Below are 57,671 nucleotides of genomic sequence, written 5' to 3'. Positions count from 1 at the left end.
CCCAGTGCTCACCCAGGCCCAATGCCAGCAATAGCGTTTGCACGCGATCACTCCACATACTCAGGACACCTCTACCCGACTGAGCTTTTTGGCCAGTTGTTTTAAATCCTGCATCGACAACGCCAATGGTTTGCCGGCAAAAAAAGCCTGCTGCACCTCTTGGTAAAACTGCTGCAATGCGATGCGATAAGGATCCAGCACCTGATGTGTAGTCAGCACCCGTGCCAGGTTTTCAGCGGTGACAGCATGTCCGGCAAATTGATCCATGGCACGGCTCATTAAACGCATGGCCTGTAAACGCTCAGCCTGGCCGTGCACATCGAGGGTGCGTATTGCCCGCCAGGCTTGCCGGAATGGCATGCGTTTCTCTTGCGGCAGCTGTATCCAGCCGGCATACCACAACAGGTAAATCACACCCAGACTCAACAAAGATAACCAGCCAGCCAGTGTCCATAACTGACCCGCCAGTGACCACTCAGGCAGCGGTGCATCGGGATACAACTGGACATGCTCGGCATCAATACGCGCAGGCAGCAGGCTGGACACAATCACCTTATCGGCGGGCACATCTACAGTGAGCCGTTGCTGTTCATGTTTGAACTCACGGTTAAATTCTAGATGCAGCTTTTTCAACGGCATGGTTTTGACGGTATCGCCCGCCACAAAAATCTGCCAGTCTATCTCCAGCTGGATCACGCGCTCAGTGTCTGTGTCACTGCTGGTCCAGTGCACATCCCTTAATTCAATCGCTTCATTTTGTGCAGGAGGAGGCAAGCTGGCAGGATCCAACTCAAAGCCAGGCGGCACATGCAAGGTGATATGTTGTCTGGCAATACTGCCCAGGGTGTAATCTGTTTCACGCGTATGGCTCTCGACACGCGGCTGAAACTGGCTACTTGCTGCAGCGCAGGCGATCACAGGCAATAAGTGCATCGCCAACAGCAGCATGCTTTGTTTACGTTTAACCCTCATCCATGCGGCACTCATGCCATCGTCTCCATCAAATGTCGGCTGACGTCTTCAGCCCGCCAGTCTGGCCCTAACCATAAAGGCGGACGTGTGCCTGCGTTTAAAAAGCGGGTATTCAATGTATCCGCCTGCTGCTGGGCATGCTCCGCAATTTGCTGATGCAAACGGCGCCTGAGCATCCAACTGCGCTCTTCTCCCGTTTCCATATCACGCAAACGTGCCCAGCCAAAAGCGGGCAAATCTACAGTCGCCGCGCGATCACGCAAAATGACCGGAATCACATCGTGCGGCAACCCGGCTTTCAGTACACGCTGCATCAACGCTTCCGGCCAGTAAAAATCCGATAGCAGGAATACCAGTGCCCGCTGCTGGCCTATAGACTCAATAGCAGCATGCATGGCGGATGCACCCTGTCCCGATGCGCCGCTGTGCACATCAGTACCCTGCCAATAACGGGTGATATTCTGTGCAACCAGGTGTGCGGTACCGGGCTGGAATGTCGGCATGACATGCCAGCCCGCTTGCTGGGTATCATTGGCCGCGCGCATGCCGAAAGCATCACCTTGCCGTGTGACAGACCAGGCCAATGCAGACACGAACTCCGTCACTTGCTGGCGCAAATTGGCCTGGCCCTGAAAAAACATGGAGCTGGAGACATCGACAATGGCATACACATGGATCGCGGCCCGTTCAAGATAGGTCCTGACCAGCCATTGCCTGGGTACGGTGCGCACGCTGGCACGAATATCAATACGCTTAGGGTCAGGACAGGCCAGCAATGAAGCAAATCCGGCAAAATCGCTGCCATTGCCATGATGTGCGGTCAATGTCGCACCAGCATGATAGGTTTTCGAGCGCCAATTGATATTGTAAAAAAACTGGCGTGGCTCAAACGCGGCATGTACCTGAACAGGCTGGCTAGTCACTGGATGGGCCAATAAAGTCATACTATCTATCCGCAACAATACCCGTTCAAGGCGCAGACACTTGATCCAGCACTGCCTGCAACAGCAACGGTGCCAGGCGCTCATGCTGCAAAGCATAGGCACCACTCAGGAACACCCGATGCGTCACCACAAATGGCCATACGGCACGGATATCATCCGGCGTTAAATAATCGCGTCCTTCCAGCCAGGCGCGTGTACGCGCACTACGCATCAACATGGCCATGCCGCGCGGGCTAGCGCCACCGGCCAACAAGCGTGACATATCGACATCCGGCAGTTGAATACCTGCAGCCAGCGGATCTTTGAGGCAGCGCCACAGGGCAACGGCATATTCCTGCAAGGCCAACTCCGCGCGCACGCCATCTTGCACGGCGGCGGCCAGGGCGTTCAACTGGTCATACGGCGTCAGGCCCGCTGGCAAACCGCCTACCAGCGCATCCACATCATAAAAACGGGTATCAAACATCAGCGCGCGTTGCAGGTCTCGGTCGTCAGGTGCCTGGATTGAAATTTCCATCAGGAAACGATCACGCGCCGCAGCTGGGATTTCAAATGTCTCTTCACGCTCCAGACGGTTGCGGTCTGCAAACACGGTTAAATGCGGGAAATGGTATTCACGGTTAAAGGCGTTGACCGAGCGCTCGGCCATCAGCCGCAAAAATAGCGCATGTGCCTGCGGCCGGGCGCGGTTGATTTCATTAAAGAAAAATACCGACAATGCTTCATCATGCTGCAACAGCGGGCCCGGTTTGACCGCCGCCTGGCCTTGCTCATTGATATAAGCGTGATAAAGAAAATCGCTCGGCATGAGGTCAATCGCCCCTTCAATGCGTTGGTAACCACCACCAAGTAACTGGGCAGCCGCACGCAACAGCGTGGTTTTACCGACACCAACATCGCCTTCCAGCAACACGTGCCCACGTGAGAAGATCGCAATCGTTAACGCACGTGTTTGCTCTGGCATACCCACCACGACAGTATTCAGCGCTTGTTCAAAGGCCAATGCACGCTCACGCCATGCTGGTAGTTCAATTTTATTTTCCATAACACCATATCCATGATTCAGGATGAAACAGGCCACTGTCGACTGCACGCAATCAACACTGGTATGTCACATACAAGAGAGTGTGAAAACTGACACCGGAAACGATGTCAGTTTCCTAGGGGGGGAATTTAAGATTACTTCACGTCAAACACGAAATTGCCGCTGGACTTGGCGTTCGCAATACGTTTTGCATTGCGCTCGTCCATGGCTTTGATGGATTGCTCTTGTTTGTTGAGCTCAACCGGATCATGTTTTGGGTCATATTTGGAACCCGCAATTTTTTCCGGATAGCCGGGTTTGGCTTCCCAGCAGTTACCTGGTTCTTTACAACTTTGACCGTCGTAAGCCAGAGCCTGATTTGACACAGCGAACACACCGGCCACTGCCAGTAATGTTAATACGTGTTTCATCACTTTCTCCTTCATCACAAATTAGCTGGTGTATTGTTTTCAATTAACGGATTGCCCACCAGCCTAACAATCCGATAATAGGATTAACCGTGTGGCGCAGCGCCACCGTTTTTAAGGTTTTCTTCTGCCTGATGACGGATCCAGGCAATCACATGAATGATTTCATCGACTGTCATACGGCCCTGTTGCGGCCCCATCATGCCGGCAGCACCGCCATAAATAGTTTCAAAAATACCTTTGTCAGTTTCATTCTTAGGGTATGTCCAGTAATCATCCGCCAACGCCGGGCCTAACTTACCTTCAGCCAAATGGCCATGGCAGCCAGAACAGGCAGTTGAGAAAATGGTGTAGCCTTTTTTAATGGCTTCCTCATCATTTCGGTATGGGTTCTCACCGGTGGCCATAAAATGCTTGGCTTCCGGCGTAAAGGTTTCATCTTCCATAGGCGCCAACTCAAGGAGGTCACCAGACAACGTGCCGCGGAACTCGAGTGGCGGGCCATCTTTCAGCGCTACTTTGGCAGGAGCAGCTTTCGCTTCACTGGCTTGTGTCGCTGCGTCATCTTTGGCACAGGCAACCGTCAGGAATGCAGCCATGACCAGTCCAGAAACACCAATTGCCATGGCAAGTTGTTGTTTCATACGGCGGGGTTGTTGAGATTCGTTCACTTCATACTCCAAAAACTTAATTAATAAATGTTGCGCTTGACTACTGATTCAGCAAAGGCACACCTTCATCCTTGAGGATGGCGGTGATTTCAGCGCCGTGCGCATCGATGACACCATTCAAGGCCTCTACTAACTCAGGATGTTGCTTGCTGACGCCCATCACCACGTTGTAATGCATGGGAATTTTTTCGCCATTGGTTTTCTTGGCAGTGTCGTCCACCAGCACCATGTTCAACGGCACGTCTGAGGCACGGACATAGCGCGCGGCTTCCGGTGCCCACAACATCGCCATATGCAAATGCATATTGGCAACGTCATTGACCAGGCGCGATGGCTCTACATGAATGTAGCGATTACGTGTCGACTGGAAATTCTGGATTTCGGTAAAGTAATCAAACATGTCGTCAAAACGATTAATTTGCAGCAGCATGTTTTTGCCTGGACTATCCGGCATCACGCCTATGCGGAAATTCTTTTCCTTAAGATAAGGATGATCCCAGGAAGTCACGTCGATCTCGCGGTCTTTGCGAGTCACGAACACATAGCCAGAACGGTAATAAGGTTTGGTGACCAGCACGCGGGGATCATTGGGGTCTGTGCCGATCAGCACATCACATTTTCCTTCTTCCATGTCCTTTTGCAGCGTTAACGGGTTAGTCCACCAGAAATAATTGATAGGCACATTTAATGTTTTACCAATGACAGCAGCAATCTTGTTTTCAAAGCCTTGTTTCTGGTCATTGGAAAAAGGTAATTCGGATTTACCGGCACAGATATTCAGTACATCGGCAGCGAGTGTCGGCAATGCAAACACACTCAATGTCAGGGACAAGCAAACGCTCAACCAGGTACGACTATTTTTTTTAACTTCAGCAAACATTTGTTCTCTTCTCCATTAGAGAGAACAGGATGACCGGCCATCCTTGCGTCTGACGGCCATCCTGCACACTACATCAACAGGTTTACTGTATCGATTACAGGCTAAACACCATCAGGCCACCACCCATTTGTGTGTGGTTTTGCAGTTCTTTGAACGCACCAACCGCACCCAAACCAGCACTTGGGTCTGTCAGGTCAAACACCAGACCAACACCTGGCCAGCCACCAACACCGTACATGCTGCCGACGTATTGTTTGCCTTTGAAGGAATAAGTCATAGGAGATCCGATACCACCGGATGGCATCTTGAAGTTCCACAACTCTTTACCGTCTTTGTTATCCAAAGCCTTCAGGTAACCATCCAGTGTTGCGTACCAAACCAGACCGCCTTTGGTGTACAAAGTACCGCCCCAAGCTGCGAATTTCTCCCACTTGGTCCATTTGGCTTTACCAGTAGTCAGGTCAAATGCACGGATCTGACCCATTTCTTTCTTGGTTGGGCCGTTAGGACCAGGGTACATCGCCAGTGTGGCACCGACGAAGAACTGACCTGCACGGTATGGCAGCATGAACGGCTCCCAATCCATACAAATGTGGTTCAGGCCAGCGTACAGCGTACGGCTTTCCGGATCGTAGGAGTCAACACCCTGATTGTGGAAACCCATCGCTGATGGACAAATGTTGGTCCCTTTGTGGTCCATACGGGTTGCGAACTCAGGATCACGTACTGGTGTCCCTGTTTTCAGATCAACCTTTTTGAACACGTTGACAGCTGGATCCACTTTTTCAGCAACGATCAGGTTGCCGTTTTCGCGGTTCAGTGTGTACAAGATACCGTTACGGTCGATATGGCTCAGCAGCGGCGTCATTTTGCCGTTCACCGGCTGATCGGTCAGCACCATCTGGTTCACACCAGCGAAGTCCCACTCATCGTGAGGCGTCTTTTGGTAACCCCATCTAGCCATACCGGTGTCCAGGTCACGACCCCAAATAGTCATAGTCCACTTGTTGTCGCCAGGACGCATGGTTTCGTTCCATGGTGCCGGGTTGCCTGAGCCGTAGTAGAACAGGTTCAATTTAGGATCGTAGGCATACCAACCCCAGTTGGTACCGCCACCAATTTTCCAGGCATCGCCTTCCCAGGTTTTCGTACCCAGACCGAATTGACCGTAATGTGGATTGTCTTTGTTGAAGTCTTTGCCCAGACGAACTGACTCATCAGAACCTGTCGCGAATGCACGCCATTTCAACTCACCGGTTTTCAGGTCGAAGGCATTGACCGCACCACGTACACCCAGCTCGGCACCTGAACAACCCATCAATACCGTGTCTTTAGCCACGAAAGGCGCTTGTGTCAGTGTTGAGCCCACTTTAGGATCACAGACTTCCACTTCCCAGTTGATTTTGCCGGTTTTGGCATCCAATGCCAGCAAATGACCATTGGCTTGTTTTTTCACGATTTGGCCAGCACCATAAGCCAGACCACGGTCAACCACGTCACAGCACATCACTGCTTTGGTTGAAGCGTCTTGCTTAGGCTTGTGTTGCCAAACAATTTTGCCTGGATCGTTCAGATTCAAAGCGTAAGTGTTGTTTGGGAACGCAGAGTGGATGTACATCATGTCACCAATGACCAATGGCGCACCTTCGTGACCATTCAATACACCAGTAGAAAATGACCACGCTGCTTTGACATTTTTAACGTTGGACTTGTTGATTTGCGCCAACGGGCTGTTGTGCTGACTGTAGTAGCCGCCCGTTGCAATTGGCCAGGCACCAGCAGTATTCACCGCCTTGTCCAAGTCTGCATCTGCCAGGGCCAAGCCGGACACGCTTGCAAACAAGCCTCCGACTAACGCGCCCAGAATGGCACGAGATGTTGTTACTTTCATAGGATCTCCTAATCTTTTGAGAATGCGTTTTACGTGGTGTCGTAGGCATCCCCCCGAATGCCTCAGTGCACGACCGAAATTGTTAATAATTTGTAACATTGGCAATAGATGAAAGATTCCCTTTGATGGATTCAAGAATTCATCCTCTTAAACCAGCCAACAACGGGAATCTTTCACGGGGTACTGGCGCATGATGTGGTCTATAGTGGCGCAGGTTCACACTAGGCGGGAGCAAGTTGGCTGTCGCGATGTAGCTTCACAGCGTTTGGTCACTCAGTCATGCATTCTTATCAACGATCTATGCCAGTTATTACTGCTCTACATAAACTCGGCAAACTCAGCCGGGCCAGTCAGGACACGCTCATTGTGATGACGGGCGTGGTGCTGACGTTTGTCTGTTCATCAGAGTTTGACCTGGCCGAGCACGTCAACGCCTGGTTACTGACCTATGAATATGCGCAGCTGGATGAGGTCCCGCTCACCTTGTTTGTATTTGTGTTATTGAGCGTCTGGTTTAGCCAGCGCCGCATGCGGGAAATTCATGCCGAAATCCAGCACAGAAAACGCACAGAAGCCCAATTAAGCAGCAGCCAGCAACTGTATAAAACCTTGTTCGATGGCGACCTGACCGGCAATGTGGTGCTGGATATTGACGGTAATATTGGCATGCACAATCGCGCCTTTGACCGCATCTGCCGCCCACTAGATGATGATAAAAGTGCCTGCGCCCTGTTTTCATTTGATTGGCCAACCTTTGTCTCGCAACTGCAATATCACCAGGAACTCAATTTCAACAAGCTGCAAATCCGGCGGCCAGATAGCCTGCCCTGCTATGTGGGTGCGCGCTTTGTGTATGTGCCGTCAGCGGAACGCAAGCCGGCACAAATCCACGGCTACCTGGTCGACATGACCGAGCAATGCCTGGTGGAGCTCGACTTGGAACGTACCTTGAAAGAGAATCGTGTGCTGGCACGCCACGCCATGCAGATGCAAGAGCAAGAACGCAAATATATTGCCAGCGAGATTCATGATGAAACCGGCCAATATTTGACGGCCATCCGCATGGATGCGCTGACCCTGCAAAAAAGCGACCCCGATCAGGCACATGTGATTGCGGTCAGAATCGCCTCCAACACCCAGCATGTGCAGCAATCCATACGTGCGTTGATTAAGCACTTGCGGCCACCAGCGCTGGACTCACTTGGCCTGATTGGCGCGGTGGAGCGCCTGGTGAATGACTGGAAAAAACTCAATCCGGCTGTCGATTGCCATCTCGCGCTGGACACCAGCGAACAGACATTAAACGAAGACACCAATATCGTCGCCTTCAGGGTGGTGCAAGAGGCACTCACCAACATTGCCCGCCACGCCCAGGCCAGTGAAGTATGGATAGATATCCATATCATCAAGCGCCAGGACAAAGCCATGCTGCAAATTGAAATCCGTGATAACGGCAAAGGCATGGACACCACACAAGCAACTGAAGGCGTCGGCCTGGTCGGTATGCGCGAGCGTATCGAGTCACTGCAAGGCAGTTTCAAACTCATGAGCGGCTTGCAGGCAGGCACCCTGATTACCGGCCTGCTGCCACTTAACACCAGCAAGCAGACACCCTCTGCTGCATCCCTTATCGTCTAACCCGGGAGTAAACAACGATGCAACCCTTTAAATTACTCAGCCTGATGGCACTGATGATGCCTCTAACTTTGTCTGCAAAAGACCTGCTCACGGAAGAACAACCTTTTTTGCAGGCCTATAGTGGCCAGTCGCGCCAGTTTGTAGAGGAACAACTGGGCAAACCGGTTAAAAAAGAAATGGCAGTGAAACCACATAATGCAGACCAGATTTTGCAGCAACAGCAGCAGGCGGCTCCTGGCGCTGGCGAGCAGATCGAAATGTGGTATTACCGTGGCAAGATTCAATATGCGCCAACCAAGTTTTTTAATACCGCTGAGCTCACCTTTGCCAACGACAAATGCGTGAACATCACCTTTGCCAATAAAAAATAAGGCGCACGTAGACCCATGGCAAAAGTAATGATCGCAGACGACCATGCCATGCTCAGGCAAGGCTTGCGCACCATGCTGGAACAAGCCAACCATCAAGTCTCGGCAGATGCGTTGAGTGGTGAAGAGGCCTGCCTGCTGGTAGAAAAGAATCACCCTGACCTGCTGATTCTGGACCTGGATATGCCGGGCATCGGTGGCCTGGAAACCCTGAAGCGCATTTTGCATCGCAAACCGCAGATGCGCGTGCTCATATTCAGCATGCACGATGACTGTATTTACGCCACGCGCGCCATCCAGGCGGGTGCGCGCGGCTATGTGACCAAAACAGAGCCGCCAGAAGTGGTGCTGGAAGCCGTGCAGAAAATCCTCAAAGGCGGACGCTACATTAACAACGAGTTGGCGCAAAGCTTATCCATGTACCATCTGGAGAGCCAGGAAAACCCGATCCAGAAACTGTCGCCACGCGAATTTGAAGTCTTTCGCCGCATTGCCCAGGGAGAGGCGCTGGCTGCCATCGCCAAAGGCATGCATATCGGCTATAAAACGGTGGCCAACATCCAGACCAGCGTACGGCAAAAACTGGGGGTGGAAACCACCGGCCAGGTGGTCCACATCGCGGTACGCTTCGGCATCATCAAAGGCCTGTAACGGCGAAGTTTATTATGATTGCCATCATTGCCCGCAAAGAACTGCGCAGCCTGTTTGCCACCCCCATGGGCTGGCTGATCCTGGCGATTGTCCAGGCCATTGTCGGCACTTATTACAGCCTGAGTTTTAATCAATACTTCGAAATCATGCACAGTGCGCAATGGCAGGTGCAACGCATAGGCATTACCCAGTTTATGGCAGAAGGCGTGTTTGGCGTCGCCGCAGTGTTGATGCTGTTTGTCGTGCCCCTGGTCACCATGAAGCTGATCAGTGAAGAGCGCAAAAACCAGACCATGGCTTTGCTGATGAGCGCTCCGTTAAGCATGAGCGAGCTCATTTTAGGCAAGCTGCTGGGCATTGTCATTTACCTGAGCCTGCTGATTTTAAGCATGCTGCTCATGATCGCCATGCTGTTGCCCTGGGCCGAAATCGACCTGCCTTACCTGCTGACGCATGCCTTGGGGCTATGGTTGCTAGTGGTGGCCAGCAGCGCACTGGGACTCTATGTGTCCTGCCTGACAGCACAGCCGATACTGGCGGCTTTTTGTAGTCTGACAGCGCTAAGCATCTGCCTGCTGCTGGACAAGTTTTTTAGTGACGACCGCCAGGCGCTGTTTCATGACCTGTCACTGATGCAGCATTACCGCCAATTTGCCCTGGGCATGCTCAATAGTTACGACGTGCTGTTTTTTGTGCTGTTTGCCGTGTTTTTCATCCTGCTTTCTATTCGTCGCTTAGATGCTGACCGACTCTATGGCTAAATCCAACGCGGCATCACGCCTCTCTTTCGCCTTAACGGCTCACTGGTGGCAACACCGCCTGGTGGTGCCTGCCTTACTACTGCTCACGCTGTCACTAGGCGCGCTTGCCTGGCAATGCCATATCATGGTCGATACCACGCACAATCACCGCAATACCTTGTCTGCGGCCAGCATCCAGGTGTTGCAACACTTACCAGGCACCATTGAAATCACCGCGTTTTGCAGCAATAGCCCTTACAAAGGACGTTACTTCAGAAAGTCCATCACTTCGTTGCTACAGCGTTATCAATACCTGCATGCAGACTTACGTGTGCAATTTATTGACCCAGCCACGGCACCGACCCTGGCACGCGAGCAGCAGATCAAAAAAGAAGGCGAAATGATCATCCGCTATCGCGGCCAGGAAAAGCGCATGTATTTGCCATACACCGAAGAAGCGTTTACCAATGTATTGCTACAATTACAGCATGGTGAACGCGCGCCCCTATTATTTGCCGGCGGACAGGGTGAAACCGCACTGGACAATACCTCTGTCAGTGGCGGCAGCCAATTGGCCCAGGCCATGCAAGCGGCCGGGTTACAGGTATTGGCAAACACCGCGCTAACCACGGTAGTAGCGAGCAAGGACAAACCATTGCCGACCCTGGTCCTGGCCGGGGCTACCCGTGCTTACACACCAGCCCAGGCAGCCACCATCCAGGCGCACCTTGCTCAGGGCGGCAACCTAGTTTGGCTGGTGGACTCGGCACAAACACAAGGCCTGCAAGCGCTAGCTGAAGGGTTAGGCCTCAATATCAGCCCAGGCATAGTCATAGATCCAGCCAATCGCCAGTTTGATATTCCGCTGCATGCCTTAAGTACACAGCACTATGCCGCACAAGGCCCCACGCAAGACTTTGCCCTACGCACCTTTTTTGATGAAGCGCATGCCATCCAGCGCCTGCGACAACCGAATGACACATGGCGTACGCTGCCGCTGGTGGCCGCGGCAGAACATGGCTGGGCCAGCACACGTTACCGCCCTGGGCAGTCGACAACACCACCGGTGTTTCATCCTGAGACGGATATCCAAGGCCCAGCCACCGTCATGCTGGCCCTGGAAAAAAACTTGGCGACTGGTGAGCGGCAACGCATTCTGATCATTGGCAGTCGCCAGTTCTTTACCAATAGCCAGTTAGAGCGCGGCGGCAATCTGGCACTGAGTATGCAAAGCCTGCAATGGGTGGTCAATAACCAGCCCAGCGTGAGTTTAGCTGTCACGCCATTGCGAGACAGCGTGATTGCGCTGCCTGCCAAACAGACCTGGCTAATCTTATTATTTAATGGCTTTCAATTTGGCCTGCCAGCCTTATTGTTATGGGCAGGCTGGCTTAGCTGGCGCAGAAAGCAACGTGTTTAAATGAATAGCGTTGTTCAATAAAAAACCCCGGCATTACCGGGGTTTTTAACGAGGTCAGCGGCTGATTACAAGCCTGACAGGCCTTTTTCAATCGCTTGATTATGATGCGCTGGCTGCTCTGTGGTTTCAGACACAGGGGCAGCCACCGCTGACTCTGGCTTAGCCTCAGCAGGTGCGGCTGGCACTGTCGGTGCAGTTGTCGCGCTACTATCCAGGGTCAGTTTGGAAAAGTCGCCATAAAACTCTACTTTGGCATCTTTACGCAAGGCAGACACTTCGTTTTTAATCACCGTTTGTTGATTAGAATTTACCAGAAACTGCTGAATCACCGGCTTGGCTTTTTCCAGGTCCACTGGCTGACGATCCACCTTGGCCAGGAACAACAAGACCAACGCTTGTGGGCTTTTCACTACCAGCGTATCGCCCGCTTTCAGGCTGTTTAACTTTTTCAACAACTCCAGCGGTAATTGCTCAGCGGCCTTACGGCTGGCATTGGCACTGAAAATGTAGTTATTGTCTTTTAACCACTTGGCCAGATCATCTGCTGTTTTGGCAGCACCAATACCAGCTTCAATCTCGCTGGCATGCTCCGTACCGTCTTTCACGGCAAATTCCTGGATCACATAGACGTTACGCTCACTGAACAATTCAGGATGCGTATCGTAAAACTTCTTGATGTCATCAGCGGAAGGCGTCGCTTGTTTGGCCGCCAGCTTTTGCATATAGGCTTGTGCCAATACCTGCTGCTTGGTCGCTTCCAATACTTGCAATACATTTGGATCACGGTCCAGCTTTTCATCCACAGACTTCTGCTTGAGCAACTCCAGGTCAACCATTTGTTGCAATACTTTTTCAGACGCAGCCTTGACTTGTGACTGATCCAGCTTACCCAGTTTGGACAAGGCAAAATTCAATTGATGCACGGTAATTTCACTACCGTTCACTTTGGCCACAACTTGTGACCCAGCTTTGGCAGCGTCATCATGTTTACTGCAGCCGGCCATCACCAGCATCAGTGCTGGCACAATTAATGCGATTTTTTTCATCATCACCCTTTAATATTTTGGTATTTTTTTGTGTTTGATTGCGACAGGTCGCCAAACTAATTACGGCCTCCCTCAGGCCTGTCTTTAGCAGTCATTGTCAAAATTCTCAAAACACATGCTAACACACTCTTGTTACCAATATTGCCAGTGACCAGTGTACATCACCCAGAGTCCGAGTACAGCATTGGTGGTCACGTGGGCAAGGATTGATACCCAGAGCACCTGGAAATGACGGTATAACCAGGCATATACCAGTCCTGCCAACAGCCCGGCAAGCCAGAGCTGATGTTCCACTGCAAATAATACGCTACTTACTGCAATTGCATAAGCCGTCACAGTAGCAGGCGCAACCGCCATAAAGTCAGCACTATCCAGCCGTCGCATGACATAAGACCGCCAAAACAGCTCTTCGATCACGGGCACCACCAGCGCCGAGCCACTCCAGCGACAAATTAACCAGAATATATCTGCATGAGTTTGCGTGGGCATCGCCACGACTGGGCTGGCACCATGCCCGCCTAGCCAGACTGGATAAGGCGCAATCCACAGCAGGAAGACCAGCCAACCAGCCAACAGTGCGGCTAGAGCCTGGTTAAAGGTAGGCGTGACGCGCAGCTCGAGATAGTCACGGCGGAAATACAATAATAGCCACAAGGCACATACACTGCGCAGCAGATAGGTTGGTTCGGCGCCTAGACCCAGCCAGGTCAAGGCCGCGGCCAGCCACGGTTCTGCCGCCAACAGCAGGATGAATCCGGCAAACGGGTAAATGCGGGCACATTCATGCCGGGTAAACCAGGAGCTTAATAACGCAGTCATGATGCCAGCCGATCCTCAAAAGCCTGCCACAGGCGAAAATGCTCAGGGCGCTGCTATTGTATCAACTTTATTTTCCAGTAGCTGCGTCTGCTTGCCCTGTAAAATATTTTCCAGCTCTACGCGTTTGAGCTGGAAAAAAGGCTCTGCCCGCAAAAATCGCTGATACGCCCCCGCATCCGCGTACAAATTCACCAGGTCGTGGCCATAACTATACAAGCGGCTGTTTTTCTCTTCACAGGCCACCAGTTGCTGGTGAGTGTTACTCACTTTGGTCACCAGGCCCTTACGCTGGCCATCATTGGTCGCCAAGTCGGCCTTAGCCACCTTGAGCTGTTGCTCGGTGGTTTCCAGGCGTTGCGCCTGCTCGGCCAGTTGCGCCTGCAATTGCTGCACCTGCGCCGACAATGCGTCCTTTTCCTGGCTTAACTTCTGCTTATCGGACTCCAGTTGCTGATTACGCCTGACTTGGCCCTGCAGTTTGGCTGAATGCGCTTTTTGCGAACTCTGCGCCTCGCCCAGGGCTTGTGACAAGCCTTGTTTCTCCTGCTCAAACTGGGCCTGCATGGCCGATTTCTCGGTCTCCAGGTCCTGCTTCATTTTCTGCATCAAGATGGCCGCACGCTTGGCGGCTTTATCCTGCTTTTCGGCAGCTAGACTGTGGGTGGCGTAGCCTACCATCAAACAAGCACCTACCAAGAGAGACAAAATGGTTTTCATGCTATTCCTTTAGAACCTGCCATTAAAGTCGACAAAGAACGTATCGACAGAGAATGGCAAACCAGAAATTTCGTCTGCACTGACATATCTTGAAGACAGCCAGGCATTTTTGCCTACCCCGTATTGCGCCCCGACATAAAAGCCTTTGGCATCGGTGCCACCAAGACGGAAGTTTGAATCAGTGAAACCATCCAGCATGGCATCCGCTTCCAGGCGACGGTAGCCACCAAACACTTGCCAGTCATGCAGTTTCTTGATCATGGGGTGACCGACCATCAGGGAGAGCTCATAGCCCTCATTTTCTTTTCTGTATGTGTTGCCAGTACGACGCTGAATTTCTTTCTCGTCAAAGCCGATGTTTTGCACATAAGCACCATGCAAGATCACATGCACAGGATCAAATACCGCCAGATCAACTTCACCAGTGAAGTTAATCAACTGGAACTGGGAAGCCAATCCGCATAGACCGTTCGTAGAACCACATAAAGCACCATTGGTCGTGCCATCATTAAGACTGAATGTGTGGTTGCCTTTTTGGCGCCACAATGGCACGGTACCTGCATACTTAAGGCTATCATTGACCGGATTGCGCTGACCTTCTACATTTTTAAAGTCGTAGTAAGCGACGCCCAATTTTACTTTGCTATCGTTGCTGGCCGTCCACTCAATACCGCCCTGCGCTGCATATAACCATTTGTCACCGGCCTTATTGGTATTAGAGCTTTCCACCTCTTCAATCGGGAATGCACCCACTGAGGAGAACAGTTTCCAATGTCTGTTAATAGCCGGGTTCGCCCGTGCCACAAATCCATCAAATGCCAGGTCAGGATCCCAGAGCAAATCAGTGCCAAACACCTGATTGCCGGTAAAAAACGGGTTAGCAAATCGCCCGCCAGTCAAAGTCAGCCAGTCATACGGCTTAGCCTCAAGAAAAGCGCGGTCCAGCCCGAACACAAATTTTCCTTGGGAAAAACCCTCAGTCTGGTTAGGCGTCACTGGCGTTTGCAACATGCCTGTGGTGAAACGGATACCGCCGTCCAGCCAGTCGTTAATATGGATATTCGCGCCAAAGAATGCACGTACACGCTGACGCTCACGGTCTTCGGTTGAGTTATTGACAACCATATTCTGTACTTCGTTATTCAGGCTGCCTGGAATGGCATTGCTATCGCCAAACATATCTTGCTGGTAGCGTAAACGCAGTGCACCAGTCCACTCGATGCGGTCTATCCACTCTGGAATGCCTAATCGTTCACCCGCTTTGTAATTGAGCTTTTTCATCACATCCTGCTCAATTTCAGCACGCATTTCATTTTTAACGTGTTCAGGGACATATTGCACACGAATAGCCTTGGACTGACCAGCTACCGCCTGCTCCACTGGCTGTGGGCTCTGGGCAGCTAAAGCCTCAGCCTCTTCTTTGGCTTTCTGTCTGGCCTGTTGAGCCTGCTGCAATAAGGTATCCGCCTTTTCCTTGGACAACACCCCCTCTTGCACCAGCAACTCAATCAAACTCATGGTGGTTGCCCGCACTTCCTCCAGTGACTCGCGTTCACCCGCACTTATACTTGCTGATTGTGTACCAAACAGACTGGCCACCACCAAAGGAATCATCCAGTTTTTTGCTTTAATATTCATTCTCTTTCCCTAATTACTAAGCGCGTTTACCGCGTTGCCTGTCGCATTTTTAAGACATATTTTTTGAAGCCATGCGTACGACGACTTTTCTTGGCATATCCTCAGGCGCAGACTCCTTCAATGGAGGAATCCTGCTCAACACCTTGCGAATCAAGGCATCCACTTCCGCATCGCCGCTGGTATCAATCAGTTCGGCATGATCAATATCTCCCTGCGCATTTAAGAACACCCTGACATCGACCTGATACTTGACCTTGTTCAGTCCACTTTCAGCGTCAAGCGCCTTTTTAATCTGCGCATCGACCTTGTTGGTGAACCAGGCGAATGCCGCCATATTTTTCTTGCCACCAATTTTTGGGCCAGTGGTGACATCGCCACCTTTGTACTCGTTGTTCACCGCACCAGCTCCAAAAGGGCTTGGTCCATCTCCAGCAGCACCTTCCATCTTCAGGTTCTCTGCAGGTGGAGCTTCAACCGGTTTAGGCTCTGGCTCTTTTGGGGCTTCCTTAGGCTGTTCTTTCGGCGTTTCCTTAGGCGGCTCTTTTGGCGGCGGGGGTGGTGGAGGCGGCGGGGTATCCGGCAACAACTTCACCGTGGTGATTTGCTTTTTATGCGCTGGGCCACCTGACAATAACTTTTTAATGCCATAGCCTATGCCTGCCAGCACAACCAACACCAGCAATGCAATCACAATGCGTGTCGTCCATAAGCGCGTGGCAGAGACAGGGGTTTCTTCTGCCACGGCATCCATTTCATGCAATGCCATGCTTATGTCCCGATCTTGCCGGTCACCAGGCCGACATTTTCAATTTGCAGGCGATTGACCAGGTCAATCACGCCGATGACCCCGGCATAAGGCGCTTGCGCCTGACCTTTGATCATGACGTTGAATTTCGGGTCCATGGCCTTGGCCTGGTTAAGCTGGGTTTCCAGCTCGGCCATGCTCACACCAACACCATTAATGGTCAGCGTGCCGCCCTGTTGCACCTGCACGATCTTGATATCGTGTTTTTCGGTACTCGGTTTGTTAGATGGCTTGGGCAGATTCATGGTCAGACCCTGCACGCCAGCGGTAGTCATCAGGATAAAAATCACCAGTAACACATAAGCTAAATCCAGCATCGGCGTGATATTGATGGTGTCGTAAGGTTGAGCGTCGTTTTGTACCTGCATGGTTTACTCCACCACTTTCTTGGTCACCAGGCCAACTTCGGTAATGTCCAGCCGCTTACAGATTTCCAGCACTTCAGACACCTTTTCATAATGTGCCGCGGCATCGCCTTTAAGCACCACCGGCAACTCAGGGTTGCTGCTTTTATATTCAGCCAGACGTTGCTCCAGTTGCGCCATATCCACCGGAAAAGCATCCAGGTAAACACTGCCGTCACTGGTCACGGTGATCGCGCGCATTTGCGGTTTGGCCAGCGCGGCGGAGTTCACGGTATGCGGCATATCGACTTTAACGCCTTGCACAGAGGCCGTGGTCATGATGATAAAAATCACCAGCAATACGTACGCCAGGTCCAGCATGGGCGTAATATTGATTTCATCGTAGAGCTGGTTCTCTTCCTTGACGCCTTCTGACATCTCGCTGCCTTATTCCTTACCGTACAGTTCAGCGGTACGGGTAATGAATTCATCGACAAAAATCTGCATGGCGATGGTGATATTCTTGACGCGGCTAGCCAGGTAGTTGTAACCAAACAGGGCCGGAATCGCCACGCCCAAGCCTGCCACGGTCGCTAGCAGAGCTGCCGCAATACCCGGCGCAATCGCGTTGACGTTAACGTCACCCGCCGCCGCAATCGCAGCAAAGGTGATCATCACACCGACTACGGTACCCAGCAGGCCGAGGAAAGGCCCCCCGGAAATTGCGATGGTGAGTAATACCATCATGCTGTTCAGGCGTTGGGTTTCACGTACCTGGTCGGCATCGACGGCTGCCTTAATGGCATCAATCGACGCGCCGCTCAATTCAACTTTGCCTTCATGTTCACGTTTTTTAATCTCACGCAAACCGGCTTTATACAAACCGAACAGGTTGGAGTTGGCATAGGTGCCGGTTTTATCCAGGTCCAGCAAATCCTTGGCAGAAGCCTGCTGGAAGCGCTTGAGGAACAAGGCGTTATCTTTATCCGTACGGACCACCAAACGGGCTTTGCTCACCATGACCCAGACACTGATGGCGAACATCACCGCCAGGATCGCGATCACCACTTTGGCATCCACGGTCAGGCTGTCGATCAGGATGCCCATGTAGTTGGCTTCGCCACCCTCGCCCTCTTCTTCAGCGTCGGCTGCCGTCACTTTGACGATACTGGCATCTGCTCCTTGTGATTGCGCCACCAGTGCCAACCAGGCCGCGCTACGGGCAGTGGCTGCCAGTTGTAACTCGTCCACCTCTGCGTTCAGATTTTGACCCAGCGTGAAGCCAGCTGCGGCCTGCGCATCGCTGGCAGCAACCTGGCCTGCAACTTGGCCATTGACATAAACCATGGCCTGGCCGCCCTGGAACACCAGCGCAATGTGTTGCCATTGACCCGCTTTTAACTCGCCGCCTGATGTGCTGGCAGCACCTGCTTGCAATGCCAAAGCACTGCCGTCGAGTTTCAATGTGACGTTACCGCTTTTAAAAATCTCGGCGGTTTGCGGCAAACTGGCCGGTTTTAACCACACCGACCAGGTGCTGCCATTGGCCAGCGCAGGGGCTGCTGGCAAGGTAATGGTCAGAGGGCTATTGTTGAGTGTGGCGCTTTCGGCAATCAGACCGGCCTTTTGCACCGTTGCATTACCACTCGCAGTCAGCTGGCTAGGGCCACTATCTTTAAGCAAAGCATTGTCTGAAAACGCAAACCGCGCCAGCAGGGCCGGGTCGTTCAAAGCTTGTGCATCGCTGGCGGCCTTGGCACTTTCGTTACCGGTATATAAGCTGATCGCCAGTTCTTTATTAGCGGCAGACACTTGCGGCAATACCACCCAGGCCACAGCCAGCTCATTCACCGCATCGTATTTTTCAAGTGAGAATTTGAGTTCCGTTTTATCATCTGCGGCGATAAAACGCAGGTCTGCGCCATCTACATTGGCACCGGTGAAATCAAAGTTGCCAGAATGCAGGCGTACCAGTACCGGTGCCTGATTCACAGCCTCTTTAATATTGGCGGTTTCTATCGTAATTTTTTGTTGTGTCGCCCAATCTGCATTCCATGCTGCCATGACTGTCGTAGACAGGCTGAGCCCTAATAATCCAAGCAATAAACCAAGTGTTTTCTTCATAGCTTCGCTGACGAGTTAATTCGAGCAGCAAGTCTATAGAGCGAATGTTGCAGACAAATTAAGATCGGACTAGTCGGACTATTTATTTCTGACACACACTTTTTGGGCAGGATGACAGGCAACAAAAAAGCCCGGCGAACCGGGCTTTGTCGTGCATTGTACACGTGGATAGTCTTAAGATTGGCGGCGGGCAGCGATCAAGCCAATCAGGCCCAAACCAGCCAGGATCAGGCCGGATTGTGTCGGCTCTGGCACTGCTGCAGCATAGGCCAGACTACCGGTGCCAGACAGGCCCAGCGCCGTGTCATAAGCAAAGAAAGCATCTGAAGTATCGGCATAACCGGCAATCAGGCTAAAACCAATGGCTGGGCTGTTTGAGTCCACAGACCACTCCAGACCTGTAAACACGCCGTCCTGAAACACAGCCGTGGCATCGGCCAAGGCTGGTGTACCCAGGTTAAACAGGCTGCCACCAAAGTTGAAATTCAAAGTACTCAGATTGATCAGCTCAGTGCCTGATGCCAGCAAACCAGCATCGTCAAAGCTGAACTGGCCCTGGTAGCTGGTGCCGTTGTAATAACCTGACTCGACCTGGCCTGCAAACTGCAGGGATTGAATGGCCGCCTGGGCGGGCATCACCACAGCCAACAAGGCCACTAGCGTGATTTTTTTCATGAATGTGTTCATTGCAAAATTCCTTTAGTAAACATTAAAGTATGAAATCTCTGGCTGGCGACACTTGTTTCGCGGTCAAGCCTTTGAGAGTCACTAATGATTTGGCGGCTGCCGGGCCTGCGGCACCGTCAGTATCGACCATCACCTGTACGCCACCCGTTACATCAACTAAGCTCAGGTAACCGCCAGTGAGTGCTGTATTGGCAGAGATCCCCAGTGAAGACAGCAAGACCGTCAGCTGTAACTTGTCGGCATAAGGCGTGAAGTCAGTGATGGTGTCACCAGCGTCGCGCATGCTGCTATACACAAACACATCGTTGCCAGCACCACCGGTCAGCGTATCCACACCCAGACCACCGTTGATAATGTCATCACCGGCCGTGCCCACCAGCACATCGCGGCTGGCTGTACCAGTGCGCGTCACGCCAGGCGTGGTCGTTGCAATGGCCAGGTCAATCAGGCGGCCGCCTTTGTCATACTGATTTTCCAGGCCGTACATATTGCTGGTGATTTCATCACCATCTGCATTGCTCAAGCGACCCAGGCCACCTTCAGCTTTAGGCGATTGAATATAATTCGCCAGTGCCTCCTGATAGGTGATGGTGAACGGACTATCTTCAAACACCACGGCATTGGCGGCGAACGGGAAACCATCACCACCAGCGGCAGTAAAGTCTATCGTGGTGAACGAGAAGGTACGGCTATTGTTCACAACGACACCGTTATCAATCAGCACCGTGCCATCATCCAGCACCACGCGTTGAATACGGTTGCCCGTGCCCTGCGTGGTTCTGGCGGTGTTACGGCTGTCATACACCACTTGCATGCCCGAGATTTGCGGATAACGGCCATTGGCACGACCGGTCGGGCTGGTATCGCCATAACCGTGTTCCAGCAGGTCTTTCAGCTGCGTGGCATTGACTTCTGGTGCGCGTTTGACCAGGTTGGTAAATGGCAGCACATTAAAGGTATCGCCGATAGACACATTACCCACTGTCGCGATATTGGTACGAATACCGCCACCATTCTGGATCGCTACCTCGGTTTTGCCAGCAAAGCGCATTGCATCAGCCACCAGGTTGCCCAGGCCAGTTTCCGCGTTACGTACGCCTGCCACAAACGTACAAGGCAGCGCGGCACACGTGGTGTGGGTCGGGCCATTCAATTTCACGGCCGTGGTGCCGATGATTTGTGCGTTCAAGGCAGAAATGTAGTTAAGCACTGGCGTGATCACTTGCGTTTGAATCGTCGCATCGCCATTCACGCGGTCTGCATCGGCAGTCGCACCGCTGACACGCATCATTTTGCTGGATTCGATCGCAACAAAAGTACCGTTGGCATCATCAATCGTGAAGTTCACCTGGCCGACATAACGGTTACCAAAATGGCTGGTGAGTACCGGCACGGTACGGCCATGCGCATCCGTGGCATTCACCGGGTGAGAGGTGTAAGTCGCGGCGACACCACCATTGATCAGGGCATCATCAGGGTCCACCATTAACTCATGGCCACCACCGGACAACACCAGGTCCACGCCTGTCAACGCCGGCACCACGACACTGATTTCATTGGCCGCATTTTGCAAATGGCTCATCAGGATAACGGTCGTCACGCCTTGCTCACTACGCAGGCGGTTCACTTCTGCCTGAATCAGCGGGATCAGGGCTTGCAGGTTTTGTGCTTCGGTATTGCTAGCCTCGTAACCAATCACATTCACCGCACCAGGGGAGGAGATATTCGGCAACAATGGTGTTGTTGCACCCACCAGGCCGATTTTATGACCTGCAGTGGTGGTGATGACTTTGGAAGGCGCCGCTTTACCGCTGGCTTTCAGTGCGCTGAATTCAGCCGTAGCATTGAAATTCAGGTTGCTGGAAAGATAGGTGCTGCCAGAGACTTTGGCAAAACGCGCAGCCACTTGCGGGCCCAGGTCAAACTCGTGGTTACCAAACACCATGGCGTCAAAACCGATTTGGCGCAAGGCAATCGCATCGTAAAAATCCTGGCCGCCATCGGTGTAGCTATTGGCCAAATTGTTCAGGCTGGCGGTAAAACGCGGGCCAGGCAAGAATGCATCACCAGCATTCAACTTCAGTACAGTGCGGCCTTGGCTGGTCGCTGCGGTTTCTGCATTTTTAATCACAGACGCTAGGCGGTCGATGCCACCATAAAAAGAAATGGCCTGACCAGCGTTATCGCGCAGGTTACCTTGTGCAGACAGCAACCAGCTTTCCTGGTCGCCCACGTGTAACACCGTCACACCCTCAGCCCAGGCAGCACCGGCAGTCAATGCCAGTGCCACGCAAGCGGTTAATTGTTTCAGTTTAAACATTACATTCTCCATGTCGTGCCGTGACACATCACGGCACGCATTCATTCAAGTATTAACGTGCTTGGCGACGACGTACCAAGGCCAATACGCCCAAGCCAGCCAGCAACATGCCTACGCTGTCAGCTTCTGGCACTGGCGTCACCGCAGCGACAGTAAAGGCAGTGGTGTTAGGCACCAATGCGGCAGAGGCACTGTTATTCACGGTGTCTACGTTCCAGTTATTCACGTTTGCCACTTGCGCTTTGTAATCAGCAAAGTTATTCAGGCCGTCACGCACACCGTTGTACTCGGCGTAGTCTGGCTCGCTGGAAGCACCTGCTTTAGCAGTCAGCTCAATGGCATTCACACCTGCAGTCAGACCTGTGTTGGTCAAAGAGCCATCTGTTGTAAATTTGCCGTTGGTAATCGCGCTCAGGAAAGTCGTTGGCGTGGTGGCGCCAGTGCCCAGGTAGGCATAAACGGTTTCGCCAGAATTGGAAATCCCCCAGTTGCTGCTGCCACCTACGCTGACGCGGGACAACACACCGGTAGAAGCTGACAGCGTGGTTTTGTCATAAGCGGAGAAACGCACCACAGTACCAGCAGCAACCACATCGCCGGAAACCCACTGGTTGTAGCTTTCGCCAGTATTGAATGCACTGCCAGTCCACTCGTTATCGCTGAAGTAGATGGTGGTGTTAGCGGCAATGTCGACAAACGTCACAAAAGACAAACCATCTTCGTCGGCGTTAAAGGCAGTGAACATAATGTCACCGGCATTCAGGGCCGCGTTGGCCTGGCTGGACAACAACAAAGCGGCGATTAAACTGATCTTTTTCATAAAACTATCCTCTCACTAGATATTTGAAACATTGATTGATGATTGATACTGAATTACCAGCGCACATCTCTGTGGGCGTCCAGTTGATTCATGGCTAATCCTTTTAAGGTCACCAGCGGTTTGGCAGTCGCCGCCCCTGCAGTGCCGTCGGTGTCGATCTGCAATTGCACACCGCCTGTAACACTTACCCAGCGTGCAACACCGTCTGCAAACGGCTGGCTACCGGTGTAACCTACGCTTTGCAGCAGTTCAACGATGTCCAGTTGATCTTCGCCTGGCGTAAAGTCAGTGATGGTGTCAGTCGCATCACGCATGCCTTGGTAGACAAAGGTGTCACGCCCAGCCAGCCCGGTGATAGTGTCTGCACCCACTCCACCGGTGATGACATCGTCACCCACGGTGCCTACCAGCGTGTCGCGCTGGCTGCTGCCGCTGATGGTTTTCACCAGTTGCACGCCGACGATCACCGGGTCATGGTCTGAAGAACGGTAAGGGCTATCGCTATAGAGGTCTTGCGGTTTGAACTCGGTGTTGTAATCAATCACAAACGGCTCATCCGCATTGATATGCCAGTGCGAGGTGCCTGTCACTTGTGCGGCCATACTGCTGCTCGCCAGGGCATGGTCCAGGTAACCGGCTTCGCCATCAAACACGTAGGAGTAATCCGTGTCACCGTTAAAACGGGCGATCTGGTCTTGCAAACCACCCGCCGCCAGCGTCAGGATAGGGTCTTCTTTACCATACGCATTGAGGTCGCCAATCACCACCACATCGCTATCGCCAGACTGCGTTTGCACCGTATTGATGAACTGCAACAAACGGTTGGCCTGGGCCAGGCGTTGCGGGTTGTAGCACCCTTGGCCATCGCCCTGATCCTGGTTACCGCCTGCAGCATCCGAGCAGCTCTTGGATTTAAAGTGGTTAACCAGGACTGAGAACTTCTCACCATTGGCGGCCTTAAAGGTCTGCGCCAGGGTTGGACGGTTGTTGATACTGTCGTTATCAGACAGTGCCGCAGCAGTCGGTGTCAGTTTGGACGGTTTGTAGATCATGGCCACCTTGATCGCATCGGTGCCTGTACCTGTCGCCGGGTCAGCAATTACTGCATAGGTATTGGCACCTAAGACGCCATTCAAGCCATCGACCAGATTTTGCGCGGCGGTGATGCCGTTGTTCTGGATCTCCATCAAACCCACTACGTCGGCATTCATCGCCGTCAAGGCACGGATGATTTTGTTACGCTGGCGGTTGAACTCGACCAGGTTATTGGCACCGCGGCAGTTAGACGCAGACACGCTGCCACCCAAGCTGCAACCTTGCCCACTCTGGCCACTGGCAGTAGCGCCGTTAGTGAAGGTGGTGAAATAGTTGAGTACATTAAAGCTGGCAACTTTGAGGTTGCCCTGCACGCTGGCAGGTGCGGCAGTACGGTGGTTTTCACGCGTAAATTGCACAGCCTCCGTGGGGTGCAGTTTGTAATCACGCGGGCCTGGGTTAGACGCCGTGATCAGGCCATGGTCTATCACCCCGGTCAGGTTTTCCACGACGTCACCCGCACGCAAGGTATTGTCTTCGCCGATAAATGGAATCGGGTTGGGGTTTTGCACACTGCTGCCGTCATCCAGCACCAGGCGGCGGCGCGCATTGTCATCCGCCAGTTGTGCCGCCGCCGCAGACGTCGCCGGGAACACATTGCTAGGCTTGATCATGCGGCCTTCGGCAGATAAGGTCACCTGGCCATAACGGCCTTGAAAGTAATTCTGTGAAGCGGTCATTGGCGTGGTGATGCGCACCAGCATACCTTCATACGCTTCGAGATCGCCTTCCGTCACTTCTGGCAATGTGATGTCTGTTGGCAGAATCACATTGTTGCTGCTCAACACTTGCAAGCCGCTGATATTGATCAGCTCGGTGATAGTATTGAATTCCGTTACGCTGGCAGTCATGCGGACTTTCTGGCCTTTGCTCACAGTCGGTGTCACGCCCGAACCCAGGTAGACAAAAATACCGTCAGAAGTCTGTGGATTGCCATCGCCGCTAGCATCTTGTATGTAAAAACCATTCAAACCTGGGAACACAGCTGTCACGACACCTTCAGTGGTCACGGTCTGCCCATTGAGCGGACTCACTGAGCCCACGCCCAAGGCGCTGCCCTGAATCTGGAAAATACGGGTAATGCTGCTGCTTTGTACATTGATGCTCACGCTGCACGTGGCCGTTTGGGCTTCGTTGTTGGCAAACTGCACGTCAACAGCATAGTTACCTGCTGGCAAGCTGCCATCCAGTTGCAAGCTCGCACTGGCAGACTGACCATCACTGCCCGCGGCGACAAAGTTGCTCAATGTAATACCGGCTGGCGCAGAGGCTGACAAGGTTGCCGCATTCACGATGCTGTCAGCATCAGACGCTTGCAGCAATACCGAGCCAGCTTCGCCCACTTGCAAAGTCACCGTTGGGCAGGAAGTCACAATCGGCTGATTAGTGCCGCTACCGCCGCCACACACATTGACTGCACTGCTGCTATTACGTGGCGCGGGTGCACCTGTCACAAAATCGCTGCCGTTCTGGTTAGTATCCTGGCAGCCATTGTTTTTACGTAACAAAGCTGTGCTGCTGTTGATGGCCGAAGCCACTGCTCCTTCAAAGAAGTTAGCCGTACCATAGCCGACCAAGTCCACAATCTGTGCTAACTGGGCCGGGCTACACACCACTGAACCACCGTTACAGGCCAGGCCAGTGCTGTTATTCACCAGCACCACCTTGCCATTGGTGCCGCTCATATCGGTAGCGTTATTGCCCACATCAGGCGTAGGTAATGCCAGGCCATTGGCGGCACTGCGCAAGCCCACCAGGTAATATTGACCAGGCTGTAACACGCCAGACAGTGTGGTCACGCCATTGGCAGCGAAGTTGCCGGTACCGGTCGCACTACCATATTGCACAGACCAGCCATTGATATTCACCGCGGCAGAACCAGCATTGAATAACTCAACAAAGTCCTGGTTATACACACTGCCCTGGCCGCCATAAATCTGGCTAATCACCACCTCAGCATAGACAGGAAGACTTAGGGAGGACAGGCCTAACCAGGCCAGCGCCCAATGCATTTTTTTCAATTTCATTCAGGACTCCGAAGTTTTTATGACTCGATAAAAGCCTGAACACTTTAGCAATTTAGATTGCCGTCAATATTAAGTTTCACTCCAGCGTGCTAGGCAGGTCGGACTAGAAAACCAGCTGCAATTCGTACAGTTTTTGGTCAATACCCAGACCATTGCACTAGTCACATGCACCAACATTGTGCCGGATGGCTTGTCCTACATTAGATTGCTCCCACACCGGACAGCCATGTCCCGCAAGCTGGCCTACAGTTTGATTTTGATCAGTTTGAACTCAAGAAAGGACGCAGAATGGCAAGCACACATGAATCGTTACTCGACAAAGTCGCAGCCCTAGTACCCAGTATTGATACAGTGCCTGGCATTGAAGGCGGTGCCCCATTGGCCGAAATGATGCCTGCGCTACCTGAGCCACCAAAGGCAGACCCGGACATGCAATTAGTGCTGGATGCATTGACAGCACTGGGTGGCAAGCCGATTGAAACTTTGACACCAACGGAAGCGCGCTTGCAACCGACACCCGCAGATGCGGTCAAGCGCTTGTTGCAGGAAAAAGGCCAGTTCCCCGCCACTGCCCAGGTTTTCAGCCAGGAAATCAGCATCCCCGGCGGGCCGTTAGAGAGTATTCCTGCACACGTCTACACACCTATCGGCGAAGGGCCTTTTCCGGTCATCCTCTACTTTCATGGCGGTGGCTTTGTGCTAGCCGACAGTAAAACCTATGAAGCGTCGATTCTGGCACTCTCACAAGGTGTACAGGCCATCGTGGTCGCGGTCGATTATCACCTGGCGCCTGAACACCCATTCCCGACTCAGCCGAATGAAGCGTTTGCAGCCTACCAATGGTTGCGTCAACATGCTGGAGAGCTAAATGGTGACCGCCAGCGCATTGCCGTGGCCGGTGAAAGCGCAGGGGGCAATCTTGCCGTGGTGACCTCACTCATGGCGCGAGACAAGGATGTACCTCTGCCGCTACATCAATTGCTAATTTATCCACTGGTCAATAATGACACGCAGAATGCATCCTATGAAGACAATGCCCATGCCAAACCATTGAATGCCGCCATGATGCACTGGTTTTTCGGGCACTATAGCCAGCCTCTGGAGGCCAATAGTGCTTATGCCTTGCCGGATAAGGCACGATCGCTGAAACAACTCCCTCCTGCCACCATCATCACGGCAGAAATAGACCCGTTATATGAAGAAGGCAGAGCTTTTGCCGAACGCCTGAAGCATGATGGCGTATCTGTTTCATATCGCCATTACACAGGCGTCACCCATGAGTTTTTTGGCATGGCCGACGTCGTTTCCAAAGCCCGGGAAGCACAGGTGTTCGCGATTGGCGAGTTGCGCAAGGCCTTTGCTGGCAACGGGGAAATACATTAATGGCAGAGAAATAAAAACGCCCACCTGTCGGTGGGCGTTTTTACGGTCAAGCGTTTAATCCTCCAAACGAATCGTTTTTACCGTCACGATAGGCGGCATCTCTTTAGGTGTAACATTTTGATTATTCATCTGGTTACCCAGATTTTCAGTCATGGTATTGGCGGCCCCAGCAGAAGTACTGGCCGAACTCAGTGCCGCGCCTGCCAGACTACCTGTATCGGCCACCGGCACCCCGGAAGACGTACCTGAGACGGTAATGTTGGAGCTGTTCAACACCTGGGTTGCACCAACCAACAAGTTACCCGCAGCGACGCCTGCTTCACCCGCATCCAATACACCACGCGGCGCGAATAACGCAACTGTGGCATCTTCGAGTTTAGGTCCTTGCAGCGGGCCATTAGGACCATCGGGGTCATAAGTCTGTGCACGAATGCCTGAACCAGCAGCCACCCCTTTTACCTCCACGGTGACATCACCGTTGGCATTCACGCCGACTTCACGCTCGGGGACTGAAATTGCTGCTTTGGAGCCCCTACCGGCATCAATATCTCCATGATTAGACCAGATAAGAATGTCACTACCATACTGCGTAATCACTTTTGACTGATTGACCATGAAATTACCATCAGCATAGGCACCGATATTGCCTCCTTTTTCCGTCACAATACCAATATCACGCTTAATTCTAGGAATCACTTTAGATCCATTGTCTTCGGAAGGTTCAGAGTTAACAACCGGCACACCCACATTGATTAAACCGCCTGGTGCAAACAAACTAATATTGCCATTGCGGGAAGTGCGCATCTGACTTTGATACATCAGAATATCCCCCTTATAGTCCTTAGCAGGGAATAATGTAGCAATTGCATTATCTGCCCTGACTGTACTGGCGGTATCAATATACTCTTTACCGGCGTCCAGTAATTCTGCTTGAAATTGTCGTTGAGCGAACAATTCCTGATGCGGTTTATCAAGTGCCATGAATAGGCTAAAGGCACTCTGCACATCTTCAGAGTCATCCCCGGAAAGTGCTAACCCTTTCAGCTCATTCATATACGAAACTATTCTATTCGCAGTGTTTTTACGATACTTTGCCAACTCAGTTTGGTCGTTACGTAAAGTTGCTGGGCCCGCACCAGCAGGATCAATGTAAGTTGCAATAAATTGATCAACATTAGCCCCAGTTTCTCCAAGTCCAGCCATCATCGTGATATTGGCAGACTTGCTAGACAGATTGGGATTTTGGGTATTCGCAAGAGATAGGATACCAAAAGACTCCCCTAGATTGATATTCCGGCCAGCTTTAATTACTACATCCCCACCACCGTTGACTTCCAGACTGGAGTATTTGACGCTTGGCAACGCAAAGTCAATACCCGCAATGACTTGTGAGATATCGTCAGCACGATTGTGTTGGACAGATGCATGCAAACTCACATTCTTACCCGCATTGATATACACTGGCTTTGAGGACTTAATACCAAAAACGTTGGTACTCTCAATGACTCCAGGCTTTCCAGTCAATATAATATCTCCATTCTTGGCCACGATTGTTGCCGGAACTGAGTCATTTACATGTACAGGCACTGCAGAAACTCCGGTTTTTAAGCTACCCAGAATTTTGGTTATATTACTATCGTTTGTGCCGCCGATTGTTGGATTAAACACATTTAGAACAAAATTCAAGTCTGCATCTGAAAGCAAAATATCTGCTGTAGGATTAGCGCTGCCACCGGTGGTACTTCCACCTACAATACTCCCAGCAGCCAATAAATTCAAATTACCGTTCTTAGCAGGTGCCAAAATCATTTTGTAAGTCGTAATATCTCCGGCAAACGCAGTGGCATTGACTGTCCCTGGATGTATAGCAGACATATCATAATTGATTAAAGTGTTGTAAATCTGTGAGTTTAGCCCTGTGACCGCAATCGCTTTATTGCTACTCAAACCAACTTCAACATTCCCCGATAGCGAAGTGACGTTTAACGCAGAGTCTTCAGCGTAGGTATTGAAATAAGTACCATCCGTGAGTTTCGTTAGTGTGCTGCCTTGCACCCAAAGGGTAGGATTAAACGCCGTTTCAATTTTCACGTTGTTCTTTGCACGCACGTCTGCACTAGCATCCTGCAAGGCAATCACCGTACCAGTAGTTCCCGATTTAAGTACACTATCACCGGCCTCTAACTCTAATTTTCCACGACCAACGTAGTACACCCCATTCGTCAAGTTACCGCCTGCGGAAACAGACACATCGCCGCCGCCATTGACCAGGCTCTTACGTACCTCATTACCTTTAGCATCCAGCGTTTTGACAAACTGTGCGTTCGTTGCAGAAGAAGCTGACACGTTAGTGATGTTTCCACCCGCCTGGATATTAACGTTACCACCACCTAACGCGGCAACGCCTTGCTGGAACAGGTCCGGGCGTACCCACCAGCTGGTATCCGCGCCGTTACCGCCTTGGCGTAACAACCATTGGTTGACACTTTGCGTCGTGGCCGCACCAGTGATATTACCAGCGACATCAATGGCAATATCTCCACCATTATTCACATAGCTGGCGGCAGTCGGTACGTTAGTACCTACTGATGCTGGGGTAAATCCGCTCAGAGCTGCCTCCTCTTTACCCACCGTATAAATGACGGAGCTAACATTACCCAAGGTCATATTCCCCCCCACAGCAATGCTGATATCACCTGTACCAGTGCGGATTATTTTGTTATTTTCCAGCTTAAAGTCACCCGTACCAGCTTTGGTCTCAGTGATATTCGCAGCACTATAGTCAGCCCCAGCGATCAAATTAAAGTTAAACGTATTCGCATTCGGCTGCAACACGCCTGTCGTGTTCGCTGTACTAAAACCATCACTTAAAGAACCACTAAAAGTCAAATTACCATTTGAACGCAAAGTCAGGGAGCCACCACGCCCCGCCAATAGCGCACCAAATGAGCGCAAGTTCACGTCGGCCGTACCAACCGTCATCGCGGTTGCTGCGTTGCCAGTGGTGCTCCGCACTTCAATATGAGGCAACACCTTTACACTACTGCCATCCTGTGTCAGTGCGTAATTTCCTGTGCCGGTATTCGCATTATAGAAACTGTTGGTATCACTGATCATGCCTGCCATATTGGCAGCAGTAAATGCCGTGGTGGTATAAGTACGGCTGCCTTCAACCGTCACTTCGCTCGCGCCTTTGATTGCAGCCGTTGTGTTAAATGCCACATTCACGGTATTGGCGGTTCCTGTAGTCCCACGTGCACCTCTTAATGTCACCGAGCCATCATAGCCATCGACGCCCACTTTGCCATTAGCCGCGGCATCATATCCGCTAGTGTCGATCAGGGCGCCCGTATCTGCAGATACCGCATTCACAGTAGACAGACTGTTAGAGGATAACAGCACAGAACCGCCAGACCCTGTTTGCCGGTCGCCGCTAGATTGGTTTGCCGCTTGGCCACGTGCGGTGATTTGCGCAGTATTCGCCAATGTCACCAAACCCTTGGCATAAATGGCTACATCCCCCCCCTTGTCGCCATCGGCATTAATATGCCCGGCAACCGTCGCATTGCCGCCATCAACCCCCAGGGTAAAGGCATGCGCGGTGACGGTATCCCCGGCGGCAATGGTGACATCACCGCTACGTACACGGATGTCGCGGCTTTCATTAAAGCGGCCACTTTCCAGCGCCTTATTCACATCACTGAAATTATCTAAACTGGCCACATCAAGCTTGAGTGAAGCAGTTTTTTCACCCTTGGCAGCCTGCCCCAGCAGAGTGCCATCAGCGACTACAAAGCGACCATTTTTCGCCTCTACTTGCAAGGTACCTGCATCTCCTGCAGTGGCTCCTCCCTTGAGGTTCAACAACGCGTTGTTTTCGATCTGGACATTGCCCTGCGCTGAGGTCAGGTGCACATTGCCTGCATCCGTCGTGGCGGAATGCGTACTATCAAAAGCAACCGTCGCCGCAGAGACGTCAATCGCTCCTCCTGAGGTCACTGTCAAATTGCCGCTACGGGCTACTGCATTCACAGCACCAGCATTCAACACTAGCTTGCCACCCAATTGCATATCGGTTGCAGACAGGTTAAGCGTTGCGCCCAAGCCTGAGGTATTTACTGACTGCTGACCATTGCTCACTGTCTGCAGGCTACCAGTACTAGCGAGGGAATAGTTGGCCCCGGAGTCTGCCGTCATGACAGCACTGCTCATGGTTGTCTGGTCAGCGTTGATATTGACCGTCCCTGTGCCTGCAAAGCGGATATCTTTATTGGCATTCAGGCTGACGTGATTAAATCCATCAATATTGCTGGACACACTGCCCGTGTCGCCAAACGTAATCTGGTTGGCATTGATGGCCAGCTGTCCATTCAGCGCTGCAGGTGCGGTAAATAAAGCGTTATTTGTGTTTTTAAGGACAAAATTATTAGCATTGATATTCACATTACCGGCGTCATGATGCGCAATCCCTGCCGTATTAAACGTGATATTCAGGTTGTTATTGCCAAAATTAACCGCACCCAGGATATCGATATTTTTATAACTATTAAACGTGATCGCAGATAAGCGGCCAAAATCACCCAAGGTATCTGAGTTAATATGCGTTGCCCCGTTTACGGGCTGGTCACCAATGGCGTACTGATTGGCGCCCAATGTCACGGTTCCGCCATCAGCAACCTGAATAGCGCCCGATTGATCAAAAGCATTAGTCGCATCTAGCACCATAGACCTTGCTGCAGTGACAGTTGCGCCATCTTCAATGATTAACCTGCCAGTCGTCGGCGTAGCTGTCACATCCGTTCTGGAGAAATCGAAGTCGTTTTTGGCCGATACTGCCAACAGTGCACCATCACCACTGGTGACAAGGGTTGTAGTCCCTGTTTTGTCTTGCTTGGCGCCGGTCTTCACCACCGCACCTTGATTCACAGTGATCGTATCTTTGGAGGCAACAATCAACTCCCCGGATTGCACTGCATGATCAGAGTCGTTACTGAAAGTCACATTAGAAGCGGTGGTCGTGATAGTCTGCGTCTTGCCACTGACAGTACGGCTGCCGCCCAACAGAATAGAGTCCGCATTGATTTTACTGAGTTGATCTGCTGATATCTGCAACACCCCCGCTTGCAGCGGATCAACCGTTGAAACCACACGAATATCGTTAGAAGAAATATCCACCAACGCCCCTTTGGCGCCGGCCACATTGCTGGTATTAATACTCCCTTCCAGGTTAAGGCTATTCCCTGCAGCTAATACTAATTGGCCAGCATCGTTTGTCAGCCTTGGGGTTTCCTTGCCATCCCTGATGGCATTCTTGGTTAACAAGGCATTGCCAGAACTCACCAGATACTCAGCCAGGCCTTTATAGTTTTTGGTACCGTAGTCTTTGTAAAAGCTATTGCCGTTGACGATATTAAAACTCGTATATTGACCGCGGCTGGTGCCATCAATCTTGGTTAAATAGCCTGAAGACAAACCGGTCCCGTCAGCCTGTGTTAACTGTGTATTGAGCTGGATATTGGCGCCGTTAGCGCTGACCAGGAAAGCACCTGGCAACAGCGCGTAGTGCGCAGGCAAGAGGGTATATTTACCTGCTGCCAGGCCATTGCCACCAGACAAGTAAACGGCCTGACCGATACCTACATCGGAGCCTGCGCTCATTAGGTAATCATAAGGTGCGTACTGATTGCCCAGCGATGGCAAGACGGCGTAATAGCCAGTTTGCGACAATACGTCGACAGAGCCGCCTATGCCTGGGATCCACTCATAAGCCATGGTATCGCCGTTGCCAGAAATATCTACGCGTGAACCTGCCTGCAAATTCATATTATTGGCGTTCAACGTGACTTTTTTCTTGTCGATAGCCGTCATGAAGTTGTTAATGGCGCCCTCGGTATCAGCAAGATCAGTGCCACCCAGTACAGTTACGGCATATGGAATCAAGCTGCCTTCCGCGGACACTGAAGTCAGGCTACCTGGTGCCAGTGTTAAATCATGGCTAGCATTCAGGGTAATTTGCCCCAACGGCGCACGTAACACACCTGCCTGCAGAATAGAATCCGCATTTAAGGTCAAACTACCCACCGCAGATAAAGGCACCGTGCTTGCCGTTTTAGACTGGTTGCTCACTTCAATCCTGCTGCCAGCCCCGGTGGCTGTCACAGTGAAATTAACCGCAGTCGCTGGGTAAATTTGCGCAGCATCCAGCTGAATCAGGCCAGGTGATGATAGCGATGCGGTACCCTGCAAGGAAGTAATCAGTCCTCGCGCCCGAATATCAGATTGACTGTATAAACTCGTTTGGCCAACCTGATTGATGGCGACCGGCCCTTGTATCTCAATAAAATTTGCCCGGGCCTTGAATATATCTGTGCCAGCAGTCAGTTGACTACTATCCATATCAACGGTGCTCTTGTTCGCCAGCACTAATGTAGAGGCGTTGAGATTTGCCGAACCAGAGAATGTCGTGGCATTCAGCATCAGCAGCGATGGCACACTCATCGTGGTATTGGCAAAATGTATCGCATCGCCAGTCGTAGTGCTGACGTTCTCCACAGTCAAGGCGATATTATCAAATCCGCCTTGGCGAATTTGCTCGGCTGAAATTTGGCCTACACCTTGCGCGGTGGTCAAAGGCCTTGTAGATGAGTTAGAAGTGTTAATGAGATTGGCATTATTACTGCCCGCAGTATTATTCGCAGCCATTAACTCTTTGTTGTTTGTCACGGTCAACACACGTGTGCCATTAGCAAAATATAATGGCGTATCGCTACCTTCTACCCCTCCGCCACCGACACCGCCAAGCGTAATATTCAAGGTGCCGCCTTCACCTTGACCTGACGGGGTGCCCAATAACGTTCCATCCAGCGCAACACCGTCACGTCCGCTCAGTGAAATAACACCGGCACCGCCTGCCACAGACTGACGTGCATAACCACCGGGCACAGATAAATCAACATTACCACTGGTCCCCGATACATCGATGACTGACCCCTCTTTTGCAATCAATACTCCATTACCGGCTGTTAAAGAGATGTTGCCAGCTTTGGTCACAAATGCCGTGCGTAAGTTACCGTCACTGGTAGGCGGCATCACATATTGCGCCCGTGCGCTCAGTGTGGCATTTGCACCCAGAAATAGGCTTAATGTTGGATCAAAACTCTTATTGGGCAGCGTGAAGTCACCTTTATCAGGGGTGATGTTCTCAATCGCCAGCTTAATATCACCGCCAGGTGCGGTAATATCCCCGAGGATGGTCATCTGACCTTTAGACGTGAGGCTAACATTGCCTCTGGGCCCGGATTGGCTAGCAGGAGTATCCGTCACGATACTGGCATTAGACTGTAGCGTCAGGTCATCTCCCGCCACGACTGCCAGGCTGGCCGGTGTACGCAGGCTACCAGCGAGTGATGTCTTGCTGACCAGGGCGTTTAAGTCACTACCGCTTTGTGCCACGCGCGCAGAGGATCCCAGAACACGCGAATGTTGCTCAGGTCGTATCGTCACCAAGCTATTAGCCTGGTCACCGATGATCACATCACCGTTCAGGCGGTCGGTATTGCTGATGGTGTAGTTTGAAAAACCACCCTGCTGGAAAAATCCTTCTGATAGCCACAGTGTATTTTCCTGCTGCGGATTAATGCCGCCTAACTGTATATGCTCAACCAATCCCGTCGCTTGCTCACCTTGTAGCCTCACTGCTAAATGGCCGCCCTGCGTTTGCTGACCATTCACCATCATGCCATAACTGCTAAAGCTGCCAGCCCCGATCCTGTTATCTGCCATGGTCACGCTAATGTCACCACCGTGTCCGGCAGTGAGTTGTCCGCGTTGATTGAGCCATGCCCCAGATGAGGCATCCATGCTAGCACCTTGCCCCATATGCAAGCCACTATAAAGAGTAAGGGGGTCTTTGGTGATGCTGTCATCGGTAATGATGTCACCAGTATCCTTATGAACGATAATGCTACCAACGGTAATTTTGCCGCCATCAAGCGCAACCTTGCCCAGCATTGCACCATTGACGCCTGGCAAATCATTCGTAAATAAGCCCGCAACATTGATCTTTGCGTTGTTAGCCACGTTCACGTCAGCACTTTGGCTGGCTGACAGGACTACTGTGCCGGAAGGCAAACGAATATCGTTATTCACGTTTACCCCGCCACTACCCAGCACATGCAGGCTGCCATTCGCCTGCATATTGATGTCTGTATTGAGGTTGACCTGCCCAGTGGTTTTGATCACTACATGGTTGACCCCATTTGCCAGCATGGCTGTGCTTAACTCGGATGTTTGCTTTTGCTCTGTGCTCAGCTGGCTGTCTTCATTAAAGTTTTCAGACAGCGGGGCAGCAGATGAGACGATATTCAAGGCGCCGGAATTGTTATAGGTCAACTTGAAGGTGCCACCCAATGGTGTGCTATGCGTGTCAGTCTCTCCGCGCTGATAAAGACCACTCACCGTGCTGGCAAGCACATCGCCCTGCAGTGCCATATTAGTAGTGGCAACATTCAGGGCGCCGGCATTACCTCCTTGCTGGTAACCAGGTTGTAAATAACCACTGACCGAGGCGCTTTTAGCCGCATTTTCAGTAGAGGCTCCTGCTAAGCCGTTCAAAGCATTGGCTGTCAACGCCCATCGGCGGGTCTGGCCCCAGCGTTCACTAGAGACAGAATAGTAATCACTGATGCCCTGGTAGGGTGTATTAGGGAGCGCCTCAGAAGCCAGCACCCATTTACCATTGATAAGTAAGCTGCTTTCACGAATCGTACCTTCAGTATAAGTAGTACTGCCTGCTGACAGGTCAATTTTGGATCCGGCTTTGCTGACCATATTCACGGCAGAAAGATTCACTTGCCCACCATTTGTAGAGCGCTCAGCCACCGTTCTTGTAATACCAGCCTTGGCTTGATCAATGACACTCTGGCTCAACAGCTTGGTGCCTTTTCGAGCATCAAGGAACAATATTTCGCCAAACAGGGCACCACCTCTTAATACAGGGGAATCCCTTAACTGGTCAGAGTAGAGTTGAATCGCCAACTGGTTGCGGCTCATGGGTGCGGTCGCATCCACGCCTGATACATCAATCAAGGCATGGTCGCCCAAAAACAGGCTACTGTTGTCGCCCTGATTATCAGTCGCCGTCACGTTAACCTGGCCACTATTGGCAATCACACTGCCATCAATTGCAATATTTTTGCCTTTGATATCGATCATTGATGGCGTAATCGCTTGCGCATCAAACACTTCTTCTGTGTCTTTAGTATCAATAGTCACTGCCGTTTTACTGCCGGTTCCTAAAGTGACCTTGCCATACACGTCGTTGCCTGGCGTACCCAAGCTCTGGATTTCCTTGGCTTTTAAATAAATAGAGCCATTGGCACGTACAGAAGTGGATGCAGTAATACTCCCCTGCTGATTCACCGCCAAGCCAATCAAACTTGCATTACCATGATCGGCAACAATCTGTCCAAGATTGGTTGCTGTCCCCCCAGAACTGACTTCAACAAGCAATCCAGCGAATTTATCCAAGGTGCTAAGATAAATTGTTTTACCTGCAGCGAGTATGGTCTGCCCCTCTGGCGTTTTAATCACGCCGCTGTTGGTCACATCCGGCGCCAGCAACATGACACGCCCGCCAGAACCTTTGGTTTCGATGTTTGCACCTTTGGCCACATCAATGACACCAACGGCATCAGCAAAGGAAAATACCGGCTCGGTTTTATTAGACAAAATACCGTTCTGGTAAATCGTTTCGATATTATTGTTCTTTAAATTATCCAGTGTAGTCACTGTCAAAGAACCCACATTGACTTGTGAACCAGCGCCGAAATATACGCCATTCTGGTTGGCAATATACACATGCCCGTTCGCGGTGAGTGTGCCGTTAATAAAGCTGGCGCCGCTACCCATGACGCGGTTTAACACGCTTGAAGTGGCGTTAGGCATAATGAAATTAACAGCGGCTTGTGAGCCGATATTAAAGCTATCCCAACGAATCACCGCATTTTGCATTGTTGTAGTGATATTCATGGTGTTGTTCACTGGTGTGGGGATACTCACACCAGCAGGTAGGTTATATCCTCCCCCTTGCTGAACTGGTAATACATTTGAATCGTCCGCCAGTACGGGTGCTGATGCCCAGCTTAGACATCCTGCCATCAGCAACACAACACTCCTCGTTGATATGCGCCATAAAGGGCGAAGCATGACTTCAACGCAAACTTCCTGATCAACTGCGCCAGACAAAGTGACTGTTTTTTGATGAGTACGGGCAATTTCGGCAATGGGTACCAACATGCCCAACCGTTTGCTAAATACCAACTTGAATCGTAACTTGTTCATCATTTCACCTCGTTTACTTCAGCTAAGCGCTTATTACCAGTCAAAACCCACTTTAAAATGCAGGCGTGTATCACCACTTTCAGCCATCCCTGCTGGCTTGAGTGGCGCAGTGTGTCCATTTTCCAATGTCCAGCTTGATTGCAAGACACGCGCAAAATCCAGGCGCATAAATAAGCCATGCGCTGCCTTCACATCCCAACCCAATCCATATGAGGACAAGATGTATTGCTGGATTTGTGAGAACCGGTCATCGGAAAACGTCGCTGGATCACGCGTTTTAGCGTAGCCGTAATCGTAAAAAGCCAGCAGGCGCATTTCCTTCACCCATGAGCCTGCATACTTTTGCAAAGGTGGGGAGCGCAACTCCATCGTCAGGTTGGTACCCGTATCCCCCAGCGCACTGGACTCGAGGAAGCCGCGCACCGTATCCAAACCACCGATAAAGAATTGCTCGTTGGAAACCAGTGAATCGCCGGTCACTTGCCCGCCTAAAGAGCCATACCATTGCCATTGATAAGGCAAGGTATACGTGTGCTCAAGTTGCCCTCTCAAGTAGGAGAAATTCGACCGTGCTAGGTAACGTCTCTGGGCAAACTCAGCGTCATCGTTAACAAGCGCCTTGGTTGAAAAGACAAAGTTCAGGTCTAACTTGGTGGTACTCTCAGGCATGACCAGATTGCCGGTATAACCGATCATGAAAGGCAGATAAGTAATCGGGTTATTACCCAAGTCCGCGCCTAGTCTGCGCGTGCTTTCTTTAAAGTCTTTGTAATCCGCGCCCAGGGTCAAATTGTGGTTGAAGGATTTAAACGGGCTGGGCATCGGATGGATATAGCGCAAGCCATAAATGTTACCGTTACCGACCACATTCAAATCGCCTACCGCACTGATATCACTTTGAGAAACCACGCCATACATGGCCCAGTAATCTCCAGCGTAAGGAATCACATAGGTGCCCGAAAATACTTTCACCTCGTTGGCATCTTCCGGTGTCACCTGAAAACCTAGACCAATGCTGTGATCGCTCTGCCAGAGATTGTCGTATCTCAAGTTGCCGGAAAGGCGTGTCTTTGTCGTGTTCGGTGTGTACCGGTTGTTGTATTCCATGCTGGCGTGCAAGGGAAACTTGTCATCCACCTTCAAATCCACCTCGACCATGCCTGGTGATTTACCTGGACGCAGCACAGGCGCTACCACACGATCCTGGTTAATATTGACCGAGGCAATTTGTTTTTGCACCGTTGGGAAGTGGGGAACATGTCCCTCTTTGAACTCAGTAACGTTTTGCTTGATTTTGCCCAGAGAGTAATAGCGGGAACCAACCACACTTAAGCGCTCAACCTTCCCTTCCAGAACATCCAGCTTCACGACCCCACCGTTCACCTCTTGCTCGGGAATACTCACGAACACCGTCAGGTAGCCCGCTTCATGAAAGCTTTGCTCCAGCGCACTACGCGCTTTTTCTACATCATCAATCGAGCGATGCTCACCGAGATAGGGATAAACAGCTTTTTCAATCTCTGTCACGCTGAGCACGGAGTTGCCATTGACCACGTATTCAAAAATATCAAACTGGTCTTTAGTGGACACTTCGGCAGCCGCTTGCCCGGGAACCTCTGCTCCCCAACCATTTACAGGCTGCTGGGCGGACTCTGAAGCCTCCTCTGCATGCAATGCAAAAGACCACAGAACACACATACAACTCATCACACGCAGCAACAATCGCAACACCTTTCTTTTTTGGTTCAATCGCCTAAGGCACTTCCTGAGGCTTGCCATTTTGAAAGCGCCGCGTGTCACAAAGATGAAATACGGACTAGTCCGCGGACTTGTTTTGATAGCCCATGTGAGCCATTGTCAGGAGACGCTCAGATGTCTGCGAATTGCGACTGGTTTTTGATTGAACTAGGCAATAAAAAAGCACACCCAGTACGGGTGTGCTTTTAATCAGGCGTCGCAGCTTTTGACTGCTAGTGCTTGAGATTAGAACAATTGTTGTGCTTGGCAGTTGTTACCATTACGTGAGCCTTTAGCAACGATGGTACCAACCGTGCAAGATGAACCGGCAAATGGGTTCAGTGTCAAACCACGCGGTACTTCAGCGCAATCCAGACCAGCAAAAGCACCAACGATTTCGTTGATCACAGTCTCGCCGAATGTACCGGAAGCTGAGTTAGCAACAAAAGATTTCATTTCCATGTGGAAATCGTACAAACCTTGAGCAGCAGTGTAACGTGCGTTAGCATCTGTTGTCTGACCGGAGCCAGCTACTGGCGCTTCTGGGTGAACGTTATCCAACTTGATGTAACGGTAGCCGTTGGATGATGTATCTGTACGCCAGTTGTTTTCCAGAGACAACACACCGATCGCAAAGCCAGCTGTAGACAGCGCAGTTTTTGCGTTACCTGTACCGGAACCTTCTGTGATGATCAAGGTAGGTGTAGAGTCAGCCAGACCTACAGGAGCCAAAGCACCGGCAATCGCAGCATCACCGTTACATGGATTACGCAGGAAAGTTGCATTAGAAGACGCTTGAGTACCTGAAGTTGGCACACGACGTGCCAGATTCAAGGCAGCTGTAGAACCTGGTACCAAGATACCCGCATCAGCAGCAGTACCACTCACGATAGAAGCATACTGCACGTGAGAAATGCTAGGTGCATTGGCTGGCAAGTAATCAGGGTCAGCAGAGTTTGCTGCGGCTACGCTCGCATAGATACCTTGTGCAACTTGCATCGCACGGTACAAGGAAGTTGAAGTAGCGATACCAAATGCTTGACCAACGTTAGCGTTTGACTCAACACCGTAACCATCAACGGATACACCGAACAATGCCGCTTCAACGTCAGAGAAACCACCTGCTGGTTTAACAGTTGCGCCATCAGCAGCAGTTGCTGGAGTCACAATCGCACATGAGCGATAGCTTGCAATTGCAGTTTGACCTGGCAGAGACAAAGAACCAGTTTGAGCCACACAACCAGCGTTAGCACCCAGTTTGCCAATACGGCGCAAATTAGTAGTACCCACTGTGCCATCACCATCAACATCGTTAGGAATGTGTGGTGCGTATGCATTGAAAGAACCGCCATCAATCGTGTGGTAAACCACAGACACTTTACCACCACGTGTACAAGCGTAAGCCAGGAAGTTACTTGCAGCAGAGTTACCTGGTCTTACAGCGGCCGTTGCTGAACCGTTATTGAACACAGACAGAGTGTTTGCATCACAACCAGCAGCAAAGCCTTGGAAAACGTTGTAAGTTGGTGCTGAAGCACCAGATATCCAGGTTTCATTCAATGCACCGTTGCCACGCGCAGTATTGATCTGTGCTTGAGTCACAGGGGCAGCAAACGCTTGACCAGCAAACAGGGTAGCCGCAACAGCCAAGCATACTTTATTAAATTTAAACATTTTTCGCTTCCTTCGATAAAAGATTTGATTAGCGGCCAGTTTGTAAACCGGCCGTTTTTCATGGCTTTTTTAATGTTGTATTAAGCCTTGCGACGACGAGCGACCAAGCCAACGACACCCAGGCCAGCCAGCAACATTGCGTAGCTGTCAGCTTCTGGAACTGGTACCACAAACTCCAAAGCACCATTAGAGTTCATTGTGAACTTGTAGTCACCATGCAAACCCAGTGTGTTAAAAGAAGGGGCAGAAGCTTGTGTCGCGCCCATTTTTTGTTGCACAACAGTCAGGGAAGTATCCAAATTATCCATAGACACATGGCCCTGGCCGTTAATACGACCAGTAGAGCCGTAAGCGACAGCGCGACCTGCATAGGCTTGTGACAGGTTGGTAGCCACGGTGCTTGCACCATTATCCACGGAGTCATGGTTGCTAGAAATCGTACCCAAGCCACCGTTGTTGTTAGTCATGTAGCTGTTGAAGTTAGCAATGGAAGTTTGCAACTGGTTAGAGTTGGTCAAGTTGCTGCCTGATTTGTAAGTAGAAATAATGCCACGGGAATCCAAACCAGTACCGGAACCATCAGCTGCGTAAATCGCCCACTTGGTAGTTGTAGCAGAAGCTGTAGACCAGTAAGCAGTCCATGCATCAGCATAATCGCCAGAAGCCAGATCAAATGTCATTGACTTGGTCAAACCATCCAGTGAAGTTACACCAGTTTTGTGCGTGTCTTCCACCATAGTTTGAAATGAGTCAAAGCTGTAACCCAAATCAAATGTTGCAGACATATTGCTGTTAAAGTCCAGCAAAGTCAGAATCATGCTTGAGCTACCGCTAGGTGCAAATGTCATAGCCGCGTGTGCTGGAATCGTTGCAGCGGACAGAGCCAATGCAGCAACCAATGCTTTTACTTGAAATTTCATAAACTTCTCCTTAATTTTTTGAGCAAACCGATAGAAAGAGCAAACTACTAATACCTGAGCGAATACGATGAAACTCATCCCGAAAAATTATGCGGTCGCTACATGACAGCCTTACTTTGCAAACCTAGTCCATATGGACTAGTCTGGCCGCGCAAAATAGCTGCATAAAAATCCTGAGTAGTTTAGGAACTCAACATGACAGGCTTAAAGTAAAAACTAGTCCGTTCGGACTAGTTAGAGTGATTGCATCAAAGCGGCAAAAATACGGCGGGGAGGTGTTTATTGTTTGCGGGTAATCAGGCCCAGTTTGAGCGCCTTGCTGGCGGCCTGGCTGCGGTTTTCCACATCCAGTTTGCGTAAGATATTTTGTACGTGATTTTTAATGGTGAGTGGGCTGACCTGCATGATGTTACCAATCTCCCAATTGGTTTTGCCGGCCTGCAGCCACTCCAGCACCTCAAGTTCACGCTTGCTTAACGGCTTGATACGGCCATTGCGTGCAGTGGTGGATAGCACGGAGGGGCACTTATTTGCAGTGACTTTGACAATCGCACAGTGCAGATGCGGCATGAGCAACTCCAGCAGGTGAGCAGTTTGCGCATTGGCTGGGGAGCTCAGGCGGCCAAACATGACCATGGTGGCAATGCGGCTATGTTCATTGCCAAAGCCATGCACCACAAAGCGCTTGAGCTCTGAGGCCAGCATGCGCTCAGCCTCCACATGCTCAACAGCATAATGGTTATATTGCTGCGCGGTGAGCTCGGTATGGTAGAACACCGGCATGCCTAGCTTGCTCCAGCGCGTAAAGGCTTCATTCACCAGGCCATCCTCATCATTAAGCACCTGGTCGAATTGGGTATCGCCAAAATAACGGCTGGAGGTCAGGTATTCATAGTCATAACTGGCACGCTCTAAACTACGCACACCAATAATCACCACCTCATGCGCCAATAAACACTGAAAGCCTCGCTGTAGCCAGTTGAAAAGGTGTGAGCGATGCTGCAGACGCAACGACTCCTCAATCACTTCCATAAATAGCGCGCGTTGCTCTTCGTTCAGTGCCAACGTCCACTGGTCGTTGACCTGATCCATCCCTGTTATTGTTGTATCCATGTGTTAACCACATTTATATAAATGCAGCTAGTGTGCTCAGAATTTGTGACAGAAAAATGATTCACACATGTCAGTTGATTGATAAATTCATGACAACGGATTAGCGACATGACTAGGAGGGAAAATTGCCATTTTCTAAACGCCTGGTTTTGTTGCCACGGGCCTGTACAAGCGTGACAATCACATGAATTGCTTGCCCAAGCATGTTTGGCAGCGCATGGCCGCTTGTCTTTGCCGTGTCACATGACTATGACACAATCAGTGCCATCATGAATGCACCCGCTCACAGCTCGCACCGAACCAGACTGGCCCTGTTGCTAGCGACGGCGATCGTTTGTGGTACCGCCGATGCGGAGACAACGGCTGTTGGTTTAACAACACAGATACTCGCCGAACATATCCAGTTGGATAACTCCAGTGACAGTGAATTAGTCATCAGTAATATTGACGCCTCAGAGGCAGCAAATGACGCTTTTGCGCCAGCCCGCGGTCGCCAGTCATCTCAATGGAAAGGCGGTACTGTGCCCTATCAGGCTGAGGTACAGGCTGCCGCCGAAGCCACGCAGATAGAGCCCGCACTGATTCACGCCGTGATTGCCACTGAGTCCGGCTACAACCCCAAGGCGCTATCACGTAAAGGTGCTTATGGCCTGATGCAAGTGCTGCCAGCCACAGCACAAACCATGACCGCCATTCCGGTCAGGCAATGGTCGGTGCCACAGCAGATATTATGGGGTTCACATTATTTAAAGCGCATGCTGGATATGTTTGAAGGCAATGTCACCCTGGCCCTGGCGGCCTACAATGCCGGGCCACAAGCAGTGAAGACCCACCAGCACGCCGTGCCACCTTTTGCCGAAACCAGGCAATATATCCCCAAAGTGCTTGGCTATTACCAAGCGTTCAAAACCAGGCTTGCACCAACAGGTTACGCCAGCCAAGTCAGTAACTGACCTGGTTTAACGATTGACCCACGCCAGCTCAAGGTCAGCCAGGGTATTCGGCTCATACACAAACAACCACTCGCGGTAATGCTTGGCGCCGTGAAAACCTGATTGCGACTCCTGGTAGCCGCTACTGCGTATCGGCGCTAATAAGGACTGGCTATGCACGCCGACAATCCGGCCATCGCGCATGATTAAGGTCATGCCCTGCTTCACAACAAACGGGTCTGCATATAGCTTGCGTAAATGTCGCTTGGGCACGGGGAAACGCTTGTCCTCAATCAATTCCTCTAGCCGTATCGGGTATTGTTTGACTGGCTGCGGGGTCGATTCATAATAACGTCCGATCGCCAACCGGTAAGCTTCGCCGGTCTCCAGCAACAAGGCCTCATTGCTGCGTTGGGATTGCTGCTGCCACATCACAGCCGCCCCTTGCATGCCAATGGCTGCAATCACCAGCGTCACCATCACACCTATGTAAGAAAAACCGCCTTGCCTGCGCATGCCTTCGCTTACCAGTCGGTGTAGGCCGAGCCATCGGCGGCCTGACCGGTCGCGCTGCTGTGCAGGGTATATACGCCGCCCACCACAGGCAACTCCGGCGGCGTAATCACCCAGACATCATTGCGCTCGGCAATCGGGTCCCAGGGTAATTTGTCCAGGTAATGTTTGTCGACCAGCTCCTGCAAGGTGTCCGGATACTGTCCCTGATCGGCATAATATTCATCCAGTGCCTTACGCGTGGTGATCAGTTGCTGTTTGAGTGCCTGCTCCTTGGCGCGTTGCACGCCTGAAAAATAACGCGGCACCGCCAGCGACAACAGCAAAGCCAGAATCGATAGCACCACCAGCAGCTCTACCAGCGTAAAACCACGCCGCTTACCATTGCGCATAAGCTACTCCATTGATGCCGGTTTGCGTGCTTAATGAATACACATCGTAGACATCCTGCGTGTAGCGCGGCTGCTCAGGTGAGCTGTCATAACTGCGTAGCCCCCACGCCTGATTTAAACTGCTAGCGCCCTGATTTTTCATCATCGGGTCTTGAGGAATGTGACGTAAGAAACGTATGCGCTCATGCTTGGCGCTTTTGGCATCCTCCACGCCGTCGACCAGCACCTGCAAATTGGGCGGATAGCCACTGGCATCGGCATTCTTTTTCACCCTGCCCTCATCCGCTGCCTTTTTGTAAGCATCAATCGCGCGCCGCATCTCACGCAAATGCTCGCGCAATTGCTGCTCTTTTTGCCGCTGCACCGTCAGTTGTATCATGGGCGTGGCGATACTGGCCATGATGGCAATAATAGCCAGCGACACCATCAGTTCAATCAGGGTAAATCCAGGCGTGCGTTTCACGTTGCAAACCATCAAGGAATCACCTTGGGGGCCGGTAAGGTGGTTGTGCCCTGCTCCGAAATGCCATTCACATTGTTAGACAAACCCGGCATGGCTGACGCAGGCTGTGTAGACTCATTGTTGGCTGGTGGTGCATCCGGGGCAGGCAAGGCCACCGGCTCAGGGGCTGGCGCAGACTCCGGCGTATCATTACCCGGTACATCTGCAGCATCATTCAACTCGCGCTGACGTTGCAACTGTTGTTCGCGTGCCTGCTGGCCACGTGTGAGTGTGTTGCTCGGCATGCTGTTTAACAGCGGCTTGTCAGAAATCACCGTGTCGGTCCCGCTCCAGTATTCAGAGAAGGTGGCTTCCGGCAAAGTCACATTGCTGATGACTTTGGGCGTGATCGCCAGCACAATTTCGGTTTTATTCTTTTCATCAATATGGCGCGAGAACAAGCGACCCAAAATCGGGATTTCACCCAGGCCCGGTAATTTGTCAGCGTTTTTACGTTCCGAGTCCTGAATCAGGCCTGCCAGAATTTGTGTTTCGCCATGCTTGAGGCGCAACATGGTGGTCGCGTTGCGGGTACCAATGTTATACACCTTGGAGTTATTGCTCAGCGTAATCGCTTCGCCCAGTGAGCTGACTTCCAGGTTGACTTTAATGCTGACAAAATCATCCAGCATCACGCGTGGCTCAACCTCTAGTTTGAGGCCGACATCCACATAAGACACGCTCTCAGACGTCCCCACGTTGGCGGTGGTATTGGTGGTAATCACCGGTACCTTGTTACCCACCAGTACTTTGGCTTTTTCGTTATTTTTTACGCGGATACGCGGATTGGACAACAGGTTCAAATCACTGTCTGTGGTTTTGAATTGCAGGCTAGGATTAGGGCTGACGCCGATATCAGACGATTTGATGCGCTTGAGCGCTTCTAGCGTTAACTGGCTATCGAGTACCGTGAGTGACGATGGGTAGACAATCCCCAACTGGTTCATTTTGCCGCGCGTAATTTCCATCACCTCAATTTCGAGCATGACTTCCGGGTCGGCAATATCCTGCGCCTTGATCATCTTCTCGGCCAGCGCCAGTACTTCCGGCTTGTCTCTGAGCACCAGCATGTTCAGGCGCTCGTCCACATACACATCACGGATTTTCAGAATAGTGCGCAACATATCAGCACATTGCTTGGCACTGGTGTTGGCAAAGTAAAAATTACGGATCAGCAAATCCTGGTAGTCTTTGTTCTTTTGCTGTGTCGCCGGGTACACCAAGGCGCTATTGGCAGACAGCACTTTCTTTTGCAAGCCGTTGCTGGCCAACACCATGTCGATAGCTTCTTCAATCGGCATTTTCTTCACGAACACCGACGCTTTGGTTTCCGGCTTAATGTCTTTATCCAGCACAAAATTCACGCCCGTGGCGCGAGACAAGGCCTCAAACACCACTTTGATATTGGCATCACGCAACTCCAGTGTCACCGGCTTGTTCAAGCTGGTCTGCAATTGCGGCAAGGCTGCACGGGCACGCGGCTCCATGGCGATCAATTGCTTTTCCAGGGCCTGCGCTTCGGCATTGGTCGGTTGCTCCAGCAAGATATCACGCACCTCTTTCAAGGCCTGTTTGGGGCTATCCATATGCTGTTTGACGGCATCCAATTGCTTGCGCAAGGCGACTTCACGCGCACTGGCGTTTTCATAGGCCTGCGCTTTAATATGGTGCGGATCCAGCGTTAAAATACGCGCATACACCTGCTTGGCCGCCGCCATATCTCCTCTGGCATCGGCAGCTTCAGCCTCGGCAGACAGCGCATTAATCGCCTGTTCGCGCTCGCGGAACCAGCGGTTACGCAACACCACATCCGCCGGGCGCTCTGCCACTTGTTGCGCCAACTCATGCACTTTACCTTCTGGTGTGGTCGCAGTGAGTTTAGGCGGAAACAGGCCACACGATGACAACACCCAAGCCGACATGCTGATGGCGATATAACGCGGGATCGCAGTCCGCAAAGGCTGATTTAACTGAAAAGCATTCATTGATTAAGCATTTCTTCCTGATGATTGTTGTCAGCGTCAGCCATCGCCTGGCGCTGGCCAGCTGCTGTCGCTGTTTTGGTTTTGCTCAGTACCACCACCTTATTCAGTGGCACATAGGTGAAATACACAGACTGCATATCCTCACGGTCGAGTCGCCACTGCGCACTGACATTGCTCCCCAGCTTGGGCAGTAGCACTTTTTTCTGCTGCATTAAAATTACCACATCACCGCCTGGCACATCCTGCATGCTGCCCACATAGCTATAAGGCAAAGGGGGTGCCTCAGGCGGTGGCGGTGGTTGCGGCTTGGGCGGCGGTGGCAACCACTCATGTGCCGCAAAAAGGGGATGACTCAGCTTTTTGGCTGGTAACTGGCGTGTGAAATAACTCTCCTCACTGGCAGGCATGGCAGCGACCGAGACTGATGCCGTCGCAGGTGCAACAACGGGCTGACTGTCAGGTGCTTGCGGCATCGCGGCCGCTTCTACGCGCAGCAGGGGGCTGTTCACCCTTGGTTTGGCAGCGACAACGGTAGTCTCAACAGCAACATCCTCTTGCGACCATTGCCAATAGACCAGGCCCAGCGTGAGCAACAGGGCCAGCCACAACAGTGGTCGTGTGGATGGTTTGGATTCAGGCACCATGAGCACGCCCTCCGCGGATAAACACTGAGAACGTCAACGTGGCATCGACAACGGGTTGTAACGTTTCATTTTTACGCAGTTCCAGCCCGGTCAGCGCCATAGAGGGATATTGCCGCAGCACATCCAGGATGAACTGGCGACAAGTCGCGTAGTCGGCCTGAATGGTAAAACGCATATCAAATTGCTGAATGTCATGTGTCGCCGCGTTAGCCTGGTGTGCCTGCCACTGGTAATCGCCCACATTGAGGGCGATCTGCCGTTTTTGCGCCAGGCTAGCAATATGCATCATGCGCGGCGAAAGATCACTAAATGCTGGCAACTGCTGCCAAAGCACTGCCAACTGCACAGAATCATCCGGTAATGACTGTGCTTTAACAGCAGAATCTGGTTTCACCGAGCTTTTTTCTGCGACCACAGGCGCGGCGGCCAGGCGGCGCGCCGCCAGTTGCCGGATGTTTTTTTCTAATGCGTCTATCTTCGCCACCTGCGAAGACTGCTGATGTGATAACACTCCCCACATCAGCAGTAATGCAAGCGATAACACCATGGGCAACCAGCCTAGATACCAGGCAGCGCGGCGCGCCAGCCAGACCACGTACACAGGCGAATGGAAACGTGCTGCCGTCATGGCTGCCAGCCCCCCTGAATCTCAAAACTGACCGGGCGCTGCGGATGGCTCTCGTTGACCTGATGCTTTTGCAGATGTACCTGGCTCAGCACCGGCACCGCCTGCAACTGACTCACATACTTCAATAAATCCTGATAACTCTTAGCCTCGCCTGACAACACAAACTGGCCGCGGTTGGCATCTGGCAACAATTGCAATAAAGCAATCTCCGGCACTTGTTGCGACTCCAGCGCCTGTAGCAAATCGAACCAGCGCACATTGAGCTGTTGCACCATTTTTTCGGCGGCCTTTTGTTGCGGCTGACTGAGGACTGCGACGGCTTGCCTGGCGACCACTTTGCTAACAGACTGATGTACTGCGGTGGTTGCACTTGCTTGTTGTTGCGACAATTGCTGCTGACGTTGCGCCAGCAGCTGCAATTGCGCCTCCGTCTCAGTGAATGCCGCGTACTTGCCAGCGACCAGCACGCTTAATACCGCCACCAGCAAGCCGCCTGGCCAGCGCAACGCCTGCCAGGCAAATACTGGCCGCGAAAATTCCAGTTGGTAATTCGGGTTAGGCCACATGCGCAAGCTCCTGCCGCAATGGGGCAACCGCACGGCTGGATGGCAAGACTTGCCATGACACCTGGCCGGATAATGCCTGTTTTAGGCGGCGTCCAGTCTTTTCCATCACCTGACAACCAGGCTCCAGCAACCAGTAGCACGAGGAAGCCTGCACACCAAGCAAGGTACGTTCGCGCATGAGCCAGGCAGCGATAGTCGCCACGTCAGCCATGTCTGCCGCCAGGCTGGCGACATGGGTCATGCGACCGTGATCCAGTTGCAATAATCGCAGCATCTGTGGCTCAGCCGTCAGCACAGTCCCACTTGCTGGCAAACGCGTATTCGCCCACAAGGCGCTGGCATAAGGCTGCACAGTCCACTGCATGGCATGGCTGGCCAATAATGCATTTATATCCAGGGATGCCAAGGCAGAAATCGCCACCAGCAAGCTGTCTTGCGGCGGTTGGATATCCTGCAAACGGAAAGGCCAGGCTCGTGCCGCTTCACCATAAGTTTGCATCAAGATCGCGCGCGCATAGGCCTGCTGCTCCTGCCCAGACACATCCAGCGACTGCAAGCTTTGCGTCATGGCAGGCAAGCGCAACAGGTGCACATGCTTGTCGGCAATATACACTTCTATCCGCTGCCAACGACTGGCGGGGAGTTGTGACAACAACGCTGGCAGCGCCGCTTGTAAATCGGTGCCGTTCCAGCTGCTTTGCGCGGTCAGGCTACGCGTGCGCAAGCCCGCAGGCCTGTGCTCCGCCAGTAACTGGTCTGCAGTCACCAGCACTTTGGTCAGGCCACACCAGGACCACTCAGGCAATAAACGTGACACGGTTGATCTCCTGTAAGCTGGTCATGCCCTCTGCGGCCGCACTGACGGCAGCCTCGCGAATCGTGCGCATGCCATTTCTGGCCGCCGCTTCTTTTAATTGACGGATTGGCTGCCTGGCGATAATCATCTCGCGCAGCTCATCATTGAGTACCAGCATTTCTGCCACGGCCTTGCGCCCTTTGTAACCAGTGCCGCGGCAATGGCCGCAGCCTTGCGCGTGTTTGAACTGCATGCCAGCAGCCTGCGCTGCAGTCAGGCCAGAAGTGCGTAACATGTCCTCATCCGGCACAAATGGTTCGGCACAATGCGGACACAAGGCGCGCACCAGCCGCTGGGCAACGATGCCATTAACCGCCGACACAAAATGGTAAGGATCGACACCCATATGCATAAAGCGGCCGATCACATCGAGCACGCTGTTGGCGTGCACAGTGGAAAACACCAGGTGGCCGGTGAGCGCCGCCTGCATGGCGATTTGCGCAGTTTCGGCATCACGGATTTCCCCCACCATGATTTTGTCCGGGTCATGGCGCAAAATCGAGCGCAGGCCGCGCGCAAAAGTCAGGCCTTTTTTCTCATTCACCGGGATTTGCAGCACGCCGGGTAATTGATATTCGACCGGGTCTTCAATGGTGATAATTTTGTCAAAACCAGTGTTCACCTCTGAAATCGCCGCATATAAAGAGGTGGTTTTACCACTACCCGTCGGCCCCGTCACCAGCACCATGCCATAAGGCTCGCTGGCCAATTTTCTAAACCTGGCAATCACATCAGCATCAAAACCCAGCGCTTTCAAGCTAAGCCCTTGCGCCTGCTCGGTCAGGGCTTTGCGGTCCAGCACACGCAACACGGCATCCTCACCAAAAGCACTCGGCATGATAGAAACGCGGAAATCAATCAACCTGCCCATGGCGTGCACTTTAAAGCGGCCATCTTGCGGAATGCGACGCTCGGCAATATCCAGTTGCGCCATCACCTTGATACGTGAAATCGCCTGCTCTGCGCTGTCCAGGCCAGGACTGTTGGCAATACTGGCCATCACGCCATCAATGCGGTATTTCACCGCCAGGCCGCCAGGATGCGTTTCCAGGTGGATGTCACTGGCACCGGTTTTCAGCGCGTCATACAAAGTGGAGTTAATCAGTTTGACGATGGGGTTGGCATCTTCGTGAATAGACTTCAACGATAACTGCATGACGACTTCTTCGTCGCCTTCGGCTGCGGCATGCTCCGTCGAGAGCCCGACGCCATCCATGGCGCGCATGGTTTCTTCTTCGCCTGCCAGATAGGCACTAATCTCCAACCGATGCGCCAGGCGCCACTCAAACGGCACTTGCACCGCATGCTGTGCCCACAGTGGCAACTGGCGGTTAAACGGGTCAGCAAACACCAGAATGAGGGTTTGTGCCGCATCATAAAACGCCAGGCATTCTTTCTGCTGTGCCTCGTTATAGCTCACCACGTCAAAGGCCACTTGCCATTCGCGCATGTCACGCATGGTCGCCACCGGATAATGCAACAACTGCGCCAGTTGGCTCACCATCATTTCGCTGTCAGCCGGGACGATGTCTTCCAGCACTTCAATCACGCGGCGTTGTTGTTGCAAAGCCTGTGTTTGCGCAAGGGATAACGAGTCGGCCGAAAGCATGGGCAAAGGCTGGTTCATTGGATTTGCCCCGCCAGTTCGAAAATAGGCATATACAGTAACAACACAACGACGCCGATGACCAGGCCGATAAACAGCATGAGCAAAGGCTCAAACAATTTGGTAAACCAGTCTATCCAGCGCGCCAGTTCTTCATCATAAAAACCGGCAATGCTGTCCATCATCTGCGCCACATTGCCACCACGCTCGCCGACCAGCAGCATACGCTCGCCAATCGGCGTGGTCATTCCGACCGTCTGAAACGCATGGGAGAGCGGCTGCCCCTGGCTAATCATGGTTTGCGCCTGTTGCAGGCTGCGCGCCATGCTACTGTCCAGCAAGCCGCCCAAAGAATCGAGCGCGGTCATAATCGGTGTACCCCCTGCCAGCAACATGCCTAAGGTGCGGTAAAAGCGGGCGAGCTGGTAGAGATGGAGTTTTTCACCAATGGCCGGAATGCGCCAAATGGCTTTGAGCATAGACTGTCGCGTTGCCGGCGTTTTGAAAAGCAACACCAGGCCAACCACCATCGCTGCCAATATCACCAGCATGGTCTCGCCATGTTGCGAAATCAGCGTGCCCCATTGCAACATCACTTTGGACATCCAGGGCAAATCCGCGCCGGTGCCTTCATACACACTACTGAACTTGGGTACGACGAAGCCCATTAAAAAGGCAATCACCAACCCGCCTACCACAATCAATAACATTGGATAAATAGACGCACTGATGATTTTCTTTTTGAGCAATGAGACCTGGTTGTCGTAGGCAATGTAGCGCGTCAAGGCATTGCCCAAATCACCGGTGCGTTCAGCGGCCTTGACGGTAGCGATATAGAGCGGCGGAAACACCGTTGGCTGGCGTTCAAGGGCAGCTGAGAATGATTTGCCTTGCTGCAGCGACTGCAAGATCCCCTGCAACACCGTACGCGTATGATCCTGGCGCAACGCTAGGGCATCAACGGCCTCTACCAGGTTCAAGCCTGAATGCAATAACGCCAGCAACTCTTGGCTGAACAAGGCCAGCGGAAACGCTTCGCGCCTGGAGACCTTGGCCGTTTTTTGCGCATGCAGCGATACTGGCATTAGGCCTTTGGATTTCAATTGCGCGTACGCATCCTGTTCATCGTCGGCCTGCAGTTCCACTATTGCCAGCGTAGAACCATTGAGAACTTTTGCCTGATAATGCATGGCAATTTACCAGTTGGTAATATCCTGTGCTTCGTCGCTGCCGCCAACCTGGCCATCCTTACCCAGACTGAACAAATCATACTCGCCATGTTGGCCTGGTGCACGGTACTGGTAAGGTTTACCCCACGGGTCATTGGGGACTTCTTTTTTCAGGTAGGGGCCGCTCCAGTGTGTATTGTTATCGGCGTTAGTCATCAAGCCCTGCAAGCCTTGTTCTGTACTTGGGTAATGCCCAACATCGAGCCGGAACTGATCCAGTGCCTGCTCCAATGCTGCAATTTGTGCCTTGGCGGTTTTGACTTCAGATTTACCGATCTGCTGAAAATACTTGGGCCCGACATAGCCCGCCAGCAGGCCAATAATGACCATGACGACCAATAACTCCAGTAAGGTAAAACCGCGACTGTTCCGGGCAGAACGACAAGGCATCGCAAACACTCCATGAAAATTTGATGACAATACTAAGCAGATTAGATTGCAGAAAAGTGGCGGCAATATGACAGACTGTCATATTTGTAAGGTTTGATTAAAGCCCGTGACAATGGCGGGCACAATAAAAAAAGCAGCGGCCTAAGCGCACTGCTTTTGTCTGCGATCGCTGAAAGCAAGCCCAGCCAGCAGGCGTGCTTTTGCAGGCTACTCGCCTAAAAACCCACCACTCTGGTGTGCCCACAACTTGGCGTAGATACCCTCTTGTGCGAGCAATTGATGATGCGTGCCCGTTTCGACGATGCGTCCGTGATCCAGCACAATCAGCCTGTCCATGGCAGCAATGGTCGACAAGCGGTGCGCAATGGCGATCACCGTTTTGCCTTCCATCAGTTGGGCAAGGTGATGCTGAATGGCTAACTCAACCTCGGAGTCCAGTGCACTGGTCGCTTCGTCCAGCACCAGTATCGGTGCATTTTTGAGCATAACGCGGGCAATGGCAATGCGCTGGCGTTGGCCGCCAGACAGTTTAACGCCTCGCTCACCCACATGCGCATCATAGCCGGTGCGGCCTTTGGCATCGCGCAGAGTGAGAATAAAGTCATGGGCTTCGGCACGCTTGGCTGCCGTGATCATTTCTTCATCGCTGGCATCCGGGCGCCCATATAGAATATTTTCCCGCACCGAACGATGCAGCAAGGACGTATCCTGGGTCACCATGCCAATATGCTGGCGCAAAGAGTCCTGTTTTACAGTATCAATCGCCTGCCCATCAATACGGATATGCCCGGCCTGGATATCGTAAAAACGCATCAGCAAATTCACCAGTGACGACTTACCGGCGCCAGAACGCCCGACCAGGCCGACGCGCTCGCCCGGCTGAATGTGCAAGTCAAAACCGTGTAGCAAGGGAGGTTGTTTGTCATAAGCAAAATCGACCTGCTGGAACACCACTTCGCCTTTGGGCACATGCAGAGCGACCGCATCAGGCACATCCACCACTTGGTTTTCTACCGACAAGGTATTCATGCCATCCTGTACGGTACCGATTTGCTCATACAGCGAAGTCAGCTCCCACATCACCCAGTGTGAAATCCCGTTCAGGCGCAAACCCATGGCCATCACCGCCGCCACTGCCCCGGCGGCCACCAGGCTTTGTGACCACAGCCACAACACCATGCTGCCGCTGGCAATAATCAAACACATATTCAAGAAATGATTGATGCTCTCGACACCGCTGACCATGCGCATTTGCCCATGTACGGTATCCAGGAACTCTTGCATGGCCGATTGCGCATAACCCGCCTCGCGCCCGGCATGCGAAAATAATTTCACGGTAGAAATATTGGTATACGCATCGGTAATACGGCCCGTCATCATGGCACGTGCATCGGCCTGGCGCTGGGAGACCTTGGCCAGACGCGGAATAAAATACACCAGGGCGCATGCATAGAGTGACAGCCAGCCAAGGAACGGTAGCACCATCCATGGGTGAAAGCTGCCGACCACCGTCACAATCGTGGTGAAATACAGCAGCACATACACCATGATATCGGCCAAAATAAACCAGACCTCACGCACGGCGAGCGCCGTTTGCATGACTTTGGCAGAGACGCGACCGGCGAACTCATCCTGGTAAAAACCCATGCTCTGGTTAAGCATATGCTGATGAAACTGCCAGCGTAAACGCATGGGGAAATTACCCGCCAGCGTCTGGTGCTTGATCAATGTTTGCAACACAATAACCAGCGTACTACCCATTAAAATCGAGGCGACCAGCCACAAGGTGTCATGATGAGTGGTCCATAACTGGCTAGGCGCAATGGCAGTCAATTTATCGACCACTTTGCCCATCAACGCGAACAGTAACGCCTCAAACGAACCAATACAGGCAGTCAGTATCGTCATCGCCAAGATATAGCGGCGCATGCCATACGAGCATGCCCACATAAATGGCCAGAACTTGGTTGGCAGCTGAGAAATAATCTCTCGCGGAAAAGGAGAAATCAGCGTTTCAAAACGGTTAAACAATCGCATGTAAACTACTTGGAATAAATGGTACAAACGGCTTCGGCAGCGATGCCTTCACTACGGCCAGTAAAGCCGAGTTTTTCTGTGGTGGTTGCTTTCACGTTCACCTGATCCAGGGCGACCTGGCAATCAGCCGCAATATTGGCGCACATCTGCGCCGTATGCTTACCCAAGCGTGGCGCTTCGCAAATCACCGTCGCGTCCACATTACCAACCAGATACCCCTTATCGTTGAGCAAGGCCACCACGTGCCGCAACAACTCACGTGAATCTATGCCTTTAAAGCGCATATCGGTTGGTGGAAAATGTTTGCCTATATCGCCCAAGGCCGCAGAGCCGAGCAAGGCATCGCAAATCGCATGCAACAAGACATCGGCATCAGAATGTCCGTCCAGGCCGTGGCTGTGCGGGATATTAACACCACCAATAATACAGTCGCGGCCAGTCACTAGCGCGTGTACATCAAAGCCATGGCCAATTCTAAAGGGGATCATTCTGCATCCTGTTCGCTCTGCGTAGCCTGCATCAACGCCGAGACAACGGCAACATCATGCGGATACGTAATTTTTAAGTTTTTCAAATCACCCAGCACCAGCTTGGGTGAATGGCCTGCCCACTCTATCGCCTGTGCTTCGTCTGTCGGCAGCCGGTGCAAATGTGTAGCCAGTGCCTGCTGCAACATGCCAGCTTTAAACATTTGCGGCGTCTGTGCCTGCCACAATGCTTCACGCGGAATAGTCTCAGCTACATGCTTTTCAGCATCTGCACGCTTCAAAGTGTCTGCCAGAGGCAAGGCAAGCAATCCGCCGACTTCTGCCGGTCCGATCGCATCAATTAAACGCTGCACCATCACCGCATCGACACCAGGACGTGCGGCATCATGGACTAACACCCAATCTTCGCGATCAATATATGACGCCATCGCCTGCAAACCTTGATAGACAGAAGCCGCGCGACTATCGCCACCGCAAGACAATACCAGAGTCTTATGACAGCCTTGCAACAAGTCATCCGACCAATAAGCATCTTCAGATGCAATCACAATAAAAATACGGCTGATGGCAGGTATTGCCTCAAAGGTATCGATAGCGTGACGCAAGATTGGTTTCCCATTGAGCGGCAAATATTGTTTGGGCGCGACACTTTGCATACGCGAGCCACTGCCGGCACTTGGAATCAGGACATGGTATTGAGTCATCCTGTCATTTTATCATGCAGGCATGCACTTCTTTGGCACACTAAGAATCAAGCGGCTGAAATTGCAACAAGTGGCCATCATCATGCTGCTTACCTGCCTTTCTTTGAGGCTTAACGCAACCCCCGTTAAAAAGTCATTCTATAATCAAGCAGCGGTACCCATCATAACAATAGATCTTCGGGAGCGAATCATGAACAATACCAAGGTAATCATTAGCAGCGTCTTATTCTCCCTGTGCGCAACATTAGGCACCAGCTACGCGGACCCGCCTGCCCACGCGCCAGCACATGGCTGGAGGAAGAAACACGACCCTTACTATCGTGGCTATTCAGGCTACCAGTGGCAGCGTGACTATGGCGTCATCAGCGGAGAATGTCAGTGGCAAACCGTCGGCACAGTGACTGGTGGCGTCATCGGCGGCGCAGTGGGCGCCAGCGTCGGTGAAGGCTCAAATAAGCCGATTGCAATTATTCTCGGTTCTGTTATCGGCGCAGTCATTGGCAACCAGATCGGCAAAGCCATTGATAATAATGACAGGGGCTGTATAGGCCACGCCCTCGAACTCGGACGCATAGGGCAACGGGTTCATTGGGTAAATCCTGATAGCCGTATTGAATACAACCTCACGCCAACCGCAGACTTCATGCAAGGTAATCAAAAATGTAAATCTTACCGGCTTGAATGGATAGAACAGGGAAAACGTCAGCAAGCCAGCAATCGCGCCTGCCTGGCAGAACAAGGCCAATGGCAAACGATCAATTAACGGCTGCCTAAGCAAAAAAGCCTCTTGTTAAGAGGCTTTTTTGTATATTTAAGGAGGACATTCTAATGTCCAACCCCATTTTCGTGCAATAAAAAAGGCCTCAACACGCGAGTGTTGAGGCCTTTTTAGAATAGGAGCTTGGGGATGACCTACTTTCGCATACGAAGAGTACACTATCATTGGCGCAAGTTCGTTTCAC

The 57,671-nt window shown here is 51.9% G+C and carries 47 protein-coding genes (1 of these 47 running past the window's edge); 8 read left to right on the top strand and 39 right to left on the bottom strand.

The window, feature by feature from the left end; all coding sequences use genetic code 11:
- The 8 genes from INP79_RS08960 to INP79_RS08925 form a co-directional block, all read right to left on the bottom strand.
- Window positions 1-58: the start of a VWA domain-containing protein gene (locus INP79_RS08960; protein ID WP_194753971.1), read on the bottom strand. Its footprint begins 974 nt before the window's first position; only the first 58 of its 1,032 coding nucleotides appear in the window; it begins with the start codon at window positions 56-58; its stop codon lies off the left edge, out of view.
- A gap of 2 nt (window positions 59-60) precedes the next feature.
- Window positions 61-987 (bottom strand): hypothetical protein, encoded by a 927-nt coding sequence (locus INP79_RS08955; protein WP_194753970.1) that lies wholly within the window; start codon window positions 985-987, stop codon window positions 61-63.
- A complete protein-coding gene (locus INP79_RS08950; RefSeq protein WP_194753969.1) occupies window positions 984-1,916 on the bottom strand; it encodes a DUF58 domain-containing protein in 933 nt (310 codons plus the stop codon). Before INP79_RS08950 ends, INP79_RS08955 begins: the two co-directional genes overlap by 4 nt.
- Window positions 1,917-1,941: 25 nt before the next feature.
- Entirely contained in the window at window positions 1,942-2,961 is a 1,020-nt protein-coding gene (locus tag INP79_RS08945) for a MoxR family ATPase (protein WP_194753968.1), read from the bottom strand.
- Between the two features lie 134 nt (window positions 2,962-3,095).
- On the bottom strand, window positions 3,096-3,371 hold the full coding sequence (locus tag INP79_RS08940; protein ID WP_194753967.1) for a methanol dehydrogenase [cytochrome c] subunit: 276 nt from the start codon (window positions 3,369-3,371) through the stop codon (window positions 3,096-3,098).
- An 83-nt stretch (window positions 3,372-3,454) separates the two neighbouring features.
- A complete protein-coding gene (gene moxG, locus INP79_RS08935; RefSeq protein ID WP_194753966.1) occupies window positions 3,455-4,012 on the bottom strand; it encodes a cytochrome c(L), periplasmic in 558 nt (185 codons plus the stop codon).
- A 67-nt stretch (window positions 4,013-4,079) separates the two neighbouring features.
- Complete coding sequence (gene moxJ / locus INP79_RS08930) at window positions 4,080-4,919, bottom strand: methanol oxidation system protein MoxJ (RefSeq protein ID WP_194753965.1); 840 nt, start codon at window positions 4,917-4,919, stop codon at window positions 4,080-4,082.
- Window positions 4,920-5,013: 94 nt separating this feature from the next.
- Window positions 5,014-6,810, bottom strand: a complete 1,797-nt coding sequence (locus tag INP79_RS08925; protein ID WP_194753964.1) for a methanol/ethanol family PQQ-dependent dehydrogenase — start codon at window positions 6,808-6,810, stop codon at window positions 5,014-5,016.
- A 300-nt stretch (window positions 6,811-7,110) separates the two neighbouring features.
- On the opposite strand from INP79_RS08925, the gene INP79_RS08920 reads away from it, so the two are divergent.
- From INP79_RS08920 to INP79_RS08900, 5 genes are read left to right on the top strand one after another with little or no spacing between them, the layout of a single operon-like run.
- A complete protein-coding gene (locus INP79_RS08920) occupies window positions 7,111-8,448 on the top strand; it encodes a histidine kinase (protein WP_194753963.1) in 1,338 nt (445 codons plus the stop codon).
- Between the two features lie 17 nt (window positions 8,449-8,465).
- Window positions 8,466-8,819 carry a hypothetical protein gene (locus tag INP79_RS08915; protein WP_194753962.1) on the top strand — a complete coding sequence of 118 codons (354 nt, stop codon included), beginning with the start codon at window positions 8,466-8,468 and terminating at the stop codon, window positions 8,817-8,819.
- A 15-nt stretch (window positions 8,820-8,834) separates the two neighbouring features.
- Window positions 8,835-9,467 carry a response regulator transcription factor gene (locus INP79_RS08910; RefSeq protein WP_019915176.1) on the top strand — a complete coding sequence of 211 codons (633 nt, stop codon included), beginning with the start codon at window positions 8,835-8,837 and terminating at the stop codon, window positions 9,465-9,467.
- A 14-nt stretch (window positions 9,468-9,481) separates the two neighbouring features.
- Entirely contained in the window at window positions 9,482-10,228 is a 747-nt protein-coding gene (locus INP79_RS08905; RefSeq protein WP_194753961.1) for an ABC transporter permease, read from the top strand.
- Window positions 10,221-11,627: a DUF4350 domain-containing protein gene (locus tag INP79_RS08900; RefSeq protein WP_228519838.1), complete on the top strand. Its 1,407-nt coding sequence runs from the start codon at window positions 10,221-10,223 to the stop codon at window positions 11,625-11,627. Before INP79_RS08905 ends, INP79_RS08900 begins: the two co-directional genes overlap by 8 nt.
- A gap of 65 nt (window positions 11,628-11,692) precedes the next feature.
- Here the strand turns inward: INP79_RS08900 and INP79_RS08895 are convergent, their stop codons facing one another.
- The 12 genes from INP79_RS08895 to INP79_RS08840 form a co-directional block, all read right to left on the bottom strand.
- Window positions 11,693-12,676, bottom strand: a complete 984-nt coding sequence (locus INP79_RS08895) for an EpsD family peptidyl-prolyl cis-trans isomerase (RefSeq protein ID WP_228519837.1) — start codon at window positions 12,674-12,676, stop codon at window positions 11,693-11,695.
- A gap of 129 nt (window positions 12,677-12,805) precedes the next feature.
- The gene (locus INP79_RS08890) at window positions 12,806-13,492 is read right to left on the bottom strand and encodes a CAAX prenyl protease-related protein (protein WP_194753959.1); all 687 of its coding nucleotides are present in this window, start codon (window positions 13,490-13,492) and stop codon (window positions 12,806-12,808) included.
- Window positions 13,493-13,534: 42 nt separating this feature from the next.
- Window positions 13,535-14,209, bottom strand: a complete 675-nt coding sequence (locus tag INP79_RS08885) for a hypothetical protein (protein WP_194753958.1) — start codon at window positions 14,207-14,209, stop codon at window positions 13,535-13,537.
- A gap of 9 nt (window positions 14,210-14,218) precedes the next feature.
- Window positions 14,219-15,847 carry a putative porin gene (locus INP79_RS08880; RefSeq protein WP_194753957.1) on the bottom strand — a complete coding sequence of 543 codons (1,629 nt, stop codon included), beginning with the start codon at window positions 15,845-15,847 and terminating at the stop codon, window positions 14,219-14,221.
- 49 nt (window positions 15,848-15,896) lie between these two features.
- Window positions 15,897-16,613 carry a TonB C-terminal domain-containing protein gene (locus INP79_RS08875; protein ID WP_194753956.1) on the bottom strand — a complete coding sequence of 239 codons (717 nt, stop codon included), beginning with the start codon at window positions 16,611-16,613 and terminating at the stop codon, window positions 15,897-15,899.
- Window positions 16,614-16,615: 2 nt separating this feature from the next.
- Window positions 16,616-17,020: a biopolymer transporter ExbD gene (locus INP79_RS08870; RefSeq protein ID WP_019883050.1), complete on the bottom strand. Its 405-nt coding sequence runs from the start codon at window positions 17,018-17,020 to the stop codon at window positions 16,616-16,618.
- 3 nt (window positions 17,021-17,023) lie between these two features.
- Window positions 17,024-17,434 (bottom strand): biopolymer transporter ExbD, encoded by a 411-nt coding sequence (locus INP79_RS08865; RefSeq protein ID WP_019883051.1) that lies wholly within the window; start codon window positions 17,432-17,434, stop codon window positions 17,024-17,026.
- A 9-nt stretch (window positions 17,435-17,443) separates the two neighbouring features.
- The gene (locus tag INP79_RS08860) at window positions 17,444-19,120 is read right to left on the bottom strand and encodes a DUF2341 domain-containing protein (protein ID WP_194753955.1); all 1,677 of its coding nucleotides are present in this window, start codon (window positions 19,118-19,120) and stop codon (window positions 17,444-17,446) included.
- A gap of 174 nt (window positions 19,121-19,294) precedes the next feature.
- Window positions 19,295-19,807 carry a PEP-CTERM sorting domain-containing protein gene (locus INP79_RS08855; protein ID WP_194753954.1) on the bottom strand — a complete coding sequence of 171 codons (513 nt, stop codon included), beginning with the start codon at window positions 19,805-19,807 and terminating at the stop codon, window positions 19,295-19,297.
- A 22-nt stretch (window positions 19,808-19,829) separates the two neighbouring features.
- Window positions 19,830-22,127, bottom strand: a complete 2,298-nt coding sequence (locus tag INP79_RS08850; protein WP_194753953.1) for a 5'-nucleotidase C-terminal domain-containing protein — start codon at window positions 22,125-22,127, stop codon at window positions 19,830-19,832.
- Window positions 22,128-22,179: 52 nt separating this feature from the next.
- Window positions 22,180-22,947 carry a PEP-CTERM sorting domain-containing protein gene (locus INP79_RS08845; RefSeq protein WP_194753952.1) on the bottom strand — a complete coding sequence of 256 codons (768 nt, stop codon included), beginning with the start codon at window positions 22,945-22,947 and terminating at the stop codon, window positions 22,180-22,182.
- A gap of 53 nt (window positions 22,948-23,000) precedes the next feature.
- Window positions 23,001-26,069 carry an ExeM/NucH family extracellular endonuclease gene (locus INP79_RS08840; RefSeq protein WP_194753951.1) on the bottom strand — a complete coding sequence of 1,023 codons (3,069 nt, stop codon included), beginning with the start codon at window positions 26,067-26,069 and terminating at the stop codon, window positions 23,001-23,003.
- A gap of 288 nt (window positions 26,070-26,357) precedes the next feature.
- Between INP79_RS08840 and INP79_RS08835 the strand changes: the two genes are divergently transcribed.
- Window positions 26,358-27,452: an alpha/beta hydrolase gene (locus tag INP79_RS08835; RefSeq protein WP_228519836.1), complete on the top strand. Its 1,095-nt coding sequence runs from the start codon at window positions 26,358-26,360 to the stop codon at window positions 27,450-27,452.
- 54 nt (window positions 27,453-27,506) lie between these two features.
- Here the strand turns inward: INP79_RS08835 and INP79_RS08830 are convergent, their stop codons facing one another.
- The 5 genes from INP79_RS08830 to epsA all read right to left on the bottom strand — a co-directional run bounded on the left by INP79_RS08830 (window position 27,507) and on the right by epsA (window position 43,237).
- Window positions 27,507-37,796: a filamentous haemagglutinin family protein gene (locus tag INP79_RS08830; RefSeq protein ID WP_194753950.1), complete on the bottom strand. Its 10,290-nt coding sequence runs from the start codon at window positions 37,794-37,796 to the stop codon at window positions 27,507-27,509.
- Window positions 37,797-37,826: 30 nt separating this feature from the next.
- Entirely contained in the window at window positions 37,827-39,491 is a 1,665-nt protein-coding gene (locus tag INP79_RS08825) for a ShlB/FhaC/HecB family hemolysin secretion/activation protein (protein WP_228519835.1), read from the bottom strand.
- Window positions 39,492-39,776: 285 nt separating this feature from the next.
- On the bottom strand, window positions 39,777-41,204 hold the full coding sequence (locus tag INP79_RS08820) for a hypothetical protein (RefSeq protein WP_194753948.1): 1,428 nt from the start codon (window positions 41,202-41,204) through the stop codon (window positions 39,777-39,779).
- An 80-nt stretch (window positions 41,205-41,284) separates the two neighbouring features.
- Window positions 41,285-42,124 carry a PEP-CTERM sorting domain-containing protein gene (locus INP79_RS08815; protein WP_194753947.1) on the bottom strand — a complete coding sequence of 280 codons (840 nt, stop codon included), beginning with the start codon at window positions 42,122-42,124 and terminating at the stop codon, window positions 41,285-41,287.
- 279 nt (window positions 42,125-42,403) lie between these two features.
- Window positions 42,404-43,237 (bottom strand): XrtB/PEP-CTERM-associated transcriptional regulator EpsA, encoded by an 834-nt coding sequence (gene epsA, locus INP79_RS08810; protein ID WP_228519834.1) that lies wholly within the window; start codon window positions 43,235-43,237, stop codon window positions 42,404-42,406.
- A 269-nt stretch (window positions 43,238-43,506) separates the two neighbouring features.
- Here epsA and INP79_RS08805 point away from each other — a divergent pair, with 269 nt between their 5' ends.
- Window positions 43,507-44,190 carry a lytic transglycosylase domain-containing protein gene (locus INP79_RS08805; RefSeq protein WP_228519833.1) on the top strand — a complete coding sequence of 228 codons (684 nt, stop codon included), beginning with the start codon at window positions 43,507-43,509 and terminating at the stop codon, window positions 44,188-44,190.
- Between the two features lie 6 nt (window positions 44,191-44,196).
- Here the strand turns inward: INP79_RS08805 and INP79_RS08800 are convergent, their stop codons facing one another.
- The 14 genes from INP79_RS08800 to ispD all read right to left on the bottom strand — a co-directional run bounded on the left by INP79_RS08800 (window position 44,197) and on the right by ispD (window position 56,709).
- A complete protein-coding gene (locus tag INP79_RS08800) occupies window positions 44,197-44,685 on the bottom strand; it encodes a type II secretion system protein (protein ID WP_194753946.1) in 489 nt (162 codons plus the stop codon).
- Between the two features lie 8 nt (window positions 44,686-44,693).
- A complete protein-coding gene (locus tag INP79_RS08795) occupies window positions 44,694-45,074 on the bottom strand; it encodes a type II secretion system protein (RefSeq protein ID WP_194753945.1) in 381 nt (126 codons plus the stop codon).
- Window positions 45,061-45,549, bottom strand: coding sequence for a type II secretion system protein (locus tag INP79_RS08790; protein ID WP_194754524.1), 489 nt, complete (start codon window positions 45,547-45,549; stop codon window positions 45,061-45,063). Before INP79_RS08790 ends, INP79_RS08795 begins: the two co-directional genes overlap by 14 nt.
- The gene (locus INP79_RS08785; protein ID WP_194753944.1) at window positions 45,549-47,561 is read right to left on the bottom strand and encodes a secretin and TonB N-terminal domain-containing protein; all 2,013 of its coding nucleotides are present in this window, start codon (window positions 47,559-47,561) and stop codon (window positions 45,549-45,551) included. The genes INP79_RS08790 and INP79_RS08785 overlap by 1 nt, the downstream gene beginning before the upstream one ends.
- Window positions 47,558-48,205, bottom strand: coding sequence for a hypothetical protein (locus INP79_RS08780; protein ID WP_194753943.1), 648 nt, complete (start codon window positions 48,203-48,205; stop codon window positions 47,558-47,560). The genes INP79_RS08785 and INP79_RS08780 overlap by 4 nt, the downstream gene beginning before the upstream one ends.
- Window positions 48,195-48,833 (bottom strand): hypothetical protein, encoded by a 639-nt coding sequence (locus tag INP79_RS08775; RefSeq protein ID WP_194753942.1) that lies wholly within the window; start codon window positions 48,831-48,833, stop codon window positions 48,195-48,197. The genes INP79_RS08780 and INP79_RS08775 overlap by 11 nt, the downstream gene beginning before the upstream one ends.
- On the bottom strand, window positions 48,830-49,399 hold the full coding sequence (locus tag INP79_RS08770) for a PilN domain-containing protein (protein WP_194753941.1): 570 nt from the start codon (window positions 49,397-49,399) through the stop codon (window positions 48,830-48,832). The genes INP79_RS08775 and INP79_RS08770 overlap by 4 nt, the downstream gene beginning before the upstream one ends.
- Window positions 49,389-50,216, bottom strand: coding sequence for a hypothetical protein (locus INP79_RS08765; protein ID WP_194753940.1), 828 nt, complete (start codon window positions 50,214-50,216; stop codon window positions 49,389-49,391). The genes INP79_RS08770 and INP79_RS08765 overlap by 11 nt, the downstream gene beginning before the upstream one ends.
- A complete protein-coding gene (locus tag INP79_RS08760; protein WP_194753939.1) occupies window positions 50,197-51,882 on the bottom strand; it encodes a GspE/PulE family protein in 1,686 nt (561 codons plus the stop codon). The genes INP79_RS08765 and INP79_RS08760 overlap by 20 nt, the downstream gene beginning before the upstream one ends.
- Window positions 51,879-53,051, bottom strand: coding sequence for a type II secretion system F family protein (locus tag INP79_RS08755; RefSeq protein WP_194753938.1), 1,173 nt, complete (start codon window positions 53,049-53,051; stop codon window positions 51,879-51,881). Before INP79_RS08755 ends, INP79_RS08760 begins: the two co-directional genes overlap by 4 nt.
- A gap of 6 nt (window positions 53,052-53,057) precedes the next feature.
- Window positions 53,058-53,480, bottom strand: coding sequence for a type II secretion system major pseudopilin GspG (gene gspG, locus INP79_RS08750; protein ID WP_194753937.1), 423 nt, complete (start codon window positions 53,478-53,480; stop codon window positions 53,058-53,060).
- Window positions 53,481-53,687: 207 nt separating this feature from the next.
- A complete protein-coding gene (locus tag INP79_RS08745; protein WP_194753936.1) occupies window positions 53,688-55,517 on the bottom strand; it encodes an ABC transporter ATP-binding protein in 1,830 nt (609 codons plus the stop codon).
- A gap of 5 nt (window positions 55,518-55,522) precedes the next feature.
- Window positions 55,523-56,005: a 2-C-methyl-D-erythritol 2,4-cyclodiphosphate synthase gene (gene ispF, locus INP79_RS08740; RefSeq protein ID WP_194753935.1), complete on the bottom strand. Its 483-nt coding sequence runs from the start codon at window positions 56,003-56,005 to the stop codon at window positions 55,523-55,525.
- Window positions 56,002-56,709 carry a 2-C-methyl-D-erythritol 4-phosphate cytidylyltransferase gene (ispD, locus tag INP79_RS08735; protein WP_194753934.1) on the bottom strand — a complete coding sequence of 236 codons (708 nt, stop codon included), beginning with the start codon at window positions 56,707-56,709 and terminating at the stop codon, window positions 56,002-56,004. Before ispD ends, ispF begins: the two co-directional genes overlap by 4 nt.
- Window positions 56,710-56,899: 190 nt before the next feature.
- On the opposite strand from ispD, the gene INP79_RS08730 reads away from it, so the two are divergent.
- Window positions 56,900-57,472 (top strand): glycine zipper 2TM domain-containing protein, encoded by a 573-nt coding sequence (locus tag INP79_RS08730; protein ID WP_194753933.1) that lies wholly within the window; start codon window positions 56,900-56,902, stop codon window positions 57,470-57,472.
- The last annotated feature ends 199 nt before the right edge of the window (window positions 57,473-57,671 follow it).

Origin of the sequence: Methylophilus sp. QUAN (assembly GCF_015354445.1) — a bacterium.
Classification (GTDB): Bacteria; Pseudomonadota; Gammaproteobacteria; order Burkholderiales; family Methylophilaceae; genus Methylophilus.
This window is presented reverse-complemented; position numbering and strand designations above follow the sequence as displayed.

What these genes read in the sequence shown, in the direction of transcription:
- INP79_RS08955 (WP_194753970.1), bottom strand. Translation starts at nt 987, where the DNA reads ATGAGTGCCGCATGGATGAGGGTTAAACGTAAACAAAGCATGCTGCTG.
- INP79_RS08950 (WP_194753969.1), bottom strand. Translation starts at nt 1,916, where the DNA reads ATGACTTTATTGGCCCATCCAGTGACTAGCCAGCCTGTTCAGGTACAT.
- INP79_RS08945 (WP_194753968.1), bottom strand. Translation starts at nt 2,961, where the DNA reads ATGGAAAATAAAATTGAACTACCAGCATGGCGTGAGCGTGCATTGGCC.
- INP79_RS08940 (WP_194753967.1), bottom strand. Translation starts at nt 3,371, where the DNA reads ATGAAACACGTATTAACATTACTGGCAGTGGCCGGTGTGTTCGCTGTG.
- moxG (WP_194753966.1), bottom strand. Translation starts at nt 4,012, where the DNA reads ATGAAACAACAACTTGCCATGGCAATTGGTGTTTCTGGACTGGTCATG.
- moxJ (WP_194753965.1), bottom strand. Translation starts at nt 4,919, where the DNA reads ATGTTTGCTGAAGTTAAAAAAAATAGTCGTACCTGGTTGAGCGTTTGC.
- INP79_RS08925 (WP_194753964.1), bottom strand. Translation starts at nt 6,810, where the DNA reads ATGAAAGTAACAACATCTCGTGCCATTCTGGGCGCGTTAGTCGGAGGC.
- INP79_RS08920 (WP_194753963.1), top strand. Translation starts at nt 7,111, where the DNA reads ATGCCAGTTATTACTGCTCTACATAAACTCGGCAAACTCAGCCGGGCC.
- INP79_RS08915 (WP_194753962.1), top strand. Translation starts at nt 8,466, where the DNA reads ATGCAACCCTTTAAATTACTCAGCCTGATGGCACTGATGATGCCTCTA.
- INP79_RS08910 (WP_019915176.1), top strand. Translation starts at nt 8,835, where the DNA reads ATGGCAAAAGTAATGATCGCAGACGACCATGCCATGCTCAGGCAAGGC.
- INP79_RS08905 (WP_194753961.1), top strand. Translation starts at nt 9,482, where the DNA reads ATGATTGCCATCATTGCCCGCAAAGAACTGCGCAGCCTGTTTGCCACC.
- INP79_RS08900 (WP_228519838.1), top strand. Translation starts at nt 10,221, where the DNA reads ATGGCTAAATCCAACGCGGCATCACGCCTCTCTTTCGCCTTAACGGCT.
- INP79_RS08895 (WP_228519837.1), bottom strand. Translation starts at nt 12,676, where the DNA reads ATGATGAAAAAAATCGCATTAATTGTGCCAGCACTGATGCTGGTGATG.
- INP79_RS08890 (WP_194753959.1), bottom strand. Translation starts at nt 13,492, where the DNA reads ATGACTGCGTTATTAAGCTCCTGGTTTACCCGGCATGAATGTGCCCGC.
- INP79_RS08885 (WP_194753958.1), bottom strand. Translation starts at nt 14,209, where the DNA reads ATGAAAACCATTTTGTCTCTCTTGGTAGGTGCTTGTTTGATGGTAGGC.
- INP79_RS08880 (WP_194753957.1), bottom strand. Translation starts at nt 15,847, where the DNA reads ATGAATATTAAAGCAAAAAACTGGATGATTCCTTTGGTGGTGGCCAGT.
- INP79_RS08875 (WP_194753956.1), bottom strand. Translation starts at nt 16,613, where the DNA reads ATGGCATTGCATGAAATGGATGCCGTGGCAGAAGAAACCCCTGTCTCT.
- INP79_RS08870 (WP_019883050.1), bottom strand. Translation starts at nt 17,020, where the DNA reads ATGCAGGTACAAAACGACGCTCAACCTTACGACACCATCAATATCACG.
- INP79_RS08865 (WP_019883051.1), bottom strand. Translation starts at nt 17,434, where the DNA reads ATGTCAGAAGGCGTCAAGGAAGAGAACCAGCTCTACGATGAAATCAAT.
- INP79_RS08860 (WP_194753955.1), bottom strand. Translation starts at nt 19,120, where the DNA reads ATGAAGAAAACACTTGGTTTATTGCTTGGATTATTAGGGCTCAGCCTG.
- INP79_RS08855 (WP_194753954.1), bottom strand. Translation starts at nt 19,807, where the DNA reads ATGAACACATTCATGAAAAAAATCACGCTAGTGGCCTTGTTGGCTGTG.
- INP79_RS08850 (WP_194753953.1), bottom strand. Translation starts at nt 22,127, where the DNA reads ATGTTTAAACTGAAACAATTAACCGCTTGCGTGGCACTGGCATTGACT.
- INP79_RS08845 (WP_194753952.1), bottom strand. Translation starts at nt 22,947, where the DNA reads ATGAAAAAGATCAGTTTAATCGCCGCTTTGTTGTTGTCCAGCCAGGCC.
- INP79_RS08840 (WP_194753951.1), bottom strand. Translation starts at nt 26,069, where the DNA reads ATGAAATTGAAAAAAATGCATTGGGCGCTGGCCTGGTTAGGCCTGTCC.
- INP79_RS08835 (WP_228519836.1), top strand. Translation starts at nt 26,358, where the DNA reads ATGGCAAGCACACATGAATCGTTACTCGACAAAGTCGCAGCCCTAGTA.
- INP79_RS08830 (WP_194753950.1), bottom strand. Translation starts at nt 37,796, where the DNA reads ATGATGAACAAGTTACGATTCAAGTTGGTATTTAGCAAACGGTTGGGC.
- INP79_RS08825 (WP_228519835.1), bottom strand. Translation starts at nt 39,491, where the DNA reads ATGTGTGTTCTGTGGTCTTTTGCATTGCATGCAGAGGAGGCTTCAGAG.
- INP79_RS08820 (WP_194753948.1), bottom strand. Translation starts at nt 41,204, where the DNA reads ATGTTTAAATTTAATAAAGTATGCTTGGCTGTTGCGGCTACCCTGTTT.
- INP79_RS08815 (WP_194753947.1), bottom strand. Translation starts at nt 42,124, where the DNA reads ATGAAATTTCAAGTAAAAGCATTGGTTGCTGCATTGGCTCTGTCCGCT.
- epsA (WP_228519834.1), bottom strand. Translation starts at nt 43,237, where the DNA reads ATGGATACAACAATAACAGGGATGGATCAGGTCAACGACCAGTGGACG.
- INP79_RS08805 (WP_228519833.1), top strand. Translation starts at nt 43,507, where the DNA reads ATGAATGCACCCGCTCACAGCTCGCACCGAACCAGACTGGCCCTGTTG.
- INP79_RS08800 (WP_194753946.1), bottom strand. Translation starts at nt 44,685, where the DNA reads ATGCGCAGGCAAGGCGGTTTTTCTTACATAGGTGTGATGGTGACGCTG.
- INP79_RS08795 (WP_194753945.1), bottom strand. Translation starts at nt 45,074, where the DNA reads ATGCGCAATGGTAAGCGGCGTGGTTTTACGCTGGTAGAGCTGCTGGTG.
- INP79_RS08790 (WP_194754524.1), bottom strand. Translation starts at nt 45,549, where the DNA reads ATGGTTTGCAACGTGAAACGCACGCCTGGATTTACCCTGATTGAACTG.
- INP79_RS08785 (WP_194753944.1), bottom strand. Translation starts at nt 47,561, where the DNA reads ATGAATGCTTTTCAGTTAAATCAGCCTTTGCGGACTGCGATCCCGCGT.
- INP79_RS08780 (WP_194753943.1), bottom strand. Translation starts at nt 48,205, where the DNA reads ATGGTGCCTGAATCCAAACCATCCACACGACCACTGTTGTGGCTGGCC.
- INP79_RS08775 (WP_194753942.1), bottom strand. Translation starts at nt 48,833, where the DNA reads ATGACGGCAGCACGTTTCCATTCGCCTGTGTACGTGGTCTGGCTGGCG.
- INP79_RS08770 (WP_194753941.1), bottom strand. Translation starts at nt 49,399, where the DNA reads ATGTGGCCTAACCCGAATTACCAACTGGAATTTTCGCGGCCAGTATTT.
- INP79_RS08760 (WP_194753939.1), bottom strand. Translation starts at nt 51,882, where the DNA reads ATGAACCAGCCTTTGCCCATGCTTTCGGCCGACTCGTTATCCCTTGCG.
- INP79_RS08755 (WP_194753938.1), bottom strand. Translation starts at nt 53,051, where the DNA reads ATGCATTATCAGGCAAAAGTTCTCAATGGTTCTACGCTGGCAATAGTG.
- gspG (WP_194753937.1), bottom strand. Translation starts at nt 53,480, where the DNA reads ATGCCTTGTCGTTCTGCCCGGAACAGTCGCGGTTTTACCTTACTGGAG.
- INP79_RS08745 (WP_194753936.1), bottom strand. Translation starts at nt 55,517, where the DNA reads ATGCGATTGTTTAACCGTTTTGAAACGCTGATTTCTCCTTTTCCGCGA.
- ispF (WP_194753935.1), bottom strand. Translation starts at nt 56,005, where the DNA reads ATGATCCCCTTTAGAATTGGCCATGGCTTTGATGTACACGCGCTAGTG.
- ispD (WP_194753934.1), bottom strand. Translation starts at nt 56,709, where the DNA reads ATGACTCAATACCATGTCCTGATTCCAAGTGCCGGCAGTGGCTCGCGT.
- INP79_RS08730 (WP_194753933.1), top strand. Translation starts at nt 56,900, where the DNA reads ATGAACAATACCAAGGTAATCATTAGCAGCGTCTTATTCTCCCTGTGC.